Annotated in this window: 58 protein-coding genes and 2 pseudogenes (1 of these 60 running past the window's edge); 44 read left to right on the top strand and 16 right to left on the bottom strand. The window is 48.2% G+C overall.

From position 1 onward, the window contains the following. Nucleotides 1-1086 precede the first annotated feature (1086 nt). From ACFPYJ_RS19180 to ACFPYJ_RS19245, 14 genes and pseudogenes are all read left to right on the top strand, one after another. The gene (locus tag ACFPYJ_RS19180) at nt 1087-1665 is read left to right on the top strand and encodes a TetR/AcrR family transcriptional regulator (protein WP_379189800.1); all 579 of its coding nucleotides are present in this window, start codon (nt 1087-1089) and stop codon (nt 1663-1665) included. Between the two features lie 142 nt (nt 1666-1807). Beyond that, nucleotides 1808-2347, top strand: a complete 540-nt coding sequence (locus ACFPYJ_RS19185) for an NAD(P)H-dependent oxidoreductase (RefSeq protein WP_379189801.1) — start codon at nt 1808-1810, stop codon at nt 2345-2347. Between the two features lie 519 nt (nt 2348-2866). Beyond that, a pseudogene (locus ACFPYJ_RS19190) lies at nt 2867-3138 on the top strand (SDR family oxidoreductase); the annotation flags it as partial. Between the two features lie 87 nt (nt 3139-3225). Further along, complete coding sequence (locus tag ACFPYJ_RS19195; protein ID WP_379189802.1) at nt 3226-3642, top strand: (R)-mandelonitrile lyase; 417 nt, start codon at nt 3226-3228, stop codon at nt 3640-3642. Between the two features lie 437 nt (nt 3643-4079). Next, complete coding sequence (locus ACFPYJ_RS19200) at nt 4080-5576, top strand: malate:quinone oxidoreductase (RefSeq protein WP_379189803.1); 1497 nt, start codon at nt 4080-4082, stop codon at nt 5574-5576. A 293-nt stretch (nt 5577-5869) separates the two neighbouring features. Beyond that, the gene (locus ACFPYJ_RS19205; RefSeq protein ID WP_379189804.1) at nt 5870-7738 is read left to right on the top strand and encodes an ABC transporter substrate-binding protein; all 1869 of its coding nucleotides are present in this window, start codon (nt 5870-5872) and stop codon (nt 7736-7738) included. A 143-nt stretch (nt 7739-7881) separates the two neighbouring features. After that, nucleotides 7882-8880, top strand: a complete 999-nt coding sequence (locus tag ACFPYJ_RS19210) for an ABC transporter permease (protein WP_379189805.1) — start codon at nt 7882-7884, stop codon at nt 8878-8880. A 7-nt stretch (nt 8881-8887) separates the two neighbouring features. Continuing rightward, nucleotides 8888-9739 carry an ABC transporter permease gene (locus ACFPYJ_RS19215; RefSeq protein ID WP_379189806.1) on the top strand — a complete coding sequence of 284 codons (852 nt, stop codon included), beginning with the start codon at nt 8888-8890 and terminating at the stop codon, nt 9737-9739. Nucleotides 9740-9750: 11 nt separating this feature from the next. Further along, on the top strand, nt 9751-10734 hold the full coding sequence (locus ACFPYJ_RS19220) for an ABC transporter ATP-binding protein (RefSeq protein ID WP_379189807.1): 984 nt from the start codon (nt 9751-9753) through the stop codon (nt 10732-10734). Continuing rightward, entirely contained in the window at nt 10731-11747 is a 1017-nt protein-coding gene (locus ACFPYJ_RS19225; RefSeq protein WP_379189808.1) for an ABC transporter ATP-binding protein, read from the top strand. The genes ACFPYJ_RS19220 and ACFPYJ_RS19225 overlap by 4 nt, the downstream gene beginning before the upstream one ends. A 213-nt stretch (nt 11748-11960) precedes the next feature. Then, nucleotides 11961-12695, top strand: a complete 735-nt coding sequence (locus ACFPYJ_RS19230; RefSeq protein WP_379189809.1) for a phytanoyl-CoA dioxygenase family protein — start codon at nt 11961-11963, stop codon at nt 12693-12695. Between the two features lie 738 nt (nt 12696-13433). Beyond that, entirely contained in the window at nt 13434-13913 is a 480-nt protein-coding gene (locus ACFPYJ_RS19235; protein ID WP_379189810.1) for an RNA polymerase sigma factor, read from the top strand. Nucleotides 13914-13915: 2 nt separating this feature from the next. Next, nucleotides 13916-14500: a hypothetical protein gene (locus ACFPYJ_RS19240; protein ID WP_379189811.1), complete on the top strand. Its 585-nt coding sequence runs from the start codon at nt 13916-13918 to the stop codon at nt 14498-14500. Between the two features lie 414 nt (nt 14501-14914). Next, entirely contained in the window at nt 14915-15130 is a 216-nt protein-coding gene (locus ACFPYJ_RS19245; protein ID WP_379189812.1) for a small, acid-soluble spore protein, alpha/beta type, read from the top strand. A 256-nt stretch (nt 15131-15386) separates the two neighbouring features. Here the strand turns inward: ACFPYJ_RS19245 and ACFPYJ_RS19250 are convergent, their stop codons facing one another. After that, nucleotides 15387-15914, bottom strand: a complete 528-nt coding sequence (locus ACFPYJ_RS19250) for a hypothetical protein (protein WP_379189813.1) — start codon at nt 15912-15914, stop codon at nt 15387-15389. A 317-nt stretch (nt 15915-16231) separates the two neighbouring features. Between ACFPYJ_RS19250 and ACFPYJ_RS19255 the strand changes: the two genes are divergently transcribed. After that, nucleotides 16232-16891, top strand: coding sequence for a cupin domain-containing protein (locus ACFPYJ_RS19255; RefSeq protein WP_379189814.1), 660 nt, complete (start codon nt 16232-16234; stop codon nt 16889-16891). A gap of 41 nt (nt 16892-16932) precedes the next feature. Beyond that, complete coding sequence (locus ACFPYJ_RS19260) at nt 16933-17133, top strand: hypothetical protein (protein ID WP_379189815.1); 201 nt, start codon at nt 16933-16935, stop codon at nt 17131-17133. Nucleotides 17134-17548: 415 nt separating this feature from the next. On the opposite strand, the gene ACFPYJ_RS19265 is transcribed toward ACFPYJ_RS19260, so the two are convergent. Next, entirely contained in the window at nt 17549-18433 is an 885-nt protein-coding gene (locus tag ACFPYJ_RS19265; protein ID WP_379189816.1) for a helix-turn-helix domain-containing protein, read from the bottom strand. A gap of 153 nt (nt 18434-18586) precedes the next feature. On the opposite strand from ACFPYJ_RS19265, the gene ACFPYJ_RS19270 reads away from it, so the two are divergent. After that, entirely contained in the window at nt 18587-19456 is an 870-nt protein-coding gene (locus ACFPYJ_RS19270) for a phytanoyl-CoA dioxygenase family protein (protein WP_379189817.1), read from the top strand. Between the two features lie 27 nt (nt 19457-19483). Here the strand turns inward: ACFPYJ_RS19270 and ACFPYJ_RS33210 are convergent, their stop codons facing one another. Then, entirely contained in the window at nt 19484-19855 is a 372-nt protein-coding gene (locus ACFPYJ_RS33210; RefSeq protein WP_465263364.1) for a hypothetical protein, read from the bottom strand. Between the two features lie 460 nt (nt 19856-20315). Between ACFPYJ_RS33210 and ACFPYJ_RS19280 the strand changes: the two genes are divergently transcribed. The 9 genes from ACFPYJ_RS19280 to ACFPYJ_RS19320 all read left to right on the top strand — a co-directional run bounded on the left by ACFPYJ_RS19280 (nt 20316) and on the right by ACFPYJ_RS19320 (nt 30653). After that, complete coding sequence (locus ACFPYJ_RS19280; RefSeq protein ID WP_379189818.1) at nt 20316-20588, top strand: hypothetical protein; 273 nt, start codon at nt 20316-20318, stop codon at nt 20586-20588. A gap of 369 nt (nt 20589-20957) precedes the next feature. Continuing rightward, nucleotides 20958-22658, top strand: coding sequence for a sensor histidine kinase (locus ACFPYJ_RS19285; protein ID WP_379189819.1), 1701 nt, complete (start codon nt 20958-20960; stop codon nt 22656-22658). 5 nt (nt 22659-22663) lie between these two features. Further along, on the top strand, nt 22664-24244 hold the full coding sequence (locus ACFPYJ_RS19290; protein WP_379189820.1) for a response regulator: 1581 nt from the start codon (nt 22664-22666) through the stop codon (nt 24242-24244). A gap of 94 nt (nt 24245-24338) precedes the next feature. Continuing rightward, complete coding sequence (locus ACFPYJ_RS19295; RefSeq protein WP_379189821.1) at nt 24339-25808, top strand: ABC transporter substrate-binding protein; 1470 nt, start codon at nt 24339-24341, stop codon at nt 25806-25808. A gap of 175 nt (nt 25809-25983) precedes the next feature. Further along, nucleotides 25984-26937: a carbohydrate ABC transporter permease gene (locus ACFPYJ_RS19300; protein ID WP_379189822.1), complete on the top strand. Its 954-nt coding sequence runs from the start codon at nt 25984-25986 to the stop codon at nt 26935-26937. Nucleotides 26938-26956: 19 nt separating this feature from the next. Beyond that, a complete protein-coding gene (locus ACFPYJ_RS19305; protein ID WP_379189823.1) occupies nt 26957-27781 on the top strand; it encodes a carbohydrate ABC transporter permease in 825 nt (274 codons plus the stop codon). A 21-nt stretch (nt 27782-27802) separates the two neighbouring features. Further along, nucleotides 27803-28594, top strand: a complete 792-nt coding sequence (locus tag ACFPYJ_RS19310; RefSeq protein ID WP_379189824.1) for a Nif3-like dinuclear metal center hexameric protein — start codon at nt 27803-27805, stop codon at nt 28592-28594. 63 nt (nt 28595-28657) lie between these two features. After that, nucleotides 28658-29611: a zinc-dependent alcohol dehydrogenase gene (locus ACFPYJ_RS19315; protein ID WP_379189825.1), complete on the top strand. Its 954-nt coding sequence runs from the start codon at nt 28658-28660 to the stop codon at nt 29609-29611. Between the two features lie 13 nt (nt 29612-29624). Continuing rightward, nucleotides 29625-30653 (top strand): hypothetical protein, encoded by a 1029-nt coding sequence (locus tag ACFPYJ_RS19320; RefSeq protein ID WP_379189826.1) that lies wholly within the window; start codon nt 29625-29627, stop codon nt 30651-30653. Between the two features lie 66 nt (nt 30654-30719). Here the strand turns inward: ACFPYJ_RS19320 and ACFPYJ_RS19325 are convergent, their stop codons facing one another. Together ACFPYJ_RS19325 and ACFPYJ_RS19330 are read right to left on the bottom strand one after the other, a co-directional pair. Then, on the bottom strand, nt 30720-30989 hold the full coding sequence (locus ACFPYJ_RS19325; RefSeq protein WP_379189827.1) for a GerAB/ArcD/ProY family transporter: 270 nt from the start codon (nt 30987-30989) through the stop codon (nt 30720-30722). Nucleotides 30990-31018: 29 nt separating this feature from the next. After that, nucleotides 31019-31219: a hypothetical protein gene (locus ACFPYJ_RS19330; protein WP_379189828.1), complete on the bottom strand. Its 201-nt coding sequence runs from the start codon at nt 31217-31219 to the stop codon at nt 31019-31021. Between the two features lie 305 nt (nt 31220-31524). On the opposite strand from ACFPYJ_RS19330, the gene ACFPYJ_RS19335 reads away from it, so the two are divergent. Next, a complete protein-coding gene (locus ACFPYJ_RS19335; protein WP_379189830.1) occupies nt 31525-31701 on the top strand; it encodes a Spo0E family sporulation regulatory protein-aspartic acid phosphatase in 177 nt (58 codons plus the stop codon). 184 nt (nt 31702-31885) lie between these two features. Here ACFPYJ_RS19335 and ACFPYJ_RS19340 read toward each other — a convergent pair whose 3' ends face one another. The 4 genes from ACFPYJ_RS19340 to ACFPYJ_RS19355 all read right to left on the bottom strand — a co-directional run bounded on the left by ACFPYJ_RS19340 (nt 31886) and on the right by ACFPYJ_RS19355 (nt 36117). Then, nucleotides 31886-32728, bottom strand: a complete 843-nt coding sequence (locus tag ACFPYJ_RS19340; protein ID WP_379189831.1) for a phytanoyl-CoA dioxygenase family protein — start codon at nt 32726-32728, stop codon at nt 31886-31888. A gap of 111 nt (nt 32729-32839) precedes the next feature. Further along, entirely contained in the window at nt 32840-33730 is an 891-nt protein-coding gene (locus ACFPYJ_RS19345) for a carbohydrate ABC transporter permease (RefSeq protein ID WP_379189832.1), read from the bottom strand. A gap of 15 nt (nt 33731-33745) precedes the next feature. Next, nucleotides 33746-34645, bottom strand: a complete 900-nt coding sequence (locus ACFPYJ_RS19350) for a carbohydrate ABC transporter permease (RefSeq protein ID WP_379189833.1) — start codon at nt 34643-34645, stop codon at nt 33746-33748. A gap of 71 nt (nt 34646-34716) precedes the next feature. Next, complete coding sequence (locus ACFPYJ_RS19355) at nt 34717-36117, bottom strand: ABC transporter substrate-binding protein (RefSeq protein ID WP_379189834.1); 1401 nt, start codon at nt 36115-36117, stop codon at nt 34717-34719. 194 nt (nt 36118-36311) lie between these two features. On the opposite strand from ACFPYJ_RS19355, the gene ACFPYJ_RS19360 reads away from it, so the two are divergent. Further along, a complete protein-coding gene (locus ACFPYJ_RS19360; protein WP_379189835.1) occupies nt 36312-37196 on the top strand; it encodes an AraC family transcriptional regulator in 885 nt (294 codons plus the stop codon). Between the two features lie 477 nt (nt 37197-37673). Here the strand turns inward: ACFPYJ_RS19360 and ACFPYJ_RS19365 are convergent, their stop codons facing one another. Genes ACFPYJ_RS19365 through ACFPYJ_RS19375 form a run of 3 tightly spaced genes read right to left on the bottom strand, consistent with a single transcriptional unit; the run spans nt 37674 to nt 38495 of the window. Beyond that, nucleotides 37674-37820 carry a hypothetical protein gene (locus ACFPYJ_RS19365; RefSeq protein ID WP_379189836.1) on the bottom strand — a complete coding sequence of 49 codons (147 nt, stop codon included), beginning with the start codon at nt 37818-37820 and terminating at the stop codon, nt 37674-37676. Nucleotides 37821-37841: 21 nt separating this feature from the next. Then, nucleotides 37842-38012, bottom strand: coding sequence for a hypothetical protein (locus ACFPYJ_RS19370; RefSeq protein WP_379189837.1), 171 nt, complete (start codon nt 38010-38012; stop codon nt 37842-37844). A gap of 12 nt (nt 38013-38024) precedes the next feature. Next, nucleotides 38025-38495: a hypothetical protein gene (locus tag ACFPYJ_RS19375; protein ID WP_379189838.1), complete on the bottom strand. Its 471-nt coding sequence runs from the start codon at nt 38493-38495 to the stop codon at nt 38025-38027. Nucleotides 38496-39508: 1013 nt separating this feature from the next. Between ACFPYJ_RS19375 and ACFPYJ_RS19380 the strand changes: the two genes are divergently transcribed. From ACFPYJ_RS19380 to ACFPYJ_RS19430, 11 genes and pseudogenes are all read left to right on the top strand, one after another. Beyond that, entirely contained in the window at nt 39509-39721 is a 213-nt protein-coding gene (locus ACFPYJ_RS19380; RefSeq protein ID WP_379189839.1) for a hypothetical protein, read from the top strand. A 3-nt stretch (nt 39722-39724) separates the two neighbouring features. Further along, entirely contained in the window at nt 39725-40405 is a 681-nt protein-coding gene (locus ACFPYJ_RS19385) for a hypothetical protein (protein WP_379189840.1), read from the top strand. A 235-nt stretch (nt 40406-40640) separates the two neighbouring features. Further along, nucleotides 40641-41351 (top strand): annotated as a pseudogene (locus ACFPYJ_RS19390) (stalk domain-containing protein); the annotation flags it as partial. After that, nucleotides 41346-41516 (top strand): excalibur calcium-binding domain-containing protein, encoded by a 171-nt coding sequence (locus ACFPYJ_RS19395; RefSeq protein WP_379189872.1) that lies wholly within the window; start codon nt 41346-41348, stop codon nt 41514-41516. The pseudogene ACFPYJ_RS19390 and the gene ACFPYJ_RS19395, both read left to right, overlap by 6 nt. Before the next feature lie 309 nt (nt 41517-41825). Next, nucleotides 41826-42167 (top strand): hypothetical protein, encoded by a 342-nt coding sequence (locus ACFPYJ_RS19400; protein WP_379189841.1) that lies wholly within the window; start codon nt 41826-41828, stop codon nt 42165-42167. 256 nt (nt 42168-42423) lie between these two features. Continuing rightward, nucleotides 42424-44223, top strand: coding sequence for a sensor histidine kinase (locus ACFPYJ_RS19405; protein ID WP_379189842.1), 1800 nt, complete (start codon nt 42424-42426; stop codon nt 44221-44223). After that, nucleotides 44198-45853 carry a response regulator gene (locus tag ACFPYJ_RS19410; RefSeq protein WP_379189843.1) on the top strand — a complete coding sequence of 552 codons (1656 nt, stop codon included), beginning with the start codon at nt 44198-44200 and terminating at the stop codon, nt 45851-45853. The genes ACFPYJ_RS19405 and ACFPYJ_RS19410 overlap by 26 nt, the downstream gene beginning before the upstream one ends. 110 nt (nt 45854-45963) lie before the next feature. Then, nucleotides 45964-47667, top strand: coding sequence for an extracellular solute-binding protein (locus ACFPYJ_RS19415; protein ID WP_379189844.1), 1704 nt, complete (start codon nt 45964-45966; stop codon nt 47665-47667). Between the two features lie 97 nt (nt 47668-47764). Further along, entirely contained in the window at nt 47765-48661 is an 897-nt protein-coding gene (locus tag ACFPYJ_RS19420) for an ABC transporter permease (protein ID WP_379189845.1), read from the top strand. Between the two features lie 14 nt (nt 48662-48675). Continuing rightward, nucleotides 48676-49569 carry a carbohydrate ABC transporter permease gene (locus ACFPYJ_RS19425; RefSeq protein ID WP_379189846.1) on the top strand — a complete coding sequence of 298 codons (894 nt, stop codon included), beginning with the start codon at nt 48676-48678 and terminating at the stop codon, nt 49567-49569. A gap of 136 nt (nt 49570-49705) precedes the next feature. Continuing rightward, the gene (locus ACFPYJ_RS19430; RefSeq protein ID WP_379189873.1) at nt 49706-49957 is read left to right on the top strand and encodes an HD domain-containing phosphohydrolase; all 252 of its coding nucleotides are present in this window, start codon (nt 49706-49708) and stop codon (nt 49955-49957) included. Nucleotides 49958-50536: 579 nt separating this feature from the next. Here the strand turns inward: ACFPYJ_RS19430 and ACFPYJ_RS19435 are convergent. Beyond that, the gene (locus ACFPYJ_RS19435) at nt 50537-50713 is read right to left on the bottom strand and encodes a hypothetical protein (protein ID WP_379189847.1); all 177 of its coding nucleotides are present in this window, start codon (nt 50711-50713) and stop codon (nt 50537-50539) included. A 396-nt stretch (nt 50714-51109) separates the two neighbouring features. Here ACFPYJ_RS19435 and ACFPYJ_RS19440 point away from each other — a divergent pair, with 396 nt between their 5' ends. The 3 genes from ACFPYJ_RS19440 (at nt 51110) to ACFPYJ_RS19450 (ending at nt 52912) form a co-directional block, all read left to right on the top strand. After that, nucleotides 51110-51442: a hypothetical protein gene (locus tag ACFPYJ_RS19440; protein ID WP_379189848.1), complete on the top strand. Its 333-nt coding sequence runs from the start codon at nt 51110-51112 to the stop codon at nt 51440-51442. Nucleotides 51443-51625: 183 nt separating this feature from the next. Continuing rightward, complete coding sequence (locus ACFPYJ_RS19445; RefSeq protein ID WP_379189849.1) at nt 51626-51997, top strand: (2Fe-2S) ferredoxin domain-containing protein; 372 nt, start codon at nt 51626-51628, stop codon at nt 51995-51997. A 60-nt stretch (nt 51998-52057) separates the two neighbouring features. Continuing rightward, the gene (locus ACFPYJ_RS19450; protein ID WP_379189850.1) at nt 52058-52912 is read left to right on the top strand and encodes a DUF2785 domain-containing protein; all 855 of its coding nucleotides are present in this window, start codon (nt 52058-52060) and stop codon (nt 52910-52912) included. 690 nt (nt 52913-53602) lie between these two features. Here ACFPYJ_RS19450 and ACFPYJ_RS19455 read toward each other — a convergent pair. After that, nucleotides 53603-54382: a phytanoyl-CoA dioxygenase family protein gene (locus tag ACFPYJ_RS19455; protein ID WP_379189851.1), complete on the bottom strand. Its 780-nt coding sequence runs from the start codon at nt 54380-54382 to the stop codon at nt 53603-53605. Between the two features lie 130 nt (nt 54383-54512). On the opposite strand from ACFPYJ_RS19455, the gene ACFPYJ_RS19460 reads away from it, so the two are divergent. Then, entirely contained in the window at nt 54513-55358 is an 846-nt protein-coding gene (locus ACFPYJ_RS19460; RefSeq protein WP_379189852.1) for a helix-turn-helix transcriptional regulator, read from the top strand. A gap of 382 nt (nt 55359-55740) precedes the next feature. Here ACFPYJ_RS19460 and ACFPYJ_RS19465 read toward each other — a convergent pair whose 3' ends face one another. Together ACFPYJ_RS19465 and ACFPYJ_RS19470 are read right to left on the bottom strand one after the other, a co-directional pair. Then, entirely contained in the window at nt 55741-56931 is a 1191-nt protein-coding gene (locus ACFPYJ_RS19465; protein ID WP_379189853.1) for an MFS transporter, read from the bottom strand. Nucleotides 56932-56957: 26 nt separating this feature from the next. Continuing rightward, the gene (locus ACFPYJ_RS19470; RefSeq protein ID WP_379189854.1) at nt 56958-57215 is read right to left on the bottom strand and encodes an Atu4866 domain-containing protein; all 258 of its coding nucleotides are present in this window, start codon (nt 57213-57215) and stop codon (nt 56958-56960) included. A 160-nt stretch (nt 57216-57375) separates the two neighbouring features. Here ACFPYJ_RS19470 and ACFPYJ_RS19475 point away from each other — a divergent pair, with 160 nt between their 5' ends. Further along, nucleotides 57376-57671 carry the beginning of an AraC family transcriptional regulator gene (locus ACFPYJ_RS19475; RefSeq protein WP_379189855.1) on the top strand. Its footprint extends 625 nt past the window's final position, so 296 of the gene's 921 nt are visible here — the first part of the coding sequence; its start codon is at nt 57376-57378; the stop codon falls past the right edge of the window.

Consider the following 57671-nt stretch of genomic DNA (forward strand, 5'->3'; position numbering starts at 1 on the left):
TCGTGCTTCTTTACAGAAACAAGCTATCTGCCAAGTGATTAAAACTTACTTTTGGGACAGCCCCTTTTGGGCTGTCGAGAAAATCTCGCCATATTTTTCTATGCTATGAAATTTAACACGACACCGCGTTAATATACAGTGGTATGACGAAGCAAGAGGTTGAAGCATCGAAGTGGGGAAAGCCCAAGAGTATCAATACTACTATCACAAATATCGGATTGAATAATGATATAGCATAAGATATACTAATTTAGTAATTTAGTAATTTAGTAAATATTCCGGTTGTGGTTAGCGGCTGATTGCTCATTGCCGGTGCGCTTTTTTACTAACCCAGCTTCATGAGAAAGTTATATCATTAATTTATATAAGCTTTTAATGTAAATGGGCTTAATTTTGAGAATCGAAGAATCACCGCACGACTTCCGCGGGAGAATTGCGGTTCATGTTTATAAATTACAAATAAGGGTAAAACTATAAATGAGAACTATCGATTGAGTTAAACTGATATTCATAGCGAACTGTGAGTAAGTCGGACCGCCAGAAGGTGCTGACAAGGAATAGGCATTACATCAACGATAATAAAACCGCCAAGAGATAGTACCTTGGCGGTTTTTCTCTATTCCCAAACACCTTGAAGACTGGAACAAGGCTTAAGAATCCGCGTAAATCGCGGCACTCGATAACGAGGGAGACCAGCGTTTGGTCGCCGTGGCCGAAGTTCTTACTTATTGTTACGCAAGTTATGAGCCAGCAATCTCGGGACTGTTGATCGATAAACTGAGCTGGAAGTGGATTTTTTGGTTGTCGCTCCCTTGCCCCAAAGCGCTCTTTGTCATGAATAAAATTCCCGAAATCTTGTGATGATAAAAGAACAGAATATGGGATGAGCGTGGTGAAGATCCATACTATTTTCAAACTTGTTCGAAAGGAAGAAGAATCGTTCGGCTTAATCGACTGCCTAGCGACCATAAGTAAGGGACGCCAGGCTGGCCGTGGCGGTAATTAAATCAAGGTGTTCGTAGAGGGACTTAAATCTTTTATAAAAAAGGCTTTGACATTCTAACTACTAAAAGGTAGAATGAGCTCATGAACAAAAACGCTAACACTGCAGATGTCATTTTGGATACCGCTCAGACGATGGTGCAGGAATCCGGATTTAACGGGTTCAGCTACGCACATATTGCAGACAAAATTGGGATACGTACTGCCAGTATCCATTACCATTTTCCTAGCAAGGAGGATTTGGGAGAAGCGCTTATTAAGCGGTATCGTGAAAACTTTGTTTCCTTCATTACTCAGGTCGATGCAGAACCGCGAAACAGTTTGGAAAAACTCCGTAAGTTTATTGAACTTTATCGCGGAGGCCCTGTCGACAATTATCGTACATGCCTGGGAGTCATGTTATCGACTGATCTGACCTCATTATCAGGCAAAGCACGAGAAGGGGTAGCGCAGTTTTTTACAACGAATTTAGAATGGTTGGAACGGGTCTTGGAGGAAGGACGTCGTGAAGGGATCATAAGATTCGAGGGTGCCGCGGATGTGCAGGCTCATCAATTTTTCGCCTCGCTGCAAGGGGCACAATTGCTGGCAAGAAGTTTCCGGGAATTAAGGAGATTTGATACAATTGCCGAAGGATTACTATCCGCTTTAGCTAAGGAATAAAGCGGATTTTTTAACTTATACCTACCTTTTAATAGGTCAAAAAAGGGATGAATAATATTTTTCGAAATTGGTTAAACGGGAGCAAAGTGGGAAATTATATATTTTTAGCTTTAAAAAAACAAATATGAATGGAGCAATTACAATGAAAACATTAGTTATCATAACTCATCCGAACATGGCTGCATCCCGTGTCAACAAATCATGGCTGGAAGAATTGCAAAAGCAAGGTGATTTCACTATCCACGAATTATACAAGGAGTACCCTGACGAAAATATCGATATCTCCAAAGAACAGAAGATGCTTAAGGCGCATGATCGGATCATTTTCCAATATCCGCTTTACTGGTACAGTACGCCACCACTGCTAAAAAAATGGTTTGATTCCGTATTACAATACGGTTGGGCATATGGGCCGGATGGCAGTAAAACAGAAGGTAAAGAAATAGGCGTAGCGATCTCGACATATGGCTCTGAAGAATCCTATCAACCAACCGGGTTTAACCAATTTACACTTGAGGAAATTCTACGACCAGTCCAAGCGCTTGTTCATTTTATCAGTGCCACTTATTTGCCACACTTTGCACTAAGCGATATTTCCAACCTTACTGACGAGAGGTTAACACAGAGTAGTATCGATTACATCCATCATATTAAATCTGTGAAGCCAGTCGTGGTTGGTTAATACTATCGCGTGTTACAGCTGGATGGTATGCAGCAAAACTAAGATTTTGAGTATTGTCTATATAATTTTCCCAATTAAACGATTCGTATCATATCATTGCGGCTGCCCAATTGAAGGATTGTTTTTGGGGCAGTCTTTTTGTTTGAACAGGGAATCAGCCACAGATGGATAAGCGATCTCTTGGTTCACAACTCATAAATCTTTAACTGTTACTATTGACTTGGAGTTAACACCAAGCTGTAAACTCCTCTATGTAGTCAGAGAGAGGAGGAATAGATATGATTTAACACAAGCCCTTCGGGAGTATAGCCCAAGAGTGAAGGTCACCAAACTTTCTTTAAGAATAATTAACAACTTAAGCACCTTTGTTCATTAATTAACACATCGCATCTATTTAACAATTGTAATCATAATGATTGTGCGTATAATAACAAATGTACATTTATAAATTAATGTTCATTATTTATAAACATTGGATATGGTGAAATCAAACAATGAACTGGCTGAGTATGCACTTCAAAAATCGAGGAATGGAATACCATGATTGATGTAAATATTAAAGGCAATACTTTATGGTATTTCGGCTGTTCTTCCTTCAATGAAAGAAAGAAAAGAAGGACTTATTATATCTTGCTTCAGTTGCTGGGCACGTTGTCGGAATTGGAAGTTCCGTCTATGCTTTAACAAAGTTCGCTGTACGTGCGATCACTGAAGGTCTGCGTAAAGAAGAGTCGGTCGGCAGCAATATTCGTACAACGATTATCTCGCCAGGAGCCGTTACAACTGAACTAGGTCCGAAATAAGCGGCTTCTGGAATGGTGATTGTTACCCATTCACTGGGGTAGAAACTAAATATATAAGTCGAGGAGAATAATAATATGAATAAATTAAATCAATTATCTGAAAGTGTAATCTTCCCGAAAGGTGAAAAAATCACGAATAACTATTTCATTGGGGCAGCATGGCTGGAAATGCTGGTTCCTAATGACAGCACTTTTAATTGCCCGATAGGTAATGTAACGTTTGAACCAGGCGCAAGAAATAATTGGCATAAGCACCCGGGTGGCCAGATTCTGCTTGTTACTGGCGGCAAAGGATATTATCAGGAAGAAGGCAAACCGGTACAGGTGCTTCATGAAGGAGATGTAGTAAAGATCAGTCCGGATGTGAAACATTGGCATGGGGCAACACCGGGTAGCTGGTTTACACATATTGCGATAAGCACAAATGCCCAAAAAGGCGATACCAAATGGTTGGAACCCGTAACGGATGAAGAATATAACAATTTAAACTAACATGGAAATGGAAGGGGCAGGAGGAAAACCAGAGGGCTAGTGATTGACAAGTACATTATCGCATTAGAGGCTGCGTGAATCGCGGCTTTTTTGTGTTGGTGAACCGTATCACAAGTAACGGCGAAAATTAGATGATGCGGTTCACTAGCAACGGCAAACCAAAGCCTTAATCCTTGCAAGAAGCCGGGTTAAGGCCTTGGTTTTTGTGTGTTCCTAGGACCATGTGGATGAATTTATCACTTTTTACCAGCTTCTAAATAGCTTATAATTATCACATAATAGTAGATTTTTTCATCTATTAATAATTGAAATACACTGTGATAGGGTTATAATTAAACTAGAATAGGTGTGACTAGGTCGCGCCTTGGCTTGGTGTGACGGATAAGCAGGAGGCCTAACATCCTTTCTGCAAATTTTAGGGTATAAGGATGGTAAAAATGAGCAACAGAGAAACTAAAACAGACGTCATCTTAATTGGTGCCGGAATCATGAGTGCGACTTTAGGGACACTTCTGAAAGAATTAGTACCGGAATGGGAAATTACAGTGTTTGAGAAGCTCGGAAATGCAGGAGAGGAAAGCTCTAACGAGTGGAATAATGCAGGAACAGGGCATGCTGCACTGTGCGAGCTTAACTACACTGTCGAAAAACCAGACGGATCTATAGATATTAGCAAAGCTATCAAAATTAATGAACAGTTTCAGCTTTCCATGCAGTTTTGGTCCTATCTTGTAAACAGCAAGCTGATACGTAATCCGCAGGAATTTATCATGCCATTGCCTCATATGAGCATGGTACAAGGGGAACAAAATGTAAATTTTTTAAAGAAACGTTTTGAAGCGATGTCAAATAATCCTCTGTTTCAAGGGATGGAATTTTCCGATGACCCTGGAAAACTGATGGAATGGATTCCGCTTATTATACAAGATCGTCCATCGAATGAACCTATAGCGGCAACCAAAATCGACTCTGGAACTGATGTCAATTTTGGTGCTTTAACGCGCATTTTGTTTAACCACTTAAAGAGTAAAAACGTCGATATCAAATACAAACATAGCGTTGATAATATTAAACGTACTAGCGACGGCTCATGGGAATTGAAAGTGCGAAACGACAGCGGCAACGTCGAACGCCATACTGCAAAATTCGTCTTTATCGGAGGCGGGGGAGGAAGCCTGCATTTACTGCAAAAATCCGGTATTCCTGAAGGAAAACATATTGGAGGATTCCCGGTAAGCGGAATATTTATGGTGTGTAATAATCCGGATGTTGTAGCGCAGCATCATGCAAAAGTATACGGCAAAGCTAAGGTTGGAGCTCCACCAATGTCTGTTCCGCATCTTGACACAAGATTTATCGACAATAAAAAATCGTTGCTATTCGGACCGTTTGCCGGCTTCTCGCCAAAGTTTTTAAAAACCGGTTCAATGTTTGATTTAGTAACTTCCGTTAAACCGAATAATCTCGTAACGATGTTGTCGGCAGGTGCAAAAAACATGTCATTGACAAAATACCTGATCGAGCAAGTTATGTTATCGAAAGAAAAGCGCATGGAAGAGTTACAAGAGTTTATCCCGAACGCCAAAAGCGAGGATTGGGATTTAGTAGTAGCGGGCCAACGTGTGCAAGTTATCAAAGATACTGAAGCTGGCAAAGGTACACTTCAATTTGGTACGGAAGTTATTAGTGCCGCTGATGGCTCGATTGCAGCATTACTAGGTGCTTCTCCAGGTGCTTCTACTGCTGTTCACGTTATGCTTGAGGTAATTAATAAATGCTTCCCGCAGCATATGAAAGAGTGGGAAGCGAAAATTAAAGAAATGATTCCTTCTTATGGCGTGTCACTATTGGAAAATCCAGAGCTTCTGCACGAAATTCATACTTCAACTACAGAGACGCTTGGTCTAGGCGATAAAGAGCTAGTCTATAGATAATGATGTTAATGAGCAGTTAAAGGCGTATCTGTTGGATTTCATTATATGGTTGATAGGTTACCTGTTTTAGCTAACGTTCCTCGAGACGTTGGCTTTTTTTGTTACATATTTTTTTCGATTTAGACAGCCGTATGGCATGAGAATGCAAAAATAGGGCCTTAATATACAAAGACGAACATTAAAGAAATTGCTTATAATTATAGAACGATCAGAAAACGCTTACATTTCCAAAGGGTGGTGATATGGAGCAACGATAAGGTGAACTAATGTGTCCTAAAATAGGAGGAAAGTTGATGCGAATTCGGAAATTAATGTTTTTATTGCTTCCATTTGTGCTGGTTGTCTCTGTATTTTTGAATGGTTGTACAGAAGATAATGCGAAAGTATTCAGAGATTTAGGCGGGTGGCCAAAGCCGCCGTTGTTTCAAGGCAATCCTTTTGCCTCCGGTGGTGTAGGCCAGGCCTGGCAGTATACGTTTGAGGGATTATTTCAATTCGTTCGCTCAACGGATAAAATCTATAATCGTTTGGCTGAATCGATTAAGCACAATGGCAACGAAACCGTGATCAAAATAAGATCGGGTGTCAATTGGCAGGATGGTGAACCATTCACAAGCAAGGATGTATGGGGCTACTATATGCTCAATAACGGCGTCGAAGTCACAAAATATTTAACTGGCATAGAAACGCCCGATGAAACGACAGTTGTCTTAAAATGGCAGGAGCCAGCCCCGTTTGAGGAAATGAAAAATTTGTTTATAGCGCAGGATTGGCAGGCCACAATTCCCTATCATTTATATGGTAAATATGTAGATAAGGCGGATAGTTTGCTAAAGAATGCTAAGCCGACAGATAATCCCGAAAAAAAGGGACCGTTCGGCTTAGAGATTTCAGACAAGCTGCGGAAAGAATTGGATACAAACTGGCAGAACTTTTTGAAAGCTGGTCCGAAGATGCCTGTGGGCACAGGTCCGTTTATCGTGAAAAAAGTAACCGCTTCCGATATGATTTTAGAGAAAAACGAGAAGTATTGGAAGGCCGAAAACATCAAATTCGACCGGATATTTATTAAAAATCCTGGATCCGACTCATCCGGATTAGCTTTGCTGAAATCGGGCAAGGTCGATACATATCCTGGTACTCCACCTAGAGATATTCTGGAAAATATGCTTGCTTCCAACAAGGATCTCGTTCATTACCGTATGTTTGATCCGGCGACGATCGGAATGGTATTCAATCTGGATAAACCGCCGTTTGATAACCCGAAATTCCGTCAGGCTGTCGTCTTCGCACTGGATAGAACAAAGATTCGCGAGGTCGGCAACTACTATGGGCAGGAAGCGGACGTCTCGATGAGCGGAATGCCGCAATCCGAACTTGCCAAATGGGTAACTCCGGAGATCCGGGGTAAAATGACAAAATTCACTTATAACCCGGACAAAGCAGGAGAACTGTTAACCGAACTCGGTTGGAAGAAGGGTGAGGGCGGCAACTGGGAAGACCCGAGCGGCAAGACGCCGAACTTTATTATCGGGGTGAACGGCGGATGGTTGCAAGCGGTGAACTCAGCTCAGATCACCGCCGAACAATTGACGAAATTCGGCCTTCCGACCAAATTAATGGCCGTCGATGGCAGCGTATATTACAACAACTCGACCAAGGACAAAGGTGCTTACCACATGTCTGTCGATTGGGTTGACGTTTCTTGGGGCTTCATGTTCCCGTGGAATTCGTTGCGGAATTTCTATTGGGGCGGTATCGGGAATATGGCTCATCTGCCCAAATATAAGGACGGGCCGGACAAAGGAAAATTAAACATGCAAATACCAGGTCCGGGCGGGCAGGTCGTTGATATTGACAAAACCTTAAAGGAAATCCCCTATATTCAGAAGGAAGAAGATCGTAAAGACGCGATTTCCAAGCTGGCATGGATTACAAATGAAAATGCATATGGCGTAGGGTATTTCCAAAACACAACCGGTTATTTTGAGAATGTAAAGACGGTCAAAGGTTGGCCGAGAGAGGATGAATTCGAGAAATACAATCGCAGTCTGCCGGTGCCTACCGAACCTGATGACATCGATGCGGTTTCTGAAATCAACTTTGGATTTGGGGGATTAACGTACTTTGTGGAAGGAAGATTAGCACCTAGAGAGAAATGATCCTGAATGGAGAGAATTTCGAAAGCGCTCATGCTGCTATATGCGGACAAAGATTGGGCTTCACGGCGATCATACGTATCCAATGTACGTGCCCGATCGTTGTGGAGCCCACAAGCTTACATACCATTTCTAGGAGGATCAGGATGACGCCGATCATTGTGTTAAAGCGAATTGGCATGGCGGTCATTACAATATGTTTAGCTACGATCATGACCTTCGTGCTACTTCGATTAACGCCGGGCAACGCAATTGATGCATGGGCCCGCGATTATGCAACTCAGTTCGGGATCACATTGGAAGAAGCCTACCGGCGGATTGCGGCCATGATTAATTATAATCCGAACGAACCGTTACACGAACAGTTCGTTCGTTATATTTCAGGTCTCATACATGGAAACCTTGGCGTTTCGATGATTTACCAGCAGATCACGGTAAACTCTATTATTGCAAACGCGATGCCTTGGACGATTTTTGTAGCAAGCATTTCGCTTGTCATCAGCTTTCTGATCGGAATGTTTCTGGGCGTGAGAATGGCTTGGAAAAGAAATTCTATTTTGGAGCCGGCGATCTCCTTGTTTTCGGTCATCACCTCAGCCATTCCGGATTTTATTTTTGCCATCCTATTGTTGGTTGTCTTTGCTTACGGTTTAAACTGGTTTCCTGTTAACGGCGCTTACGATCCCTTTGTGACACCCGGCTTCAATCTCGACTTTATTGTAAGCGTGCTCTACTATGCGGCTATGCCGATCTTAACGTTCGTCATCACGCATATTGGCGGTTGGGCACTTATGATGAAAGGCAATGCCGTAAGCATACTTGGCGAAGATTATATTATCGCGGCGAAAGCGCGAGGAATATCCGAATCGGTCATCATGAACCGATATGTTCTGAAAAATGCGATGCTGCCGATGATCACCATGCTGGCCATCACCTTCGGCGGGATGCTGGGCGGGGCAACACTTATCGAGAATGTCTTCCAATACCCCGGTATCGGATACTTTCTGGGGGAAGCGACGAGAACAAGAGATTATACGGTGATGCAGGGCATTATTTTGTTTCTCAGTGTCACTATGGTCGTTGCCAATCTCATTGCGGATTTGGTTTATTCGAAGCTCGATCCGAGAATTAAGGTAGAGGGGTAATCGGAAAATGAGAGGAATTATTGGCTTTTTCAGAATCATTTGCCATAACAAAAGATCGCTCATAGGTTTAATCGTTCTGATCATTTTCATTTTAATGGCGACCGTAGGGCCGTTCGTTTTTAAACTCAATATGACAGTCGACTATAATAACCGATACCAGTCTCCATCGTTAGAACATTGGCTAGGAACCGATTTTGCCGGGAGGGATACCTTTATACAATTGGTGCATGGCTCCAAGGAAGTGCTTCTTGTTGGTTTACTTGCTGCCTTTTTCACATTGTTTGTCGGTGCATTTCTTGGGACAATCTCCGGTCTTATCGGCGGAAAACTAGATGCGGTTATTATGCTGATTACCAATCTGTTTCTAACGATCCCCAGCTTTCCGATTTTGATTATTTTGGCGGCTATTTTCTCAATCAGAGACCCTGTCTCCTTCGCCCTCGTGTTAAGCGCGTGGAGCTGGCCTGGCCTTACGCGCGCTGTCCGCTCGCAAATTATTTCACTGAAGGAAAGGGACTTTATCGTCATCTGCAAGGTCATGGGAATGAGCAAGCTGCATATCATTTTCAAAGAACTTATGCCGAGTATCACTTCGTTTTTATCCATTAATTTTATTATGACGATGCGCGGTGCAATTACAGGCAGTGTAGGGATTATGATGCTGGGACTAGCTCCTTACTCGCCGACTAATTGGGGACAAATGCTTAATCTCGCCGTTTCTCAAACAGGCGGTATCTTTAATCCACTAGGCTTCATTTATCTGTTTTCACCGATTCTTTGTCTTGCATTATTTCAACTGGGTTCGATCTTTTTTGCCAATGGTATTGATGAAGCTTTGAATCCAAGGCTTAGAGGATAGAAGGGAGTACCATGAACGAGAACAATCTGATTGAAATCAGAGATTTATCAATAGAATTCAAACTTCACTCGGGAACGATTCGGGCTGTCGATCAAGTTTCACTCGACATTCCGAAAGGGAAAGTGACCGCTTTGGTCGGAGAGAGCGGCAGCGGCAAATCCACACTGGCTTCGGCTATTCTTAATATCGTTTCATCACCAGGGATCATCAAGAACGGAAGTATCCTATTCAATGGCGAGGATATTGTGCAATACAGCGCGAATCGACTGCGCCAGTACTGTTGGACGGACGTATCTATGGTATTTCAAGCCGCACAAAACGCGTTAAACCCTGTCATGCGCATTGGGGATCAAATGATTGAGACTGTCCTGGCTCATAAAAAAATGAGGAAAGAGGAGATCATCAAGAAGGCGTCCCAGCTGCTCGATTACGTCCGGCTTGAGCCGAGCCGCGTGTTGAAAGCTTACCCGCACGAATTGAGCGGCGGCATGAAGCAGCGTGTCATGATCGCCTTCAGCCTGCTGCTCGACCCAAAGCTGGTCATCTTGGACGAACCGACAACCGCGCTTGATGTCATCACTCAAGATTACATTTTTGATATTCTCTTAAAGGTTCATAAGGAAATGAACATTACGATGCTTCTTTTGTCACACGACATTTCCGTCGTTGCCAAAGTGGCTGATCGTATTGGTGTCATGTATGCCGGAAAGATTGTGGAAACCGGGGAAACGTTCGAGATGTTCGAAAATACCAAACATCCGTATACGGCGGGACTCATTCAAGCGGCTCCGTCCCTATTGGATGATGTCAGTAAAAATAAATCCATCAGAGGTTCTTCGCCGAATTTGTTAAACTTACCGCCCGGCTGTGCATTTCATCCAAGATGCGAGTTTGCAACCGATCGTTGTAAGCAGGAACAGCCTCGGGGGATTTCTGTCGGGAAGGGTCGTATCGCTGCATGCCATTTGAATGAGAAGGGAGAGATGCTTGCTTGAGCAGCTTGCTGGAACTTCGCAATATAAGCATGATTTTCGAGCAAAAATCGGAACTGTTTGGCAAACCGACACCCATCCCCGCCATGACCGATATTCAATTATCCTTTGAACCTGGAGAAATAGTAGCGCTCGTAGGGGAAAGCGGCTGCGGAAAAACGACGCTGGGCAAAGTCGTCACGGGGCTGCATAAACCGACCAGAGGGCAGCTTCTTTTTCAAGGCAAAGACATATGGAAAATGAATAAAGGGGAGTTTTCAGAGTACCGTCAAGGCGTGCAGCTCGTCCAGCAGGATTCGTATGCGGCATTAAACCCTATGCGAACCATATTCCAATCGCTATCCGATCCTATCATGCAGCAGAAACTGGTAAATAGTCGGAAAGAAGCGTACGACCGTGTATGTGAGCTGCTAAATACGGTCGGGCTGACGCCGCCCGAACAATTTCTCGATAAGTATCCCCATCAAATGAGCGGCGGTCAAAGACAGCGGGTACTGATGGCAAGGGCGATCTCATTGCGCCCAAAACTCATCGTTGCCGACGAACCTGTTTCCATGATAGATGTATCCCTGCGAATGGCGATTCTGCAATTAATGTCAACGTTAAATAAGAAACTCGGCATTGCCTTTATCTATATTACGCACGATTTGGCGACCGCACGCTATATTGCACAACATGGCAGAATGGTTGTCATGTACTTGGGGAAAATCGTCGAGCAAGGAAGTCTTCATGATGTGCTTGCCGCTCCTAAGCATCCTTATCTACAGGCACTTCTATCCGCTGTTCCGGTACCGAATCCAAGGATTGCGAAAGTAAAAAGGGAATTGCCGCTAAAGAGTTTAGACATGCCTAGTATCTCGAATCCGCCGCCCGGCTGCGCATTTCACCCAAGATGCCTGTATGCGGACCTTACATGCGAGCAGATAGCGCCATCTCTGCTTCCTACCGGCAGGACGATCGTGTCATGTCATCACGTAGAGAAGGTGCCAAAATGGACCATAGCTACCGAAAAGTAATATTTAAGATTAGTGTATTCTTCATTGTATTGATCGTCTTCTTGCTTTTTATTGTGAAAAAAGATTCCGCCGAATACGTTGTTCTGGTCTTATCGCTTGGTGCCAATCTTTTTCTGTCCATCGTTATCCTTTTCTTGGCATGGATGGATCGAAACCGCGGCTCTCAGCGATAGGTATTCCCAAAACGAATTCTTTTGAAAAAGGTGAGACACAATGATAGAGCCAATGGGCCGTATTTCTCCTCTGGATGAAGCACAGATTTCTTTTTTTGCCAATAACGGCTATCTTCTTCTCCGTCAGGCATGCAGCGATGATTTACTCGATATTTATAACCGGCATATGTACAATCTTGCTAAGAACGAGATACCGGATCAACCGGATTCTGTAGAAAAAGCGACCTTCTCTTTTCGTGTTTTTAATCCCCATCTGAAAGACAGCTTCTCCTTGCAAATGCTAAAGATTCCTATTATTAGGGGGGCGTTAGCCCAACTGATGGGTGACGAAGCGGTTGGCGTTCAGAGCATGTACTTCTTTAAGGAACCCGGCTCAAAAGGACAAGCAGCGCATCAAGATTTCGAATATATTCATCATGAACCGAATACAATGATTGCTGCGTCCATTGCGATGGAGAAAAATGATGAAGAAAACGGATGCCTCCGGGTTATTCCAGGCAGTCACAAGCTAGGACCGCTCCCACACGGAAAGGTGAAAAACATCCTGGAGCACGCGGATTGGACAACGGAAACGGAAGGCGTGGATTTGACGGCAGAAATACCTGTTGTAATGGAAACAGGGGATATCCTGTTTTTTCACAGTTTGCTCGTCCATTCCTCTACTCGTAACAAAACGAAGGACAGATTCCGCAGATCCTATGTCTGCCATTATATACGGCAAGATTCCAATGTAACGTTGCGGGGAGATTTGAAACGAAAAATCGATCTGTATTAAGACAGCAACTCCCGGACGGTTTATCGCAGCTATGCCGATCGTAGACAATCATTCATTTATTTAGAGACCCATAATCGGGTCTCTTTTCTTTGGCCTGACAGGCCTGCAGAAAAAAATCAAAACCGCGAAGGCTTGATGCTGCGCGGTTTTTTTCTATTTATACCCCTATCATTTACTATTCTTTTATTTGGCTGCAGTAGACTTACATTAATGAAAGTTATCATTACGTTCACAAGTCTCCAGTCGACAGTTCACATTATCCGCTAATCAAGTAATAATTATTGAGAATCCCGGAAATCCTTATATTTTTATTAAAAGGAAACTGCATCCATACCGACAAATAACTGGATTCAAAAGTCAAATTCATATCGTGTAAATGTCCCTGCGCACGGGATTGTTCTTCTGAAAGTTGCGGGAACTTCAATTCAGCAAACAAAGTAGAAAATTAAGTGTCGGTTTGCCCAAGAAGGAATAGGACAGGTATTCTCTCCAGAGGCACGTAATGGTAAATAATTCATGGTCACTTTACTCATTCGAGTACTAACAGCCCCTTGGCTCCATTCGCCCAAGGGGCTTGTTGTTTGCTTCTGGCCCGCGGACTGTTGCCGTTTTTGGCCGTCGGACATACTTATAGGAAGCGCAGTACTCCCCTTTTAAAGCAATTGTCCCAAACTTATTTTTACTGCGTGAAAAATAAAGGGCTCCTCGATTGTATTACTAGTGAAAGGAGGACATCAGGTGAACGATTCATATGAGCTCAATGAATCCGTCCGCAATGCCGTGGTCAACTATTCCGACAGCCTGGTCAAGATAGCGTTCGCCTATCTCAAAATCGTTGCCGACGCGGAGGAAGTCGCGCAGGAAGTATTCCTGGCCTATCTCCAGAAATCCCCCGTCTTCGACAGCGTTGATCATGAGAAAGCCTGGTTAATCCGAACAACGATCAATAAATGCAAGAACCTGCTCAAGACGAGCTGGTTTAAAAGTCGTAACCCCATACCGGACAACCTGTCTTACCTTCCGAAGGATGAATACATGGTCATGCAGGCTGTATTATCATTGGATAAAAAATATCGGGTCCCGATCCATCTCCATTATTACGAGGGCTACTCATTGGAAGAAATAGCGGACATTCTTCATGCCAAACCCGCAACGGTAGGGACTTGGCTTGCTCGCGGGCGCAATCAGCTTAAAGAAGTTATAGGTGGTGATTTGTGAAGATGAAGACATCTAGTTATAAATCGGCCATGTCCAAATTGAAAACGAGCGAAGACTTTCAAGATCGTGCGCTTGAACGCTTAAACCTGGAAAGGCACAAACAAATCGATAACGATAAACGAAATGGAGAGATTCCTATGAGAGCAGCTAATCCGGCAGTAAAGAAAAACAAGGCGGTCATCTGGGCAGCGAGCATTGCGGCTTGCGCGGTATTGACTTTAAGCATCTATGCGTTTAACGAGAACGGAAGTGGTACTGGTACTGCCCCTGATCCGGTCACGAACAACCCAAGCGGCGGCATCGTTGAAAATAACGGTCCGGGATCGGCGACTTCGGCAAAGCATCGGGTCAACATTGACGGTGTCATTGATGAGGTAAGCGCCGATGGCCAAAGCTTCCGAATCGGCGAGTTGTGGGTGACGGTAACGGAAAAAACGACTTACGGCATAACAGGCCCGACGGCTCCTGATCCTTCCGAGCAATTGGTAAGTAAGGAATTTAAAGTCGGCAACACGGTATCCGGCTTCACCTCGGGAGACGTCACGAGTGGGAAGGTCACGGCCGACGTTATTTACAACAATTTTTAAGCTGTTAACAGACTAACCGCATTCTCATATGGATGCGGTTTTTTTGCTAGCTGCGGGCCTGTTTCGGGAATGTAATGGTTGCCAAATCGGCGGTTTTAAATTCAAATCCCACTCTAGGATGATTATCGAAAAACTAAGTTGTACCTGCAGCATCGCTGCCGTTGAATACGGCAGGGCCGGACAGGATCAGATCGATAAAGCCGTCCGTAGCTATGAAGAGCGAGTAACGGATTTCGCCAGCCAAGACTGCAGCTGCCGAAGGGAAATCCGCTGCGGTTACGCTGATTGGTCGGTAACTTTGCCTTTATTCATAGTAATATGGATAAAAATTGGAAATAATTACATTCTGAATCCATGTATAATAGCATTCTACCAACGCATACTACCTTCAAATACAAAGGAGGTGTCACTAATATGAGTCGCAGTTCTTCGAGAAATCAACTGGTTGTACCTCAAGCCAATGCAGCACTGGATCAAATGAAATATGAAATTGCACAACAATTTGGGATTCAACTTCAACCTAATGGTTATAATGGGCAACTACTTACCCGTGAAGCTGGTACGATAGGTGGTAACATTACCCGTACATTAGTACAAATGGCTGAACAGCAATTGGCAGGTCGTTCTTAGATCGTTGAGTAGTTCACAGATATTCTTATTAAAGGAACATGTGACCATTGATTTCAAATTAGCAATTAACCAAAAGAAGTTTCACCTTGTTAAACAGGTGAAACTTTTTTAATTTATGGTCCTCTAGGGAATAAATCTCTTGATTAGAAAATAGATAAATTCAATTTTATTGTTTTTGCTATTACGAAAATGACCCAAGCCACTAACTTTTGCATCTGTGTTCCAGGGGATTGAAGATGAGCCAAGTATCTTCGAGTTATGTTAATTGCTTTGCTCTATGGAATATCTGGAGTAACGTCTCAAAGTCTTCCTTTAATGTTTCTTCAGTAATCGTTTGTTGAGGGATGAATTTTAATTGTTCTAGCTCATCGTTCTTTTGTTGCAGCTGTTCTTTTAGGCTTTTAATTTGAATTGCCATATTTTTTATAAGTTGTTGCTGCTTTTCAGCTAATTGAATGATTTTATCCATGTAATCAGGCATGTATTCCTGATCTGTTGACACTGCTTCCGTTACAATAGCTGAAACACTTACTTGGTTAATTATCTGGTTTGAATTGGAGCGTTGGTTTCGTTCTAGTTTTGCTCCTTCAATTTCCGTTGCATATTGTTTTCGTATTTGAGAGTTCCATCTAAATCCACAAGCACTTTCTGTTCTTCCCAATTGGCGAGCTGCCTCATTAAAAGCGGCTAGCTGTGTACTTTTTTCACAAATATGTTTAATTACAATCTTTGCGAGCAATTGGTCTTCATCCGTTCTCCATCCATCTTTTCTTGCCTCTTGCATGATATCACCTCACTAGGGTTTTAGTAGCCATTCTTGCCTGTTCTCTTATATTTATGCATTTGATTACTATTAACATGCCGTCTCTGTAGTTACGGTAAATTCTAAACAATTAAATGAAGATATCCCTATGTAAGCTCAACTGGCTTTATTGATAGACTTATCCATGACACTGGGCCGGCTGCTGCCGAAGATCACGATCAAGAAGCAGTTAGATGAAAATAAAGCATTAGAACGGGCAGGATCGTGCATTAGTCATGGCTGTAGATGCAGTGGAATACGCTTAGTAAAGATGAAACCACAATTGGGAGGCTGAGCGGATGGCTGTATCCTACATGGATTTCACTTCTCCAAACGTACAATATTTCTACGATCTGAAGAACAATCGTACATTCACGAAGGACGGGAACAATTTCATTAACGCCCTTGGTATTCAGCAGATGAATACGCTGGGCAACGTATCTCTGCTCGACATCTACTTATCCAAAGCGAATGTGGTTGAGCCGCATATTCATCAGAACGCCTCTGAGCTGGTCTATTGCATTCGAGGCGCAGCGGTCGTGTCGATCCTGAATCCGTTCACGAAAACCGTGCTTAACTACAATATTACGCCCGGCCAGGTGGCTAATGTTCCCCAGGGGTGGTTCCACTGGGAGATAGCTACCGAAGACGATACGCATCTGCTCGCAATCTTCGACGCGCCAGTACCGGAATTCATCGCGGTATCCGACTTCCTCAGGCTGGCCCCGAGAAACATGCTCGCCCATACGTACTGCCTCGATCAAGCGATGGTGACGCAGGCGCTCGCGCCGATCAAGAGCACGACGACGATCGGTCCGTCGGCCGATTGCCCGAATCAAGCGCGGCCTGACAGCTACCCACCGCAGGCGGAGCAACATCCGCAAGCCTCCTATCCGGGATATGTGGCGCGGCAATCTCCTTACCCCGGTATCGGTAACGGCTACAATCGGCAGGGATAGCTATGTGATACAGTGTCCCTGTTCAAGATTATTGTACTTGTATGGGTGTCATGCTTGCTACTGACCTTGCTACTTTATCAAGTAAAGTACAAGAAGGGTTAGCTCAGTTGTTCACCGCCAATCTAGAATGGTTGGAACGAGTGTTGGGTCAGGGAAGGCTTGGGGTTAAGAAAGTGGACAATATGACAGTTAGTATTAAAGGAAACATTTGGGATGTAACCAAAACACACAGGCTTGAATAAAAAAAAATCGCTCCCCTAAAAGGCAAAGGGGGAGCGATTTTTTAGTTTATTCGAACCTAAAAATTAAGTCGGATCAATACGGCCAGCATCGGGCGTTATAAGAATATCGTTGTACAGAGGCGAAGGGTTCCAAAGCAGAGACGATGTTCTTCGCCCATGAAGGGATCTGGCACTACGCCCAACCCAATTACAAAGACGATACGCTATAGGTGTTTAAACAGTATCTGCGTCCTCGGTATTGAGTTAGAGACAGATGTCGCTGTCATTCAGGTCGAGTCACCAGAAGAGGGCATTCTTAAGTTCCAAGCAGACAGAGGAAAAGGTATATTCTTTCTCCAAGCAGCAGATAGAACACCAAAACAAGCAGCTCTCCCTTACCAAAGGCTGGACTGCTTGCTGTCATATAAGATTCATGTTAACCCCCGTATCCTGCTATTTGCGCCCCGGCACGATACCTGCTTGGGCTAACGCCGAAACGAGCCGTGAACTGGCGCGAGAAATGATGGATTGACGAGTAGCCGAGCTCGGCCGCGACGGAAGTGACGGAGCGAGAGGTCTCCTGGAGCATAGCGGCGGCTTTTTTCAATCGGGCCTGGACCACGTACGCATGAACCGGTATGCCGGTCTCCTGCTTGAACAGCTCGTAAAAATAGGACTTTTTGAGTCCACACGCCTTGCTCCACTCCACATGGCAAGCCGCCCGCTCGGGATGGGCATCGATCTTCCGCAGAATGCGCAGGATCCGCTGGTCCTTGGGGCGAAGCGCAAACAAGGTATGGTGCAGCTCCAGCAGCCACGCATAGAACAAGCTGTCCAACATGCACTGCCGGTAGACGCGCGGCTCGTTGGCCGTGCGCGAGAGGTAGACGAAGTTGTCGAGCAGATGCGGGTAGGCAGCTAGGGACACCGAGACCGGCAGCCGGTCGAGCTCGGGGCAAGTCGCTTCAAGTGTCCCCGTCTCCGAATGGTACGGATTCGGCGGGAAGGTGAACTGCGGTAGATCGGATATGAAACCGTCCTGCTGCCAGAGGTCGCAATAGACATTATGCGATTGCACTTGATCATCCGCAGAGACATGGAAGGAATGGCCTACGCCGGGACGGACGAAGACAAGCATGCCCTTGTCAAGTGCGATCGTCCGGTCTTCCACCCTCATGAAGGCATGTCCGCCGCCGCCCATGAATAGATGGAAGGCATAGCAGTTACCCAGCCGGTGCCGTTCGTACACATCGCCGTTGTATTGGTAAAATCGCGCGGTACCGACGTGGGGCGTCATCTCGTACAACTGCTGGGGGGGCATGGTCACATCTCCTTCGATTTTTTGGCGGAAAATTGGACAAATCTGCGGAACCTAAACCAAATACGGCGTTCTTCCGTCATGATACCATGTAAGCGTTACAAAGGAAACGTTCGTGACTCTAGTAATTAGGAAACAGGAGGCGTAGCGATATTTATGGAAACTGGACGAAGAGGCGGAAATTTGACCAAAGAACAGCTGGACACGTACGACAAGGAAGGATACCTGGTGATGCCGGATCTGCTGGATGAGGCTGATATGGAGCAGGCACGGCAGGCGATGATGGAGAAGGTCTCGATGATCGCGGATGAGCTGTATGCCAATGGAATGATCGGTGATAAGCTGGAGCATCTGCCGTTCCCGTACAGGCTGGCGGGGCTTTTTGCCGACTTCACGGATAAGGAGTTTCTGCACTATGGCCGAGGGTGGCGCGACCGGATCCCGGGTTACTATCACCTCATGAGCAATCCTAAAATCCTCGATACGGTTGAATCTCTTATTGGCGGGGAGATCTTCGCGAGCCCTGTCTATAACGTTCGGCCCAAAGTGCCGAAGGTGGCAGCCGGTGCCGTTCCCTGGCATCAGGACAAGTCGTACTGGCCGGACGCCAACGTGAACCCGGTCATTACGGTATGGATTTCATTCGTCGACGCCACACTGGAAAATGGCTGCCTCCACATCAAGCCAAGGACGCAGCGAAATAAACTGCTGGAGTGGCACCAAGAGTCCTACTCCGGTACTGGATACACGGCACTACACGAGCAGCAGCTCGGCAAGACGCCGACGGTGCCGCTGCCGGTCAAGGTCGGTACAGCGATCCTATTCAACGATCGGCTGCTGCACATGTCGACGCCGAACAACTCCGACCATGTGCGCTGGAGCGTAGATCTCCGGTACCAGCCGACCGATCAGGATCCAATGCCGCAGCACGGTACCGGCTTCCTTGCGCGCAGCTATCTGTATCCAGAGCGGGTAGCCACGCTCGAGGACTGGATGGATAACCGACTGGAGCATACGTCCGTATGAACATCACCGGCATCCCGAAAACCGATGTCATATCGTCCAGCCGCCGGATCCATCTCGAATTCCATAAGCCGCATTGGGTGGATAAAGTTGGTGAGCATTACGATCCCGACCGGCTCGTCCGTCACCGCAGTGTTCGGCCGATGCGCCTGCGGCAACGCTTAATACGAATCCGACATTGCGCCCGTCCATCCCGGCCTGCAGCAGGATCTGCTCGCGCCTCTGCTGCCGTTGGCGAAGCGGGATAGCATCAGCCTCTTCGTACACTTTGGTACGAACATTAACGATCGCTTCGTTATCGTCGATCCCGAATGGGCCTTGCAAATGCGTGATGGACGATGGCTGGATACGAACTATGGCGTCGAGTGGGGTTGGGCCTGTTACAATTCGCCATTCATCCACGAATGGTTCCACCCGCTGCTCCGGGAGTTCGTCCGGAAGTTTCCGGATGTCGCGGAGATATTTATAGATATGGGCACCTATCCGAACGGATCCTACTATTGCTCATATTGCCTCGATAAAGCCGTCTAGCTTGGGCTCGGTCCCGCAAGCAACGACGACATGGACCGTCTGGTCGACCTGACGCTGCGCGCCTTTATGGAAGATTCCCGAGCGATCGTCAAGGAGGCGAGCCCCGGGATGGCATCCACCTGCAATTGCCGCTGGTAAGTGGGACGTGCACGAGACGAGGCGCTCGATTATATCGAACTGGAAGCGCCGATAAGCTGGAACAGCTACCACTTTCCGGTGATGACGCGCTACTTACGGCAGACCGGCAAGCCAGCCAGCGGCATGACCACATGTTCCCGAAGAACTGGGGCTTCTTCGGGAGCCTGAACAAATAGACGCAGCTGGCGTTCGAATGCGCGACAATCATGGCGACGCTCGGCAGCTGCTGTATCGGGGAGCAGCTGCATCCGTAGGGCCGTTGGAGGTCGGCGTTTATGAGCTAATCGACCGGGTCTACTGGGCCGTTGAAGAGCTGGAGCCGTGGACACTCGGCGGCGCTTCGAGCATCCCGTATATCGGCGTGGTCGCCGATGATCGCCGGCTAAGCCGCCCGGGTCTACCTGGCGCCGGGTATGCAGGAGGTCTCCTATACACTGGACGGCACCGGCGCCCTGTCGGCGGTTGAACCAGAGCTGCACATCCACCAGATACTGGTGGTCGAGTTCGCCTACCGGTGCCATTCCCTCTCGCAAGCCGTTTTCGTCCCGAAATGATTCGGGGTGGAAACGGCTTCTTGCTTTCAGGCTGGCAATTATACAAGAGGATCGGTCGAAAAGTGCAGGATCGCGATCAATCTCATCGCAAATTGTGCAATGGCGGCCCCATTTAGGGTTGAATTTGGCCCCCATTTCTGCAATAGGCCCGACACCGCTGCGCCGGCAGACCCTCGAATGGTCAACGGGCTTTTTCCACCGTCCAAAAAAGGAGAACGCCGCATATGCGGCGAATGCTGCATACACATGTCCGCATTCGATCTGCCAAGGAGGTCATTGCCATGCCACTTTTCAGAAAGCTGTGGAACCGGCTCACATCCAAGCTGTTCTACAAGATTCTCGTCGTCTACTCCCTGCTCACCGTCATCCCGCTGATTATCATTATAGGCCTGTTCTACATCCGGACCACGTCCATCATGGAAGAGAAGATCAAGACGACGAGCAGCCAGACGCTGGTGGAGACGGCAGACAAGATCGACGGCATCCTAAAGCTCGTGGAGCAGCTGGCCCTTCGGCTTGGCAACCTATATTCCGCCAGCAGGCTGCTGAACAATGCGGATGACCCCGACATATATCCTCTTACCCCTGCAGATCGTACCGATCTGGAGCTGGCACTGATGGACGAGCTGCGGACTGAGTTGGCGTCTGAAATGATGATTGACGAGGTGTACCTATTCACCTTGGACGGCTATACGTATGCACTGGAGGGAGCAAAGCCGGTGATGAGCTTCCCCGCCATTACGTATATCGCGAACCTACAGGAGATGGATAAGCTGGGCTGGGCGTTCTTTACCGATCAGCGACGGGTCACATCGGCCATGAAAGTTGTCAACCGGACGACGGAGCAAACAATCGGCTACATCGCGATCATGCTGAAGCCCCAAGCGCTGCAGGAGACGTACGCCTCCTACACGAACGGAGCGTTCTACATCACGAACTCCAATAATCTCATTCTGTCCGCCCGGGATACGAAGCTGATCGACAGCCGCCTAGAGCTGGCCGGGAAGGATCAAGAGATGGTGGTGAATCGGCGGAGCTCGTACTATACGGGCTTTACCTATACAAGCTTCCTGCCAAAGAAGGACCTTAACCGCGAGATCACGGATTTGGCTTACTATGCGGTAGGGATTACGCTGGTTGCGTGGTTTATCGTGTTCATCCTAACGTTCCTCATCCTCAGGCATATTACAAAACCGCTTATGAAGCTGAGCGGGTTGATGCGTCGGGCGGAGCGGGAAGAGTTCTACCAGATCGGCGGCATCACGACGAACGACGAGATCGCACAGCTATGCACCAGTTTCAACCGGCTTATGGAGAAGATCAAATATCTGATCCAGAAAGTCTACAAGACGGAGCTTCTGAAACGGGAGGCCGATCTCAAGGTGGTGAAAATGCATCTTAACCCTCATTTTCTCTACAATACACTGGAATCGGTCAGTATTATGGCGAAAGGGCCTGAGGCCGCGGAAATTCCCAATATGGTCGATTTGTTATCGAAAATCCTCCGTTCCTCGATCATGCCCAAGCAGGATCTGGTGCCGCTTGAAACGGAGCTCGGTTTGGCTACGGCCTTTCTGCAGCTGCATAAATACCGTTACAAGGATAAGCTGAATTGGTCGATAGAGATCGAGCAGGGGCTGGAGGCGCTGAAAGTTCCAAAGCTGATTCTGCAGCCGATCGTCGAAAACGCCATCAAGCATGGCGTCGACCAGTTAACGGAACGGCAGGGCCGGGTCGCCATTAGGGCGTACGAGCATCAATTCGACCTAATGCTGGAGGTTCAGGACAACGGCCCCGGCTTCTCGGTCTCGCGGCGCGCCGCGTCGAGGGGGCTCGGCACAGGTATCGAAAATGTGGAATCGCGGCTGCACCTGCTTTACGGCGGCAAATACGGGATCACCGTGAAGAACAGCGAGGGCGGGGAATTCGGAGCGGTTGTGCAGATCCGTCTGCCCATCATCCTGCAAGAGAGGGGAGAATGACGATTATGAGAATTCTGATCGTTGACGACGAGGCGTTGATCCGCGACCATCTAGGAGGGCTTCTGGAATGGGAGGCCGTCCATTGTACGGTCGTTGGCAAGGCCTCGAACGGACTTGAGGCGCTGGAGATGATCCAGAAGACCGGCCCGACGCTCGTGATCACCGATATCCGGATGCCCGCCATGAACGGGCTGGAGTTGGCCGAGCACCTCCGAGCAGACCATCCGCACATTCATGTGATGTTCATCTCCGCATACCACGACTTCGAGTACGCAAAGCAGGCGATGAAGCTCGGCGTCTGCGATTTCATCACGAAACCGATCCGCATTCCCGAGCTGCTGGAATCGGTGGAGCTGCTGCAGCAGGGTGTTCTGCGAATGAACGAGGACGATCGGCTGGAGCAGGAGAAGCTAATGGCGCTGTTGTTAGCGTGCGAAGGAGAGCCGGACGAAGCCGCCGTGTTGATCCGCAGGCGGCAGGTCGAAGACCGGCAGATCCAGGTCGCGCTGGTGGAGATCGACAACGCCGAGCTGCTGTATCTCTCGGATAGGCCCTTGTCCCTGATGGTTCTGCGAGAGATCGTTGACCACCGGCTGAAGGACCAGCCCCGTCTGTATTGGACGTACCTTGACCGCAATGGCATCATCGCCGTCTTCTTCGAGCCGGACGGATCGGAGTTCGGGACGGGTTCCGAGCCGCTTGCGATCGCAGGCGGACTGGTCACCGATGTTAAGGAGATAACCGGGCACAGCGTGTCGGTCGGTATCAGCCGCCGGCTGCCATCGGTGCTGGCGATACGCGAGGGGCTGTGGCAGAGCAGGCAATGCCTGGAATACCGGATGCTACTCGGCAAGGGATCGATCATCTCCTTCGATGCACTGGCCCAGTTGGAGCAAGGACGGGTGTCGCGGGAGGAGAAGGCGATCGTCGAGTTGATCGGCCATGTCCGGCTCGCCGACCAGGCGCAGATCGCCGCATCGCTGCGCGGCATTTATCGCGAGATGCTGGCATCCGGCATGAATAAGAACGTGATTCAGCAATATGCCGCCGAGATCCTTAGTCGTACAGACGCGTTGTTCGAGGAGTTGCATTTCCCCGTCGATCAGGAGCGCCGCATCCAAGCGCAGAAGTCGCTGTTCGGGTACAGCATCCTGGCTGATCTGCTTCAATTCCTGTCCGATTACCTCGGCAAAGCGGCCGAGTCTATCGCTGCCCGCTCCCACCCGGAGCAGCCGACGGTGGTCAAGCGGGTGTTCGATTACCTCGACAAACACTGTACGGAGGAGATTTCGCTGCTGTCACTGTCCAGGCACCTGCACATCAACCACTCCTATCTGTCGCGCCTAATCAAGAAGGAGACCGGCGTCAACTTCCGCGATCTGCTCTGGAAATATCGGATCGACAAGGCCAAGGAGCTGATGCGACGCGGTGAGGGCAAGACATTCGAGATTGCCTACGAAGTCGGGTTCAAGGATCCGTCCCACTTCAGCCAGGTGTTCAAGCGTACAGTGGGTGTAAGCCCTTCGGGATACCGTGATTCGCTTACGCCGGAGCAGCAACAAGTCAATTCCAGCACAGATAGGTAAACTGCCCACCTTCATCGGGTCGTCTGCCCCCTGTACAATAGAACTATCACCGATGAGGGGCACAATACCATAACCAACAAGGAGAGTGCTGACATTGAAAAAGAGAATAGCGGCCATTATAAGCGTTATCGCGGTTCTGTCGCTCGTGCTTCTCGGCTGCTCGAACAACGGGGGGAATGACGGAAGCTCTTCCACGAACAGCGGTGCCGATAACGCCGGCAAGGTAGACGACAACGGGAGCAAGGCCAGCCAGAAGATCACCATCCGTTTCGATCCGCAGGGGCATCTGCCGAAGAAGCCGGACGCTCAGGATCCGACCGAGAAGAAAGTACTCGATGAACTGAATAAGGAATATATGGACACGCACCCGAACGTGTCGATCGAGCTTGTTAAGGTGCCCGCGAACCAGGACCGCAACGCTTGGCTGCAAGCCCGGATGATGGCGAAGGATGCGCCTGATGTGTTCTGGCTCAACTTTGAAGAAACCTGGAACAACTACAAGAAGGGCTGGTTTCTCCCGCTCGACGAGTATCTAGAAATGCCGAATCCGTATAACGACAACCAGATCTGGAAAGATACGTTTGTGCCGGGCATTCTCGATTCTGTGCGTGCGCCGGACGGTAAGCTTTACGACATTCCCGCGGACGGCGTGGGCGTGGCGATTTTCTATAACAAAAAGATCTTTGATCAACTGAACCTTCAGCAGCCCAAGACCTGGTCCGATTTCATGGACATTTCCGCGAAAATCCAGCAGAACGGCGTCATCCCCTTCGCCTTCAACATGGTGAATAAAGGCTGCTGCGATGCGCAGTGGTCGGACGCGCTGATCCACAATCAGTTCCTAATCGGTAAGATTGATGAGCTGGACACGGACAAGAACAATCGCGTCGATCCAGTGGAGATCGCCAAGGCGACGCAGGCCGGCATGCTGCCGAACGTGGAAGTGCTGAAGCAGGAATTCACGCTGATGAAGGAATGGTCCAAATACTGGCCGAGGGGCTTCGCTGCCAAGTACGACAAGAACGAGATGTTCGCGTCCGGAAAGGCGGCCATGATGTTCGGCGGTAGCTGGACGATCTCGGAGCTCAATGCGATGAAAGTACCGTTCGAATTCGGTTCGTTCAACTTCCCGACGATCACCGAGGGAACAGCTTCGCTATCGACAGAGACCGGCGCTAAGATTTACGGGCCGTGGGGGCCTGGACAGTGGATCGTGCCGGGCTACCTGAAGCAGGACGATCCGGACAAGATCAAGGCCATCATCGACTATCTGATGTTCCTAAGCAAGCCGTCCAACATTTCCGCACTCGATAAGGAGACAGAATCTGAGCCAAACATCATCGGCGCCGAAGCGCCGACCGGCCATGAAGTGTTCCAGGAAGACATTCCACTCATCGTCATCCAGCATTACCAGGCGTTCCTTGGAAAAGCCTTCTCCGACAAGTTCGAAAGCGCACTGTCGCTTTATCTATCAGATAAGCTGAACCTTGACCAGTTCATTACACAGGTGCAGCAGTTCTATAAACAAGGCGCCGCGGAGACACTAACACAGCAGGGACAGTGATAGGACCTCACTCCTATCGGATGTAACAACATGGGGAAAGGGGAATCCCTTTCCCCATGTTTGTTAAATGCAGGTTTTACGATAGCAATGGTGAATGATGCCGTTAGAGAGCGAGCCATTGCACACACGTTCTGTAATGGAGCCGTTTGAGTCACTTTTACAAGGAGGTTGCACGATGCTGAAGAGCGCCGATTTGCCTACCGAAATGTCATCGTCGTCCTCGCCCGCCGTTCGCAAGCACAGCACGAGAAGCACCATTATCGCCTATCTGTTTCTGCTCCCGACGATCATCATGATTCTTGTCTTCAACTACTATCCGGCTATTGTAGCTTTCGTCTATTCGTTTACCGATTGGAATGGCTTCACCAGGCCGTCCTTCGTTGGAATCCGAAACTTCACAGAGATGTTCACGACGGAAGTGTTCTCGCAGGCCTATTGGAACCTGCTGTGGATGTCACTGGTGCGGGTCGCAATTTCCATCACGATCCCGCTGCTGGTCGCTTTTCTCATCTACAAGGTCAAGAGTCCCCGCCTGCAGAATCTGTACCGGCTCCTGTTCGTGTTCCCACTTGTCATCCCGATGATGGTCATCCTGCTCCTGTGGCAATTCATCATGAATCCTGACGTTGGCCTCTTCAACGCAGTGCTTACCGCGTTCGGCATGCCGGCGGACAATCTGCCGCTGTGGCTCGGCAGTCCAGATACGGCACTTATGTCACTCATGCTGATTGGCTTCCCCTGGGTGGACGGTGTGGCAATGCTGATCTTCCTGGCCGGCTTCCAGAGTATTCCAAGGTCGATTGTCGAAGCGGCGACCATGGACGGCGCTACCGGTTTCCGTAAGCTGATCTCCATCGAGATTCCTCTCGTGTTATCCCAAGTGAAGCTGATCCTGATCTTGACGATTATCGGCACGCTACAGGGCTTTCAGACTCAGCTCGTACTGACAGGCGGCGGACCCGGCTATTCAACGACCGTGCCCGGCCTCATCATGTACCAGGAAGCAATGAGCAATAACCGGCTCGGCTTCGCCTGTTCGGTCGGAGTTATTCTGTTCATCCTGATATTCGCGCTTACGCTACTGAACAACAAATATCTGAAATCCTCCACGGAATACGGCGCCGATTAACGGCAGAGAGGAGATACCGATGACTCATATCTATCGCTTGCGTACCGTGTTGACGCACGGAGGCATCCTGTTTTTCGGCCTGCTGACCATGATCCCTTTCCTGATGCTCATCAACCTGTCGTTTAAGGACCTGTCCCAGTTCAATCTGCTGCGGTGGACCATCTCGTTCCCATTCCACGCCGAAAATTACGTATCGGCCTGGGGCGTCATCCGTCATTATATCGCGAACAGCTTCATCGTTAGCGGTGTGACAGTCGTCGCGGTTCTGACGGTCTCCTGCCTAGCGGCATATCCGATGGCGCGAATGAAGTTCTTCCTTAAGGAGAAGATCTATTTCCTCATCATCGCGCTGCTCATGGTCCCGTTTACGTTGACGCTAATTCCCCTGTTCAGTCTTGTGGTCAAGTTCCATATACTGGACAGCTGGCTCGGACTGTGGGGTCCCTATATCGCCGGCGGGCAGGTGTTCTGCATCTTCGTGCTGCGTTCCTTTTTCTCGTCGCTACCCGAAGAAATGTTCGAGGCGGCCCGTGTCGATGGAGCGGATGAGTTCCGCATCTTATTATCCATCGTGCTGCCGCTTTCCAAGGCGATCATCGCTACACTTGGCGTGCTCAACATCCTGGGCACCTGGAATGATTACATCTGGCCGCTCATGGTTATCAGCGACGAGAGTAAAATGCCGCTGACACTTGGCCTGACGACCTTCCAGCAGATGTTCACAACGAACTGGGGCCCGCTGTTCGCAGGCTACGTATTGGCGTCGATTCCTTTGATCTTGCTGTTCGTATTCGCAAGCAAACAGTTTGTCGAGGGCCTCGGCTCCGGCGCGATCAAAATGTGATGATAGGAGCGTGAGGAAAGGATGAGCTCACATTGGACAGTTTTGGGTGTACAGCGCTGCATCGAACGGATGACGGGCGGCTTCGGCCGTGACGAAGGACTACACTTCGGCGACCCGCGCCGCGAGGTTCGCAAGGCGCTTATTTGCTGGATGGCCGACGAGGAAGCGATCGCAGCGGCTGCTGCGTTCGGCGCCGACGTCATCGTGACACATGAATCACTGTTCTACCCTTACGATATCGTGGTGAACGGAGGCGTACCTGACTTTATGGCTTGGCGCACGAACGCGCGGCGCATTGAGCGGCTTGCAGCTGCGGGTCTGTCAGTCATCCGCGCTCACGGTAGCGTCGACAAACTGTGCATCTTCGACGATTTCGCGGAGGCGCTCGGCCTTGGCGATCCGGTCGTAGAAGAGTCCGACTACGTCAGCGTCTACGAGGTACGGGAAATGACCTACGGTACGATGATCGAGCGTGTGAAAGCCGCGCTGAAGCTGGACCGTCTGCGGGTAACTGACGGAGACCGGAGCCGCCCAGTCAGCCGTATCGGCCTGCCGTGGGGCGGTATGGGACTGTTCGTAAACGTAGGTTATATGGAACGGCTCATCCGGCACGGCTGCGATCTGTTTATTGCAGGCGAGACGGATAATTACGGGTTCCGTTTCGCGCTCGGTGCGGGGATCGATATGATCGAGACCAGCCACGAGATCAGCGAGAATCCGGGATTGCGGCGGTTCGCACAGCTGCTCGCAGATGAGCTGGAAGGCATTGAAGTGCGGTTTCATGAGAACCGCATCGCCTACACGATCGTATAGCGGGATGTCCGAGCCGGCGGTAGATACTTATTCTCTACTTATTCTCTTGAAGAGGTGACGTGAATGAAGGCATTGCAGATCAGCGGAGTGAATGCATATGCGATTGTAGACCGGGAGGTACCGGTGCCGCTCGACGACCAGGTACTGGTAGAGATCAAGCTGGTTTCAACCTGTCCCCGCTGGGACATAAACATGATGGAGGGGCGGGATATGTTCAATTACGCGATGCCGCCGGATTACCCGCTGCCGCCGGGTTTTCCTGGTCATGAGATGGCCGGGGTTGTGAAGGCGGTTGGCCGCAGTGTGAGCCGCTTCGCCGTCGCTGATCGGGTGGCGGCGCTGGAGCATGTCGCGGGATCGGGGGCGTATGCACAGTACCTATGCTACCGCGAGGAGGATCTGTTAAAGCTACCAGACGATATCAGCTTCCGCCAAGCCGTGTCGGTGGAGCTGCTCAAGTGCGTCACGATAGGACTGCTGCAGTTCGGCGATATGCGCGGCAAGTCCGTGCTTGTGTCGGGGCTCGGGCCAGCGGGCATGCTCGCCGTTCAGGCTGCCCGGCTGTGGGGAGCCTCGCGGGTGCTTGGAGTGGATGTTAACGCCGAGCGGATCCAGCATGTACGGGAGCTTGGACTCAGTGAAGTCTGCCACGTTGACGAACTCGGGGAACGGCGGTTCGACCTGGGGTACGACTGTGTCGGGGCGGCCTCTTCCGTCCAGAATGTGATTTACCATACCGACGAGCATGTCGTCATTTTCGGAGTGCTCAAGGGCGATCTCATCTACCCGGGGCATGCTTGGCTAAAAGGACTGAAACTGGAATCGTACAAGTACCGCAAGGTTGGGCCGCGTGATCATGTCCTGCTCCTGGATCTGATCAGCAGTAAGGGATTAAATGCGGAATGCTTGCAGACGCATCACGGCTCCTTCACCAACTATAAGGAAGCGGTTGGATGGCTAGCGAGGCAGGAAGCGGTGAAGGTGTATTTTGAACCGGAGACGGATTTCGAGGTGTGAAGGGGAAAAAGTAATGAAGGGCAGAGGCGTTGTATTTACGAAAAAGGGCATCGTCCGGTATCAGGACGTGGAGGTGCCGGAGCCAGGTGATGAGGATATTGTGATAGAGGTCGAGCATTCCTGGATCAGCATTGGCACGGAATCGTCGTTCCTGAAGGGTGAGCGGATAACCGGAGAGCAGCCTTACCGCGAAGGCGATACGCTGCCCTTCCCTCAGATAAACGGCTACCAGAAGGTTGGCATCGTGACACACATCGGCAGCGCCGTCGCCGATATCGCGGTTGGTGAGCGAGTCTTCGCGACAACGAGTCGGGTAAACGGCATGGCGTTCGCGAGCGGCGGGCATGTCAGCCCGGCAGTCACCCACGCAAGCCAGGTGTGGAAGCTGCCTGGTAGAGGTGGCGATGGCGTCGATGCGGGACTCGCATACGCCGGCATGGTGCTGACGCAGGTCGGCTACAACTGCGGGATTCGTCCGCAGGTAGCGCCGGGAGATGCTGCAGTCGTCATTGGCGATGGGCTGGTGGGGCAGTGGGCTGCGCAAACGCTGCTGCACCGCGGGGTTCGCGTCGCCGTGCTCGGCCGGCATGACGAGCGCCTATCGCGACTGCCGGCAGGCGTGGAGCGGATCAATGCGAAGACGGTGGGTGCGCCTGGGGAGCGTCTGCACGAGAGCATGACTAACGGCGGCAGAGGCGGGGGGATCGCCGTCGTTATTGATACGGTGGGCTCGATACCGACATTCTATGAGCTGCTCCCGCTCCTGCAGCATAACAGCCATCTCGTCTCGGCAGGGTTCTTGGGATCGGCGGGGCTTATCGATATCCAGACACTGCGGGAGAAGGAGATCACGCTGCACTGCCCGTCCGGCTGGGACCGCCCCCGGATGGACGAGACGCTGTGTGGTATCGCTGAGGGTTGGCTGCAGACGACGCCGCTTATTACGCACCGTTATCCGATCGCAGAAGCGGAGGAGGCATGGCGTGTCATACTGGATCCCACACAGCCTTGCCTGGGTGTTATCCTGGATTGGATGGTTTGAATCCGTTTGTATACATGTTCATTTCCGCCTAATGTTTACCTCCAGAGGAGGAAACTATTTTCCTTTTTAAGAAGAAACGAAAAGGAGCTTCATAAGCAGCTCCTTTGTAAATAAGAAGATATATAAGAGTGCTATAAATCCTCCAAACCACTTCCCCATGACTCGCAGCGAAATTTGTATCAGATTTAGACCTGGGTGTAATTTGGATAAGTATAGCCAAATAGCGGCAAGAGTAATACCGTAAAGAGTCGCCAAGATTTCCATAAGCCAGCCATATTGCTTACCCTCAGAAATGAGCCCTGAAGGCAACAGCAAAAATAGTCGTTTAGAATCCAATTCTGACGGGCTTTGCCGGGCATGTGTAGTTACGAGCGTATACGCTCCTTATCCTGCCTTAATACGATCTCGCTCTCACCTTCGAGAATGCGTTCCGGCAGTGCCCGCAAACGAATCAGCAGCTCATCAATTGCAAACCCGATATTTGCCCAAATTCCGTCTTCACCGGCGATTTTCCTTGCGTGAACTTGAAGCCAAAATGGACCGCTGTTCGCATCCGATCGCAACAAGGCCGAATTTGGTTTTTCTTACGCTGGCTTGGAATTGCTACTCGATTCATGATCCGAAGGGGACGGACTATTGCACATAATAAAACATTTGATACATATGTCCTTATTATCAAACCGCTGCCGGAAGCATTAACCCCCTTTTAATATATAAATTAGACCCACAGCCCTGTTTGCTGTGGGTCTCTTTCTGTTCTCCTTTGCATCTTCACAAAATCGAAAGTTTTGTGAAAGACAACTTTCAACAGATTATTTGATTTCTAGCTCTTATACTGATGATTATCGTGAATTTATAAGGAGAGAGAAAAATGGATCAGATCAAAGGAGAGATTGAAAGATTACGATCACACCTTGTTGATTTTGGGATGCAATGTGGTGATTTATATCGAGAAGAGGTCGTACATCTTAGCCAAAAGCTGGACGAATTGATCATTAGTTATTATAGATTAACGATGACCAAAGATTTGGATGCTAAAATAGCTTAGAAAACTAGCATACCAAAAATTTGGGATACAAATTTACTAATGCGTACATGCTCACAAAACACCTACCTTTGGTGTAAATGTCTACGAAAGAAACAGTTCCATACGCATAAAAAGGGCCCTACCAACGATTGAAGACAGCTGCCAAGGGCCCTTCGTAGTCATTATTGGTTATGCCTGAGGCAAGTTACGGATAGAGCACCGGCCATGAATCGCCCGTGTACAGATCCCCATCTTTACCGTTCAGGATCCGTGCGTTGAAATGCTGGCCGCCTTTAGGATTGAACCGATAACGCGTATTTCCCGTCATCAGATGGACCGCCATAGAGCGGCGCGGCTTTTCTGTCACATTGGCACCGCTACCATGGATTGTCAGAGCATGGTGGAAGCTCGCCTGTCCTGCCTTCATAATCAGCGGCACCGTCGTGAACACTTCATTTTCCGGCACCTCCATCTCCGCCTGCTGCTTCTCGAGGTTCTGTTCGAAAAAGTTGTTGACGTTCACGAGCCCCCACTGATTGCTTCGAGGAACAACCTGCATGCAGCCGTTGGAAAGGTCCACGTCAGTGAAAGCGACCCAGGCCGTTATCAGCGTCGGTTCCATGCAGTTTTGCCAATAGACGTAATCCTGGTGCCAGCCGACGTTGGCGGTTTCCTTGCCGGTCCCCCTACCGGGTTTATAAAGCAGCTGGTCGTGCCACAGTCGGATGACGTCGACTTTCATCAGTTTAGCGGCAATGGCGCCGAGGGTCGGATCGGTCGCCACTGAACGCAGCGTCAAATCCGACCAGTGCGAGTTGTCGGTTTTACGGAGTGCGCGCGGGTTGTCGACACCTTCAAGCCAGTTGCAGATCGGCTCCGCCCCAGTTTCATACTCCTCACGATATATTTTTTCCTGATGCTCAATAATTCGCTCCAACTGCTCATCCGAAAAAATTTTTGGCGACACCCAGTACCCGCTCATTTCGAAGAACCGGATGTCCTCCTCTTTTGGTAGACATTGGGTTTGCGGTAAATTGCTCAAAGCCATGATCCCTCTCCCTTCCACAAAAACAAGAATAAGTTTATCCCACGTCTTCAGTATAAAATGAACCCCGATTCAGGTCTTTACCTGTACTTTCCGAAATTTTAAAGATTTTGATCATGCCTTGATGCCGGTCAGCACGACGCCTTCGACAAACTTCCTCTGGGCGAGGAAAAAGAAAGCGATGACCGGAATGACCATTATGGCCGTCGCTGCCATCATCATGCCGATTTCCCCCTGAGATTGGGAGGCCTGCTGCTGGAATATCCGCAAACCGAGGGAAAGCGTGAATTTGGACTGGTCGTTCAGGTAAATCAGTGGGCCAATGAAATCGTTCCACGCCCCCATAAATTGAAAGATGGCTATCGTTGTAAGTACCGGGTTGATTAAAGGCAGCATGATATGGGTATAGATCCGCATATAGCCCGCCCCGTCGATAAACGCGCTTTCTTCCAAATCCTTCGGAATCGACATCAGGAACTGACGTACGAGGAAGATGTAGAACGCACCTCCACCGAACCAGGCAGGTACCCAGAGCGGCAAAAAGGTATTGACCCAGCCCATCTTGCTGAACAACAAATACAACGGGATCAGGGTTACCTGGCTTGGGAGCATCAGCGTCCCAAGGACGATCAGGAAGAAGAAGTCCCTTCCAGGCCAGCGCAGTCTAGCGAAAGAATAACCCACCAGTGGAGAGGTTAAGAGTACGCCTGCAACGCTCAAAACGACGATTAGGACCGTGTTTTTAAGAAAAAGAAAATAGGGAAAGTAAATCCAAAGATTCTCGTAATTTTTCCACAGGAATGGTTGCGGGATCAATTCCGGAGGCACTTTGAAAATCTGTAGATCGGTCTTTAGGGAGGTGGATAACAGCCACAGCAACGGAAATATAAAAAAGATGCTGAAAACAAACAGGATGATATGCCGAGAGATAGTACTTAATGATAATCTGGCCGGTGCTTTGATCGGTTCGACGATCATCCGGGTTTGAGCCTTTGGCTTTGCCATGCGATTCCCCTCCCGTTACAGTTGGTCGTAATTTACCCACCGTTTCGATAGCTTGAAGCTGATCCATGTCAGGAACATGATGATGACAAATAACACCCAAGCGAGAGCGGACGCATAGCCCATTTTCCAAAACCGGAAGGCGTTATTGTATAAATACAGCACATAAAAGAGGGTAGAATCGTTGGGTCCGCCGCCTGTTATAATGAACGATTGGGTAAAGACTTGGAAGCTCCCGATCATCCCGATAATCATCTGAAAAAATAGGGTTGGGCTAAGGAGAGGAAGGGTCACTTTGAAAAATTTCTGGATGGTTCCCGCCCCGTCAATCTCAGCGGCTTCATAATAAACCTTTGGGATGCTTTTCAAGCCTGCGAGGTATATGATCATCCCGCTTCCCGCCCCCCAAAGGGACATCAGGATCAATGAATTTTTGGCCCAGAAGGGGTCGGATAACCATCCGGGTGCTGGCAGGCCGAAGAAATGCACGACATTCGTTAGAATGCCGTAGTTCGGGTCGAAGATCCACGCCCATAAAATGGATGCCGCGACCACCGGCACGATAGAAGGAATATAATACATGGTCCTGTATAGGGCAATGCCCTTGATTTCCGCATTCAGTAGAAGGGCGATGGCCAATCCGATGACAATTGTCAGCGGGACGCTGAAAATGACATAGTAAAGCGTATTATAAAGGGACCTCCAGAACAGCATGTCGTGAAACAGGGCCTTATAGTTGGCGAATCCGACCCATTTAGGGGGCTGCAGAATATCATAGTCCATGAAGCTGTATTTCAAGGAAGAGAAGATCGGGAACAGGACGAACACAATCAGTCCGATAAACCAGGGTGAGGCGAACCAATAGCCGACTATCGCTTCCCTTCGCGACAATCGGTAGGTTTTATTCGATTGAGCCATAATGCGCTCCTTTCCGCAGATAGATTAGAGGATAGGATAAGAGAGCTCATATCCTATCCTCTCGAAACGATTTAATTTAACGAGGTGTTGCTGGACCAGAACTTGTCGAGCTCTGCCTGCACTTTTTTGGTGGCTGCGTCCAAGATGTCCTGCGGATTACCTTTGTGATAAATCGCTTCATCGATCGCCCTGGCATGTTCCGACCACAACAGCTGTCCGACCGGGGAAACCGGCAGACTGATTGAATTTTTCATCGCGTCGGCGGAAAAGTTGATTGCGTTCTTGACGTTGGTGTTATCCAACGGCTCAATGTAAGTTTTAGTCAGATATTGATTCAAGTCGATATTGGCAGTCCAGGCCGGAATGTAGGTCCTATTCTGCGATTTGTTATATTTCGCCGCGCCCTCCGCCTGAAATTTCGGTCCTTCCGTCGTCAGCCATTTCGTTACTTCGAAAGCTTCCTGCGGATGTTTCGTGCCCTTCGGAACGCCCCATGCCCAGCCGCCGCTCCATGTCTTGAAATCACCGCCGGTCGGTGTAGGAGGCATAGCCACACCGAAATTCAGATTGGGGGCAAATCGCAGCAGGTCGGTCAAAGCCCAGTTGCCGTTGATAACCATGGCCACCTTTCCTGAAAGGAATGGATCATTCGCGCCTGATTGGAACGAAGAGGAATATGCGTTGAGCTTTTGCGCCCCGCCGAGAATATCGTAGCCTTTGACCATGAATTCGAGAGCTTCTACATTCTCGGGTGAGTTCAGTAGCACTTTCTTGCCTTCGTCATCGAGGAACTTCCCGTTGTTCTGGATGGCGTACAGGTAGAGCCAGCTGTTTCCGAAGTTCGGGATGAAGCCGATCTGTTCGTAGGAGTCGCCGTTCATGACGGTAAGTTTTTTGGAATAATCGAGCAGTTCGTCCCACGTTTTGGGCGGTGTGTTAGGATCAAGTCCCGCTTGCTTGAACATATCCTTGTTATAGTATAGAATCCGGTCGTCCATGCCGCCGGGCAGCCCCCAGACATGCCCTTTGAACGACATTTGCTTTACGGTATATTCATAGAATTTCGAGAGGTCGAGGTCCGACGACTTTATCATATCGTCCAAAGGCATCAGGATTCCTCTTGAAGCCACCTCCATGATAAATGGCCCATTCAGGTTGACGACGTCAGGCGGAGAACCGGCGGCAATGGCCGCGGTCAGTTTGCTCAGGTCCTGGGTGTCGTAACCGGCAGAACCCGGCATGGCCTGGGTTACCAATTCAATATTGGGATGTGACTTGTTGAATTCGTCGATCATGTCCTTGTTGCCGCTTCCGATGGCCATGGGATCGAGTCCCCATACAACGACCTTGACTTTTCCGCCTTTTGCCACTGAATCGCTGCTGGTCATTGTCTTCGTACCACTGCAGCCGATGACAAAGACGACCAGTGCCACTGTAAGAACCAGCATCACAAAAGATTTCTTTTTTACCATACAGCCCCTCCCTTACTATTGAAACCGTTTTCTTTTCATTTTAATTATATAACGGTTGGGCGGAAAACTGTTTTTAGTATTTGACCCTTAATTTAAATAATTTGATCATTTTCCTTATCCGAGAATGCAAACTCTTTTCAACTGTAGCTTCGTGCTCTATCATTGAAGCATCACTCCGAGAAGGAGGGGTTGGGATGGACGAGGAGAAGCCCCAGAAGCATATAACGCCTTTGAACTCCAGAATAGTGGAATCGGATTCGGAAATGCGGTTTGAACTTCCATTCACCAATCTAGACAATATGTTTTACATCGGGGTGAACGCAACCGTAAATTGGACAACTAATTTCCATTTTCACGACCATTTCGAACTTTGCTACCTGGATCAGGGACCGCTGTCATATTCCATTGACAAATCCCTGTACCACGTGGATCAAGGGGAATTGTTCATAACGAAGCCGGGGGAGAGGCATTACGGGCTGGCGGGCGGGAATTCGAATTTCCGGCTGTATTATATGGGATTCAAGCTGGACCAGATGCGCGGTATGGAAGCTGAATATTACAACATCGGGGTCAACCGAATCGTGAAGGACGCCGAAGGGCAGATCAAACGGCTGTTTGACTTGATCATCGGCGAAGTACGCAACAGGCGGCAGGTCAGCACGGAAATGGTACATGGACTGTTCCTGCAGCTACTGGCGACCGTGCTGCGGCTGTATCTCGACCGAACGCAACTGGGTAGCAATAAACCGAAAATGCTCGTGTCGCACATCATCAAGCTGATGGACTACTTGCATGAGGAAATCCGTTATGACCACAGCATTGAGGAGATCGCGGATAAAATCCACATCAGCCGCTCTCACTTAGCCCGGGAATTCAAAGCGGCCACCGGCAGAACTATCGGGGATTACATGCGAAATTTATGTCTCGACAAGGCCAAATACGAGTTGCGCGAGACTGACAAGTCGATATCGTCGATCGGGGAAGAGCTTCGTTTCTCCTCCATCCATACGTTCAGCATTTTTTTCAAGCACTGTACAGGATTTTCTCCACTGGAATACCGCAAGCATTCGCGATTATAAAGTTGGGAGTCGGTGAATGCCTTGCAGCAGTTAACTGACTAACTAGGGTGAAAGTGTGAGTGGGGCGAAAAAGCAGGTTTTCAAAAATAGGTGATATTGATTATTTTAAGTGATATTTCGGATTACAGAGGGACGGGATACGATAGCTAATGACGAAGCAATGGACTGCTAGTGTTATCAATGGAGGTACCGTAACAATAATGGTATGGTTTACAATTCGTACATTGAAGAAAATTAAGGAAGATCTAAGTAAGATCAAGTGATTGAAATGCCATTAGTTAAAACCGATCGAGGTAAGGTTATTACTATTAAGTTATAAGCAAACAAAAAAGACCCGCTTTATTAGCGAGCCTTAACACCAGTACGTTTAGTTTTCATTTTAGCGATGGCTTCACTACCATCTTATCGCGTTTCGGATTAGGACCTGGCATCGATTGCTCAACATAATGTCCATTGGCGAACTGACGGGCGGCATCATCATTGTTTCTTCTTAGCAGCCTTGTATCCAGAGATAAATGCGCTCACATCCGAAGTATCAATCTTACCTGGTTCCGTACGTTCTACGTAGTGGCCATTATCTTTATCAGCCACACGATCAATGCGATTCCAATTCTTCTTTTCCACTAGAATCACCATCCCGCCATATTAGCGAGCCTTAACACCAGTACGCTCAGCTTTCATTTTAGCGAGGGCTGCACTAACCAACTTGTCGCGCTCAGGACTAGGACCTGGCTTCGACTGTTGAACATAATGTCCATTGGCAACCCGGCGGGCAACATCATCAAGATCTTCACGAGGATATTTATTGTTCTCCATAGTCATCACCTCTTAGGTTAAGTATAACATAACAAGCTCTTCTGCAATAGGTTCCTCTATGACCATAAGGCCACTACCATAATGCTTAGCACCCACAACCTGTGTATAATAAGACAGGAGCTTGGGCTTGGTTTTCGATTCTAAAGCAACAGCACCTTCATGACCAATTTCCATGCTGCGCTTACAAGCAAATGCAATAAGATGCAGGCCGACATATTTAAACGTCTTACCAAATCGATTATGAGGTGCACCCTCTAAGAGGAGAATAAACACGTGATCCTCTTTGCGTGCTAAGGCAATTGCTCCTTGTATCTCATCATTACCCGATACAACCATCTTATACACTTCAACACCAGGTCGTCCGAAGTAATCCGTCCAGTCGAACGCTTCATCCCAATCTTGCATCTGCTCCTTAACGTCATAAGGCTGCAGTGATAGAAAGGAGACAGGATAGTATTCCTTACTGTCTCTATGTAAAAGCAAAGATAGCACCTCCATGGAAGTTTCACTTCACCGATTATAGCATGACAATACCAAAAACAGCTGGAAATTATCACACCGCAAGGAGGGCGGATGGGTAGTTGCCGCAGCTGAGATAGGGTAATCAAGACTAAGAAATTTTTTTTATTTTGAATGAAAATCAACAATAAAGAATAACAGAGCCTTTTTATAAAGAAATAGCAGGGTAAACGTCCAGCGCGTCGGTTGGCTTTTGAGAAAGTTGACTACATTACCGACTTTTAGTATAACCCAGATCCTATACAGCTTTGTGTTATTGAAAATAATCAGCGCTTTGCCCTGCATGTGGAGAAAGTCGGAATTATGCATACAACGGACCATTCTACGCTGCGGATGAAGTTGAAGGCATATTGAAAGGTAATCCGAGGGACAAATCAGACTGGAGCTTAATCTTTTTTGTTTCAATGAGATGGCAATTTGATATAATTGACCATTATAGCATCTAGAGAACGAGGGACGATGGTGAAGCGACTAGCAAGAGCAGCTCCTCTTTAGTCGGAATAGAATATATTTGTTTTTGCCTATTAAAGGCGGGGGATTTCAGCTTATTATTATTATTAAAGTAAAGAGGTACTTTCAACGTATAACTGATGAAATACCGTGAACCTAAGAACCAACGGGAGCTTATGCGAACTATAAACGATATGTTCCGTACAATTCCAGAAACGAGCATAGGAGTAAAGAAATAATTGAAGAAAATACTCCTGTATCACTCCTCTTCTACATATATATTTTTCTTTTATATTGGATTTTTTCAACGGTATATGCTAATATCTATTTTTTAAAGTTTTCTTCCATAATTAATATAAAGACTATTACTATGACTCACATCTATATTGGTTATATATTTGCATATATTGGTTAATTCAAATAATTACTGATATTGGATCAACAATAGTAAAGATAAACAAATAAAGTATGATGGAAGCCGCTTAACTTATGGAGGATCACTGTGAACATCACTGAGGTTATCAAAGATGCGCACGGCAGCTGAAAAGAAGCGTATGGTCATACTGGAGCTCATCGATGATAGCAGCGCACAGGGTGTGGTTGAGGATGTAACTGAGGATCTCAGGGTGAAGCTATGGTATGATTCGGGTGTCGATTTCATCCCGATTAAGGAAATTGTAAACGTGTCTGTACTGCTTTCACTGCGCGAAAAAAATAACCATGTCGATGGGGGTTGGTAAGCTATGACGCAATTCTCAGTAGGACTATTTGATCGCTTGTTCGGGAAGAAAACTACGCTAGAAATACCTGACGGTAACGGAAATATTATTAAGCATAACGTCACAGTGAAATGGCTAGAAACAATGCAAAAACAGGGGAAAATATCAGTCGTTACGGATACCGGTGCTCCGATGGCAGATGAGGTAAAGCAACCTGCTTTAAATTCAATAAGTTCAGAAATGGCAGTGGGATACGTCTTCAAGGCAACTATGGAAGATCTGCCGTTAACATGGGAATATGTCAAAAGCGAAATCATAGGGTATGATGAAATTTTTAAGGAAGTACCGGAAGAATGGACTCAGTTTGAGTTCATATTGGCTTCGTTGGGACTCGATTTATTAGCGCTGTACAATCTGTTTCCGAAACAGCAAGCAAACGAAATACATGATCGGCTGTTAATGTTGGTCGGTCAGATGGAGGAAATAGGGGAGAACTCGGCAAGAGCAGTACACGATTATTACTTGGTGGCATCTGATGCAGTCAGTAAGTCAGAAAACCCAATGGAATATGCAGCTTCTTTCTTGTGTCACAGGCTTGATCTGACAGCGGACATTAGACCAATCGCCTTAACAGGAATTATGGCTGGTATAGGGCAATTTGTGGGGAAATGGAAAGCAATCAAAGAGAATTTTGAAGTAGCATAGAAAAGTATACATACAACAATAAGAAAGCCGCTAAGGTTTTATGCTAGGAGGTCAATGCAATCCGTCCTAGTCTGCCGCAGCTTTATGGTGTGCTATGCGTAACAAAGGCTGCCGTATATTTGCCGGCAACCTTGATCCTAAGGAACTACTCTTATATTTTGTTGTATAATAGTTCCATCGATATATGGGGGAGTTTTATTTGAAGAAGATTATTCTTGCACTTGTCTTTGTCATGATGTTTAGTTCATTCTCAATTGCATCAGCAACAAGCAAAATAACGGTTAAAATCGATGGCAGCTCTCAGACTTATGATCAACCACCAGAAGTGATTAATAGCAGTGTCATGGTTCCACTCAGGGGAATCTTCGAGACATTAGACGCAACACTTCAACTAGAAGGAAAGAAAATCACAGCGATCAAAGGTAATACTAAAATTGTTCTGGTTATTGGTCAAGGCACAGCAATCATTGACGGTAAACAAATTAAGCTTCAGCAGAAATCACTGGTTATAAATGGACGTACTCTTGTCCCTCTTCGCTTTGTTGCAGATGCTTTAGGAGCAGGGGTAAGATGGGAACAGACGACTAAAACAGTATTTATCACTACCAGAAAAGTGACAACAACCGTTAAAACGATCACGTTAAAATTTCCTGCTGACCGCTATCCATTAACAGCGGCACACATTGCAGAAGCCATCAAGAAAGGGGAATCCGCTATATGTACCATTGACCGAGAAGGTGCAGATGATAACCGTGATGAGTCGCTTAAGGGTGTAGCTACAAAAGATGGTTATGATCGGGATGAATGGCCTATGGCTATGTGTGCGGAAGGTGGAGAAGGTGCTGATATTGCCTATGTCCCATCGTCTGACAATCGCGGCGCTGGATCATGGGTTGGAAATCAATTGGAAGATTATCCGAATGGAACAAAAGTGTTATTTATGATATCTGAAACAGATAATGTACAGTCAGAAGATAGTAATACGGATGTTATATACGAAAGTTGTGCAGATGTAAGAGCAGCTGGAAAGGCTCCACTTCATACAGGCGATCCTGGGTATAGTTTTAAACTTGATCGGGATAAAGATGGCGTGGCTTGTGAAGTGTCATAATAAAGGTAAGAAAGCATCCCCATAAAAAAGAGCCGCAGTTGGTTGGAAACGGCTCTTTTTCGTTTTTCTATGTTTATTGAGCTATAGTGTTCCGTCGAAATACTGCCGTGACAATTTAATGATGAAATAAACGGATATTCGAATAGGCCATTACATTCCATATTCGTATGCTGCTTTTATAACTTGCTCATCACGCAACGCAGCTGGCAGAAAATGTTGAGTTTGTGTAAATATCCCTGCTTTTCTTCTAAATACTCCGCCGTTTCAGATGGATATAATGTAAGCGTAAACTAACTGGACGTCGCGCCGATGCCGGTATCGCCCGGCGTCGATCCGCTGACATCGTACATTCACAATTTTGCTGCGGCCAAGGCGACGAAACATCCGAAGGAAGCGTGGGCAGTGCTTGAGGCACTTTCGAGCCCCGGCTCGTACAAGGACGACGCTTCGGCGCGAGGTATTATTTTCCACCGCAGAAGCGTGTTGAACGACGACGCGAATGCTATACTTACCGAGCTCGGCATGCCTTCGAACGCGAGCGTGATCTCGAAGATGCTGGAGAAGGGCAAGACGTTCAACTTTACCCCGACTTATTCAGAGGAGGATAAAGTGTACGCGGATAACGGCGAGAAGATTCTGGCCAAGAAGTGACGCCTGAAGAAGGCGCCAAGAAAATGGATGAGGAAGTTAACGCGATCCTGGCCAAAAACCAGTAACCTGCACCGATACCTTGGCGATCCCGCCAAGGTATCATGATGGTTCAACGGCAGCGCCGTTGTCGTAAAATAACTTTTCCGGATTTGTAACGGAGGCCGGTTGAGATTGTTCAGACGGAGCCGGCATTACGCCGGGACGATACCGCAGTCGGCTGGTCGCCGCAAACCGGCCGGATAGGGGATGGATGCTCATGCTGATTAAGATGCTGAGGGTGGGCTTTCATTGGCCCAACTCGATATTTTTCCGGCTGCTGCTTGTGCTGATTCTTGTGTTCGCGCTGGCATATGCGGTCGGATTCGCCGTGTATAACTGGGGTGTCGAAACAGTCCGGGCGGAAATATCGGATTCGATGAAATCCCAGGTTATCAACTATCGGGAAAATCTGGAGAAGGAAATCGACCGGATTCAGACGCTGCAGTACGAAACACTGAATGACGAAAGTCTTTATCTGCTCGCTACAATTCCGGGTTCGATGAACAAGTACGAACGCGCGCAATCGATTCTACGGCTGAAGCAGCATCTGAACGCGGTCAAGAACAGCAGCGCCATGATTGTTGATGTTATTGCTTACATCCCTCGTTCGAACTTCAAGGTATCCTCGGAGAATGTTTATGACCGGCTGAATGAGAGGGATATCTGGGCAATCGGGCAGATCGGCAAGACGGCATCGTCCCTGTTTGTCCGTGACGGGGACAGCTATATCATGACGGCCCGTTTCCCTACGCCCAACACCGGCGCCCGAAGCAACCCGCTCTACGTGCTGAATATCAAGATTGACAAGAGAAGTCTTGAGCAAGCGCTCAAGCCGGTGATGGACAGCGATAACAACGGAAGCGGCGGATTTTTGATCGGCGATGGAGGCATATACGCCGAATTTCATGCCCAGGGCGAAGCGCTGAGCGACAGTCTGGCCGAAAGCGTATCGCGGATTCCCGGCGGGCGGGACAGCGGCAGCGCTTCCTTGCTGCTTAAAGGCAATCGCTATATGGTATTTTACTCCGTGTCGAGGAAACTCAACCTAACCGCCGTGAAGTATGTGCCGGAGTCAAACGTGTTCCATAAGCTGAAGGGCTATGTGTACTGGTTCTGGATGTTCACCGTTGTATTCTCTGCGCTCATCCTGATCGTGGGTATTTCGATTTACCGGATCATCCACCGGCCTCTGTTGGAGCTGGTCCGCTCGTTCCGTAAAGTGGAGTACGGACAATTCGACATCCAGATCGAGCACCGCCGCAACGACGAGTTCAAATATTTATACAGCCGCTTCAACACGATGGTTACAAATCTCAGGACGCTCATCGATCAGGTGTACCGGCAGAAAATATTGGCCCAGCGGGCGGAGCTCAAGCATCTTCAGTCCCAAATCAGCCCGCATTTTTTGTATAACAGCTTTTTTATCCTCCACAATATGGTCAATGCTGAAGATTACGAGAACGTGAGCGTGTTTACAAAACAGCTCGGCAGCTATCTCGAATACATTACCCGATGTGCGGACGACGAGGTGCCGCTTATTAAAGATATCGAGCATGCCCGGATTTATTGTTTGATTCAGGCCCGCAGGTTTCGCAACCGGATCCGTGTCGAATTTGCGGAGCTGCCTTCCTCTTTCCGGGAGCCTCGCGTTCCCCGGCTCATCGTACAGCCGCTGATCGAGAACGTGTTCGCCCATGGGCTGAGGAACAAATTGAAGGATGGAGTTATCCGGATTTCATTCCGCACCTGCGGCAGGATGCGTTACATTACGATTGAGGACAACGGGGAGGAGATGACCCATGAAGAAGCGGCACGATTGAATGCGCTGTTTGCCGATAACTGGAACGAAGAGCAGGAAACGACGGGACTATTGAACGTGCACCGCCGCCTTCTGCTGAAATTCGGAAAGAATAGCGGAATCGCCGTTTCGATCGGAGAACTCGGTGGGCTGAAGGTGACGGCGGCTTTGGAAACGGATAAGGAGGAAGAAGATGCACCGGCTAATGATCGTGGATGACGAACCGGATATAGTCGATGGCCTGTTTATGGTGCTCTCCCAGGCTACCCATCTTGAACTGGATCTTTATAAAGCCTATTCCGCTTATGAAGCCTTGGACTGGCTGAATCGGACCCAGATCGATATTGTGATGTCCGACATTCAGATGCCCGGCATGAGCGGCATGCAGCTGGCGGAGAAAATCAGGCAGCGGTGGCCGAGGTGCAGGATTATTTTCGTCACCGGCCACAACGATTTTGAGTATGCGTACTCGGCCATTCGCCATGAAGCGTCCGGGTACCTGCTTAAAACCGAGGGCTTCGAGGAAATAACAGCTCAGGTGGAGAAGACGCTGGATAAAATCAGGCAGGATTGCCGGATCGCGGACCTGCTTTCGGCATCAAGGGAGGGGATGCGCGAAGTGCTTCCGCTTATGCAGCGGGAGTTCTGGACCGACGTGCTGCAGGGCGAACCGCTAACTGCGGAAGAACGTCGGGCGAAGTTCGACGAACTCGCCATCGGCATGAACCCGGACCGCCCCTTGCAGCTTGTCGTCGGACGAATCGACCAGCTTCCCAAATCCCAGTCGGCGTTACAGAAAATTCGGATGCTATATACGCTGCATTATCTTGCGGAGCAGTGCATCTCGCAGGAGCTGATCCGCATGTACAGCGTATGCGAACGTGCCCTGATCGTCTGGTTCGTGCAGTCTCCTTCAGGCGAATGCCCGCCGGAAGGCTTCGAACAGAATGCACTGTACATCAAGGGATCGCTTGAAGCGTATCAGAAGCTTTGTCTCGAATCGCTTGGACTTCCCGTGTCTTTCATGGTGGATACCGGACCTGTTGGATGGGAGGACGTTCCCTGCCGGTATGATGAGATTCGCACGACGTTATATACGAGCGCGGGTTCAGGGATGGACATCTACTTAATGCCGGCGGAACGGAAGTCCGCACAGACCCAGGCTGACCGGACGGATGCGGTGCGGCAGAGACACAAGAGTCGGGCGGCGCTGGAAACGAGTCTCGAGAGCGGGCACCGGGAAGAATTTCACAAGCTGCTGCTGCGGATGACGGAAGGGCTGCAGCAGGAATACATCGGCGCCTCTCCCTCCGGTTTGGAGCTGGTCTCCGCAATCAACCTGATGTTTCTGTCGTATATCAACCGTTTGCATCTGCGGGATAAAATCGGGCTGCCGATCGATCTCGGTAAGCTTCTGAAGGCTGAGCCGCATATCAAATGGAGTCAAGCCTGCGGCTATTACGCAAAGCTTGCCGACGCCATATTCGATCTGCGCCTCCACGAGGAACAGAACCGGACCGTCTTTGCGATCAACCAGACCAGGCAGTATATCCTGGAGCATCTCGGAGAGGACCTCTCCCTCGTGACGCTGGCCGAACGAGTCTACTTCAATCCGTCCTATTTGTCCCGGGTATTCAAGCAAATTACGGGCACCAACTTGCTTGCATTCGTTAACGAGTCGAGACTGGCACGGGCGAAGGAGCTGCTTCGCGATCCGAATATGAAAATCCACGAGATTGCGGGGGCGATCGGCTGCGTGTCGCCACCTTATTTTACGCAGTTCTTCAAGAAAGCCTTTCACATCAGTCCGCAGGAGTACCGGGAGTCATTGCTCAAACAAGTCAAATAACATTAACAAAGTAAAAAATTCGGTCGTATGTTTTCGGTAAGCGCGCTCCTATAATCAGGGAAGAGAATGTATACACTCTCTCAATTTGCGATTTTGACGGGAGGAAGCCGATGAAGGCAGTGTTAAAGCAAACCGTATTCGCAGCCATGATCATGATTCTCATCGTAACGGCGGCATGCAGCAAGGATAGTGGGTCGAACTTGAATACCCAAGCCGATCCGGCAAATGAAAGCGGTATCACTGGAAATGCGTCCGCTAATACGGACAATACGAACTCGCAGTCCGGGGCGGACCCCTTGGCCAAGTACGATCCGCCGATTGAAATTACGACAGTCCGGGCTGTTGGAGATGGTACGACGTTCGCCGACGGAGAGAACATCGACGACAACGTCTGGACCAAGGAAGAGCAGGAGAAGCTCGGCATCAAGGTCAAAAATGTATGGGCGGTGCCGGGAGGCCAGTACGACCAGAAATTGAACGTGACGATCGCGTCCGGCGATCTGCCGGATTTTCTGAGGGTAAACGGAACGCAGTTGAACAATCTCGTCGAAGCGGGCTTGATTGAAGATCTGACTGACGTGCTGCCTCAATATTCGTCCGACATTCTGACCAAGACGCTCGCGGAAGATCCTTACGCGATCAAATCGGCTACGTTCGACGGTAAATTGATGGCGCTTCCACTTCCGGGTTCGCCGGCCATGGGAGAGAGCAACCTGTGGGTCCGCTCCGATTGGCTGGAGAAGCTGAACCTGAAGGAACCGCAGACGCTGGAAGATGTCGTTGCGCTGGCGAAAGCTTTCGTCGAGAATGACCCGGACGGCAACGGCAAGAAGGACACCTTCGGGCTTGGACTGAACAAGGATTTGTGGGGCGGCTTCGCTGCGCTTGAAGGTTTCTTCTCCGCCTATCACGTTTACACGACGATCTGGGTCAAGGACGCTTCCGGCAAGGCGGCATTCGGGGGCATCCAGCCGGAGGTAAAGACCGTGCTGCTTAAATTGCAGGAAATGTATAAATCCGGGCTGATCGATCAGGAATTCGGCGTCAAAGACGCGGGCAAGGTGGCTGAATCGATCGCTTCGAACCAGGTCGGCCTTTATTACGGCTCCTGGGTGAGCCCGTACTATCCGCTGCAAGACGCCATGAACAAAAATCCGTCCATGCGCTGGAAGCATGTCCCGCTCGTGTCAACGGATAGCCAGCAGGCGCTATGGCCTGGCAATTTCTCGACATCCGGATATTATGTCGTGCGCAAAGGAGCCAAACATCCGGAAGCCATCATTAAGATGGCTAACTACCTGCTGACCAAATACTACGTCAACAATGAAGTCGTCGCGCTGCAGGGAAAATATCAGGGCATACCGGTGTGGACTTATCCGTCGCTGTGGATTGAGCCGCCTACCAAAAACGTGGCGATCCAGCAGCGCATCAAGAAGACGCTCGAAAGCAAGGACGAATCCACGTTGACGCCGGATGACAAGAACAACCTTGGACTGCAGCGGGACTTTACCGATAAAGGCGACGTTAAGCAATGGGCGCAATTTGCCGCTTTCGGGCCGAACGGATCGCTGGATTTGGTTAAGCAAATTATCGACAACAATCTCGTTCAGCAGACCCTATACAACGCGGCTCCTACCCCGACCATGGTGGAAAAGAAGTCGGCGCTCGACAAACTGCAGCTGGAAACATATACGAAGATTATTATGGGAGTTTCACCGGTGGACGATTTCGATAAATTCGTTTCGGATTGGAGGAAGTTCGGCGGCGACAAGATCACTCAGGAAGTCAATGATTGGTACGCCGAAAATCAGTAACCGCTGAACGAGGACGGGCAACGGGACGCGGCAGACGCTTCAGCGGCTGCCATGTTCCGATCGCCTGGGGGTTCAGCCGTCATTATGGAGGGTCGGTATGACTAAACAATGGAGACTCGAACTTCCTCTGCTGCTGATGCTGGTGCCGGGTACCATTCTGGTGCTGGTGTACAGCTATGGACCGATGCTGGGCATCGTCATCGCATTCGAGAAGTTTATTCCTTCCAAGGGAATGTTCGGTTCCCGATGGATCGGACTCGATAATTTTCGCACGTTGCTTGAAATTCCAAACTTTTTTCAGGTGTTCTGGAACACCGTCTATATCGCCATCATGAAAATCGTCGCAGGCCTTATCGTGCCGATGGCGTTTGCGCTCTTGCTGAATGAAGTGCGTCATACCTTGTTAAAGCGGGGGATTCAGACGCTGGTCTATCTGCCTCACTTCATGTCCTGGGTCATCCTCAGCGGCATTCTGATCGATATCCTTTCGCCGAATGACGGGCTTGTCAATACCGTTATCAAGGCATTCGGCATGGAACCCGTCTATTTTCTTGGCGATCCGCGCTGGTTTCCGTATACGCTTGTCATTACCGACGTTTGGAAAGAATTCGGCTTCGGCACGATTATTTATTTGGCCGCATTGACGGGCATCGATCCGACGCTTTATGAAGCGGCGGTAATCGATGGTGCCAGCCGATGGCGGCAGACGATTCATGTCACGCTTCCGGGCATCCGCTCGGTCGCGGTCCTGCTGACCGTGTTAAGCCTTGGCAACGTATTAAACGCCGGTTTCGACCAGGTGTTCAACCTGTACAGCCCTGTTGTATACGAGACGGGAGACATCATCGATACGCTGGTTTACCGGACCGGATTGATCGATGCGCAATACGGTTTGGCTACGGCCGTCGGGTTGATCAAATCGATCATCTCCTTCGTATTGATCGTACTGTCCTACCGCTTGGCATACCGCTTCGCAAACTATCGCATTTTCTGACTGGGGGCCTTATAATGTGGCAGCATCCCACGATGGGACGTAAAGTGTTCCTTACGATAAATTCCGTTTTCCTGCTGCTTGTCGCGCTGCTGTGCCTGGTACCGATCGTTAACATACTGGCGGTGTCCTTCAGTTCCAGCGCAGCCGCCGCAACCGGCAAAGTCGGATTGTGGCCCATGGATTTTACATTTAGCTCCTATAAGTTCGTAGCGGGACGGCATGAGTTTTTTACGTCGTTCTTCGTATCGCTGAGGCGCGTCCTGATCGGTGTGCCGCTGAATATGATCCTTACGATCCTGATCGCTTATCCGCTCTCCAAGGAAGCGGCGAAATTCCGCCTGCGCAGCGTGTTTGTCTGGTTTTTCCTGATCACGATCCTGTTCAGCGGCGGTCTCATCCCCTGGTACATGACCGCCAAACAAACCGGGCTGCTCGATACGATTTGGGCGCTTATCCTGCCGGGAGCGGTGCCGGTGTTCAATGTCATCCTGCTGCTCAATTTCTTCCGGGAGCTCCCGAAGGAGCTTGAGGAAGCGGCTTTCATCGACGGCGCCGGCCACTGGACGACGCTGTGGAAGGTGTTCGTTCCCATCTCCGTACCGGCCATCGCGACACTCACGTTGTTCTGCATGGTCGGCCATTGGAATTCCTGGTTTGACGGTCTCATCCTGATGAACAAGCTTCAGAATTATCCGCTGCAAAGCTATCTCCAATCCGTTATCGTGAAATTCGACGCCACGCTGCTGAGCAGCGGATCGGCGGACCAGTACAAGCTGCTGAGCCAGATCTCGAACAAAACGACCAAGGCCGCCCAAATCTTCATCGCGTCGCTGCCGATCCTGATCGTCTATCCGTTTCTGCAGCGCTTTTTCATTTCCGGCATTGTGCTCGGCAGCGTGAAGGGCTAGCGGTACCGAAGGAAAATAAGGTAAAGAGTGAAGGTTAGAGGGTCAAGCCACTGAGTATACTCTTTGGAATGGATTATTTTAGGCTAATTTTGTTACAAAATGGCATCGCACGAAATAACAGTCGTAATATCTCGAAATTACGCTTCAGCATCATGAAAGAGAAGATGGCAGCGGATATCCGCTTGGGATATCGGGCGAGAAAATCACTCCATTCAGCAAAATATTTGCGATTTTTCAGGAGATCTATCAACGCGCATTCGGTTTATTCGATCCGATGATCGTTCAATGTTTATCACCAATGATGAATAGATTGATCGGGTCGGTTCTCATGTCCGATGGTCAAGTGGCTCGCATCCACTGGTTCTCCAGTACGTTCATGAATGGATGAAACTTGTGCGTTCGGTCTCAAAAACAATACGATTCGTTTTTTGAATTATAACGATTACAAGCATACGAATTCGTTGATACTCATGACTTTCGATTTTAACAAATAATAATCTTCTTTAATCCCCAGCTCTTTCAGTCGGGCTTGACAAGCGAACAACCAGCTCTAAGGCGGGCGTACACATGTTCCATTGCCTAGCTTTTCCTTCTTTGCGTTTCCGTAGATAACATGAGAGAAAAGTGAAGATACGAAATATACATTTGGTCTAGAAAGAGACCTTAATAATTAATAAATTTTGATGCATTAACCGCATGAAAGCTATCCGGATCCTCCGGGTAGCTTTTTTTTCGTCCAACTTTGATGGCTGGCGAACCATCCCGCACACTGGTGTCCTCTGTTCATCACCTACAATCAAACCCATTGCTGCTGCAGCTCGATGTAAAAACCCTGATATTATCCCGCGAAGATAACAATCCCACTACCTAGACCCCTTCATGAAACAAAAATCAGAAGCTCTCGCTTTCACAAGAAAGAACCAAAGATCTGGAGATCAAGGGCAAGGTAGATAACCGGCTGCGCCAGTTATCTTTGTCCGGTCACCCAAAAGGAGGCGACGAAGTTCAGGGTTTGGAAACAGCGGTTTTCGCGGCCGTCTTGTTCCTTTATGTTTTCTCCCGCGTTCATCCAAGTGCTGTTTGCCGTATCTGTCATCTTAGCCAGCCATATCGAACCTTGTCCTGCAAGGGCGGCTTTTCTCATTCGAGAACGCCGTCCATCCGGGCATACCCTTGCACGACAAGAACCGAAATGGCAAATCGGGCTATGACAGCTTTGACAAACGGATGAACGCTCCTTGAAAACATCATACACAAGACAGAAAGTTCGCAAGTCAGATCTATGTTTCCAAACCCTTAAAGACTCCGCTCATTGCCGCTCGGGCTAGACCAGCAATCGAAACGGTTTAACCAATATATTCCATATGGTTCGTATGACACAAACACAAAAAATGATAGCCAGTCACATCATTGACGGAGATGGTGACAATCAGTTATCCGGTTCCATCCGTAAAAGTGACTTGATTCGCTGGAAGGAACAGCATGCAGGACTAGAGTAACAATATCCGAAGTACATCATTTGAATAGAGGGGGATCTGGCATGAAATATGGTGTTCGCATCACAGCTACAGGTGAATATTTACAACATTTTGAACCGCCGCTATATACGAAGGAAAAAATAGAGGCCTTAAATTTTGATTCAGAAGTAGATGCTGCCTTATTTTGTCGTCCCTTCGAGGTCATCGATCCATTCTTCGAAGAAGGAGAGGAGCTTACGGGTGTATGTCACTATTGCAAGGAACGTCTTGCAGATAGTACAGGTTTAGAAAATGCTTGTGCAAGCTGTGGAAAGCGAACGACAATACTCGGAATAGTCTTCTTTGAGCGGGACCTGATCGTAGGTTTCTCTGAAGAACTGGCTATCCACTCGTGAAAGCTAAAAATTCCAGAGCGCAAAGGTTTTATAGTAAAATAGGAGGGACTTAGACATAACATTACTTCTTAAAAGCTATTTGATCCTGTTCTGTACCAAAGAATCATTCGCATTATTCCTAAGTCCCAGAAGGAGTGTCACTATATCCAATATTCGTGAGAATATCAGAAGGGAGATATTTAGATGGCAAAAAAGAGCAAGTCTCAGGAAAGAATGGAGAGCATGCAGCATCATGTACTTATTTGTTGTGGACCGAGCTGCACCCAAGCTTCCTCGGAAGACGTTCTAGCAGCGATGCATGAATGCGTAAAGACCGAAAACCTTGACGAGAAGGTCCGGATTACCGTTACGGACTGTATGCTGCGCTGCTCCCAATCTCCGACAGTTATTGTCTATCCCGATGGCGTATGGTATCAGAAGATGACCCCTGAGGCGGCGGAACGAATTGTGAAGGAACATCTAGTATTGGGAGATTTTGTAGCCGAGAAAGCCCAATATCGATTCCTCGGAGGGAAATTTGAGCCTTGCAAGGTGCGAAAAGTCAAGGACAAGTAATAGTCATTTTGTGAAAAGATTCATAAATAGTCTACAGGTTGAAATAAGGAGGTATATAGCTTGCAAAAAAATAGGATGTTTAATGAGGAAACGTTATTATCACTGTTAAACAAAATATCCAAGCAGCAATTTGAAGTCCCCCCGGATATTGAACCTTTTGAGCTTATCAAGGAAGTTTGCAGGCATTTGGGGAATCCAAATCCTGTGCTTCGTGATGAACTTGGTTATTCTCTTCTAGCAGAATGGATATATAAGAAAAAGACTCTAAACCATCAGCAATTACGAGAACTATACTCAATTATGGTTTCAAATCATATGTGGTTCTGCAGAATAGGAGAAATTAATACGGATAGTGTCTTTATGCGCAGCTTTACTAGCTTGGGAATTACTCTCCTGCTGCTAGTAGATATAGATACACCTTTTTTAACTATCGAAGAGTGGGAGATTTTATTAGAGCGGACTGTAGTTTATTGTACCTTAGAGAAAGACTTACGGGGTTATGTAGAAGAGAACGGTTGGTTACATGCTGCAGCTCATGCTGCTGACGTGCTTAATGCTTTCGCTAAGCACCCAAACTTTTCAGTTAACCATACCAGATTTATATTAACAGCTATAAACAAAGTTATGGAGAATGCTCTAGATGTATTTCGACATGAGGAAGATGAACGTTTAGCACGCGCCATTGCTAATCTTATTGAAAACAAACATCTCCCATTAGAAGAACTCATTACATGGTTCGAGCAGGCAAATATTGATTTTGAACCCTATATTGTAAGAATGACAAAACGAATCAACTGGAAACATCTTCTACGTTCATGTATTTCACAATTGACAAAAAGGAAATTATTAACTGACTCTATGGACAAATCAGTTCTAACCACTTTTAATAACCTTTTCGATAGTCCTTATATATAAATAGAGAGATTAAACGATCTCATGGGTGCATTCCTCCCATCAAATCGGTAATCTTCATCGGACTATTCTACCCAAAATTAGTAGTGCTTACATAGAAGATATTTCGAAAGTATTGCGGATACGAGGATGATCATACTGCAGACATGGACAGCGGAATATAGGGATTATCTCGTCAGAAAGAAAAGATTGCAGGAGCCAAAGCTTTTGAGTTTCAAGCTGATGGAACTTCAGGTTCTGTCATGTTTGAGTCACAGCGATTTATTGTTGTGACTTTTTGTTCCATGTAACCAAATTGATTTATACCGTCTTTGTTAATGAGAGACCGGTTCTCAAGAAGGATAAAGGGGAAATACAAATATCGTCGCCCTTTTGAGTCGGATATTCGAATAAGCTCTCCCGAGAGGGGGGACCGAAGGAATCATTAGTTCGGCAGCCTTATTTTACGTTAACGGGCAGATATGTTCGGTAGTAAGAGAAGGCCATGCACTCATTTAATAAACTACATAATTAAAAGGACAGTATTGAAAGGTTGACCTTTCTATACTGTCCTTTTAATTTCTTCATCTTCACTATTACTAAGATAAACATAAACTAATTGTTTACATATTTCATACCTTCTGATCTAAGACTTTCTTCTAACAATTCTGGATGTTTTATAAGAAGTGGTTTAAGCCTGGATAAGGTATAGTTCTAATCAACGTTCAATAAATAACGCGCCGCCGGAGAAATTCGGTCATACGTTGATTTTCGGATATATTCCCGCATATTCTGCTGCTGTTCGAATTCGCGCGCTACGTAGTACGGATGGATCGCACGTCTCGTCCGATCCGTATGGTTGACTGTTCCCCCGTGCCACGTGTGCGAGTTCAACACCACAACAGAACCGGCTGGAGCCGTGACCACAATTTCGTCAGGGTGGGCATCTTTCAAATTCTTCATGTAATCGGCAGGTTTTCCGGCTAGTTTATGTGTTCCCGGCACGACACGGGTAGCTCCGTTCTCAGCCGTGAAATCGTCCAGCATCCAGATCGATATGGCCACGTTATAAGGTTCATTATCCATTCGGCCGCCCCAATCCGCATGCAAATCCTGATGCCCGAATCCCGGAACCGCATCGCGGCCATTCATCGCCGAGACCTTGAATTCGCGGCCAATCACGTGGTAAACGGCGGCCAGTATTTTGGGGTGGATGTAGGTCCCGTCGAAAACTTCCCCTTTATTCGCTAAATCCGACAGCCTGCGGGTACCCTCCTCCTGGTGAACTTCCGTACCGGCTTTCGCCCCTTCCTGTTCCATTAAGTACTCATACTGTTGTTGCAGCTTGCCCAGCCATTCCGCATCGATCAACCGTTCGAACAAAACATATCCCTTCTCGTCGAGCGAGCGCATCTCCTCGTCCGTCAACGTCGATCCGGTAACGTCATAATAATGAAGAACATCTTGGATATTGTTTACAAACGCCTTATTCAATTCATGCGCCTCCGTTTCATATATTCTCAAACGCTTGATTTACTTGAATTGTAACATGTGACAAAAAGCTTGGTTATGTAGTATATTGACTTTTACCTTTTGTATATTGCTCAATGGGGGGATTTTAAAGATGCCCGATTCAATGTTTGCCGGCAGCGGCCGTCCGAGCTTGCGGTATGCCGGAGCTTTGGACATGCCTGCAGGGGAGCGATTCGTCAATCCACTGCATCACAATCCGGAGGAAGCAGAATTGATGCTGATTGCTGAAGGCGAGGGTGCGTTTATTTTTGACGGACAGCGTTACTTCGCCGGACCCGGCACCATCATGCTTTACAATCAGGGAATCTGGCACGACGAGCGTTCGCATTCCCATATACCTTTTCGTACGCTGTATTTGGGCATTGCTAATCTCCAACTGTCCGGGCTGCCCCCGGGTTATTTTATTGTCCGCAATGAATCACCAGTGATTTCGCTTGGCGAACATTATTTTTCCTTGGCACAACGTTTTCGAGAGTTGGTCGAGGCCAAACATTCGCGCGAAGCTGATTCCGACCTCCTGGCCGATCATCTATTGATGGTTTTTCTCATTGAATTGGCCCGCATCATTCATCAACCTAAGACTCCCGACTTTCGCCCCGCCGCTTTAGCCTCCTCACAAACGGTGCATCTCACGAAGCGACTCATTCATGAGCGCTACATTCACGACATCACTTTGGAAGAGCTGGCGAGGCATGCACATATAAGTCCCTATCACCTTTGCCGCCTATTCAAGAAGGAAACAGGGCATACTCTTTTTCAATATATAACTCATTACCGAATGGATGTTGCGAAACGTTACCTGACGACAACCGAAGAAACCATTGCCAATATAGCGGGGTTGGTCGGCTACCGAAACGAGAGTTACTTTCAAAGTCTGTTTAAAAGATGCATAGGCACGTCACCTGGCCGGTATCGAGCGGCCCCGGCCCACAAGTAACACGTTTCGTGAGTGACTGTTGCCCATGGAAGTAAGAAAGGATCTTTCATCTATTCGACTCCGAAACTCCCAAAATGAATGAAAAGGCGAATACGTTATAAAGCAACCCGCATTGGACATACCGAATCCAGGGTAATCTTAGCAGCTACCGTGAGTTCTCCCCTTGGTCTACTCGCTCATTTTGAAACAGATTCAGACCAAGACTGAGTTCATCAGTGGATGTCATAAGCTCAATGTTTATAATAGGAAGCGTCGAAGAACAGCTAGTTCTTCGACGCTTTTTCGTTTTGGAGAAGAGAGTCCCTTCCGATCAATATGCGGATGGGGGTGTTATAATAATATTTTGATTGCTCGGTTCAAATGATAATTCAAACTACGGACATTATGCGTCAATATTGGATGGTCCACCCAGCGTTTGGCTGGAAAAAGATCTGACATATCTAAGAGATAAGATTACAGCTCCCACCGCGAAAGCGATTCCCACCGCTGAGACCCAGGAAATAGTGGTCAGCGATATTTGCTCTACGGCAACGCCGCCGATTCCAGCGCCAGCCGCCATGGCAAGTTGAATGGTTGAATTGTTTAGGCTAAGCATTATTCCCGAAGATTCAGGTGCAAGCGTTATTAAGTGCAATTGCTGCGGAGGACCCGGAGACCACGTTGCGAATGACCATATGATCAACACCGCTAATATAATCACTGAAGATTGAGCAAAGAGCATGATCAGAATCAGTGCCGCTACATTAAGCGATAATCCTCCGATCAGGGTACGGTGAATACCCCATTTGTCCGTGCTGAAACCTCCGAACCTAGACCCGATCAGGCTGGCTATGCCAACCGCGAATAACGTGATACTCAAGGTTTTATCGCTCATTCCTGTTACTGTAAGAAGGAACGGTGAAATGTAGGAGTAGAAAATGGAGTATCCGGTGATCCAGAAGAAAGATACAGATAAGCCAATTACCATTTTTGGTTGCTTCAGTAATGCGAACTGATTACGTAAGGGCACAGGGGCCTCCCCATCTATTCGCGGAATCGTGATTGCAATAATGAATATCGCTAATAACCCGACTAAACCAATTCCTCCGAAAATTGTCTTCCATTCGTAGGCCGAGGAAATCACTCTCCCAATAGGAACGCCGAGAATCAAGGAAGCCGTGAAGCCCATAAGGACTGCCGCAATTGCGCTTCCTTGCTTGCCTGGCAGGGCGACCTTGGTCGCTATCGTAAGGGAGGCGACAATCGTGACCCCAGCGCTTATCCCCATGAGTATACGAGATGCGATAAGAAGTTCATATCCCGGTAAAATATAGGCGAGTACATTGCTGATTACAAATAAGGTTAGAGCATAAAGTAACAATTTCCTTCGTTCCATACATGCCGTTAAAGCCATAATAATCGGAGTACCAAAAGCATAAGAGAGCGAAAAAATGGTAATTAATTGACCGGCCGTCACCAATGTGACTCCCGTTGACTCCGCAATCTTATCTAGAATGCCTGCTATGATATATTCCGATGTTCCGACTAGAAAACTAAGAACTGCTAATGTGTAGATTTTTAACGTGCTCGACATGTCTGATCAATTCCTTTTCCATTCGTTTATTCTTCTCGATATAAAATCATGCCGGCGTGGTATAGAACGCCATTGCGAAAGTCCCCGTCAGCTGTAAAGCCAGTATCGTCTACATAGTCGATATGATCTCCATTAAGCTTATAGCGGCCTTGATAGGCGCTTTGCTTATTGCCGCGCGCCTCGTCGTAACGTCCGTTAGGTTGAAGTTCATGTCGGATGTATCCGTTCTGGGTGACCCACATGCCTACATAAGATGTTTGTCCCTTATTGTTGCTTTTCTGCATTTTGGTTTCTCCTTTTATCGTGGATTTTGAATGCTTCTTCTCGAACTAGTATGGAGCATATTGGATCTGATACGGTAGCTGATTCAGGTAGAATTATTGCACAATCCTCCAAAAGATATATAATAAACCTAAAAGCTATCGGAGCGGAGAAACGGAGCCTATGACGATTACAATGAAAATGAATGAGGTAATCACGAGACAACAGCAGGAATTGGCAAGTCTTATCGATCGCCATACACCTAGCGCTGGAATGCATGATACAGCTATTTCTTCTTTGAAATATTTTCGCTATGACGGAGAATCGCAGCCGATCTATTCGGTCTATGATCCGTCGTTGTGCATTGTCGCACAAGGATCGAAATTGGTGTTGTTAGGACAAGAATGCTATCACTATAATCCAGCATCCTACTTGGTCGCCTCCGTAAATCTGCCGATTACAGGACAAATCATTCAAGC

The sequence above is a fragment of the Paenibacillus solisilvae genome (genome assembly GCF_042656405.1).
Lineage (GTDB): Bacteria > Bacillota > Bacilli > Paenibacillales > Paenibacillaceae > Paenibacillus_Z > Paenibacillus_Z solisilvae.

Coding starts and splice junctions, on each gene's coding strand:
- ACFPYJ_RS19180 (WP_379189800.1), top strand. CDS start 1,087: ATGAACAAAAACGCTAACACTGCAGATGTCATTTTGGATACCGCTCAG.
- ACFPYJ_RS19185 (WP_379189801.1), top strand. CDS start 1,808: ATGAAAACATTAGTTATCATAACTCATCCGAACATGGCTGCATCCCGT.
- ACFPYJ_RS19195 (WP_379189802.1), top strand. CDS start 3,226: ATGAATAAATTAAATCAATTATCTGAAAGTGTAATCTTCCCGAAAGGT.
- ACFPYJ_RS19200 (WP_379189803.1), top strand. CDS start 4,080: ATGAGCAACAGAGAAACTAAAACAGACGTCATCTTAATTGGTGCCGGA.
- ACFPYJ_RS19205 (WP_379189804.1), top strand. CDS start 5,870: ATGCGAATTCGGAAATTAATGTTTTTATTGCTTCCATTTGTGCTGGTT.
- ACFPYJ_RS19210 (WP_379189805.1), top strand. CDS start 7,882: ATGACGCCGATCATTGTGTTAAAGCGAATTGGCATGGCGGTCATTACA.
- ACFPYJ_RS19215 (WP_379189806.1), top strand. CDS start 8,888: ATGAGAGGAATTATTGGCTTTTTCAGAATCATTTGCCATAACAAAAGA.
- ACFPYJ_RS19220 (WP_379189807.1), top strand. CDS start 9,751: ATGAACGAGAACAATCTGATTGAAATCAGAGATTTATCAATAGAATTC.
- ACFPYJ_RS19230 (WP_379189809.1), top strand. CDS start 11,961: ATGATAGAGCCAATGGGCCGTATTTCTCCTCTGGATGAAGCACAGATT.
- ACFPYJ_RS19240 (WP_379189811.1), top strand. CDS start 13,916: ATGAAGACATCTAGTTATAAATCGGCCATGTCCAAATTGAAAACGAGC.
- ACFPYJ_RS19245 (WP_379189812.1), top strand. CDS start 14,915: ATGAGTCGCAGTTCTTCGAGAAATCAACTGGTTGTACCTCAAGCCAAT.
- ACFPYJ_RS19250 (WP_379189813.1), bottom strand. CDS start 15,914: ATGCAAGAGGCAAGAAAAGATGGATGGAGAACGGATGAAGACCAATTG.
- ACFPYJ_RS19255 (WP_379189814.1), top strand. CDS start 16,232: ATGGCTGTATCCTACATGGATTTCACTTCTCCAAACGTACAATATTTC.
- ACFPYJ_RS19260 (WP_379189815.1), top strand. CDS start 16,933: ATGGGTGTCATGCTTGCTACTGACCTTGCTACTTTATCAAGTAAAGTA.
- ACFPYJ_RS19265 (WP_379189816.1), bottom strand. CDS start 18,433: ATGCCCCCCCAGCAGTTGTACGAGATGACGCCCCACGTCGGTACCGCG.
- ACFPYJ_RS19270 (WP_379189817.1), top strand. CDS start 18,587: ATGGAAACTGGACGAAGAGGCGGAAATTTGACCAAAGAACAGCTGGAC.
- ACFPYJ_RS19280 (WP_379189818.1), top strand. CDS start 20,316: ATGCGCGACAATCATGGCGACGCTCGGCAGCTGCTGTATCGGGGAGCA.
- ACFPYJ_RS19285 (WP_379189819.1), top strand. CDS start 20,958: ATGCCACTTTTCAGAAAGCTGTGGAACCGGCTCACATCCAAGCTGTTC.
- ACFPYJ_RS19290 (WP_379189820.1), top strand. CDS start 22,664: ATGAGAATTCTGATCGTTGACGACGAGGCGTTGATCCGCGACCATCTA.
- ACFPYJ_RS19300 (WP_379189822.1), top strand. CDS start 25,984: ATGCTGAAGAGCGCCGATTTGCCTACCGAAATGTCATCGTCGTCCTCG.
- ACFPYJ_RS19305 (WP_379189823.1), top strand. CDS start 26,957: ATGACTCATATCTATCGCTTGCGTACCGTGTTGACGCACGGAGGCATC.
- ACFPYJ_RS19310 (WP_379189824.1), top strand. CDS start 27,803: ATGAGCTCACATTGGACAGTTTTGGGTGTACAGCGCTGCATCGAACGG.
- ACFPYJ_RS19315 (WP_379189825.1), top strand. CDS start 28,658: ATGAAGGCATTGCAGATCAGCGGAGTGAATGCATATGCGATTGTAGAC.
- ACFPYJ_RS19320 (WP_379189826.1), top strand. CDS start 29,625: ATGAAGGGCAGAGGCGTTGTATTTACGAAAAAGGGCATCGTCCGGTAT.
- ACFPYJ_RS19335 (WP_379189830.1), top strand. CDS start 31,525: ATGGATCAGATCAAAGGAGAGATTGAAAGATTACGATCACACCTTGTT.
- ACFPYJ_RS19340 (WP_379189831.1), bottom strand. CDS start 32,728: ATGGCTTTGAGCAATTTACCGCAAACCCAATGTCTACCAAAAGAGGAG.
- ACFPYJ_RS19345 (WP_379189832.1), bottom strand. CDS start 33,730: ATGGCAAAGCCAAAGGCTCAAACCCGGATGATCGTCGAACCGATCAAA.
- ACFPYJ_RS19350 (WP_379189833.1), bottom strand. CDS start 34,645: ATGGCTCAATCGAATAAAACCTACCGATTGTCGCGAAGGGAAGCGATA.
- ACFPYJ_RS19355 (WP_379189834.1), bottom strand. CDS start 36,117: ATGGTAAAAAAGAAATCTTTTGTGATGCTGGTTCTTACAGTGGCACTG.
- ACFPYJ_RS19360 (WP_379189835.1), top strand. CDS start 36,312: ATGGACGAGGAGAAGCCCCAGAAGCATATAACGCCTTTGAACTCCAGA.
- ACFPYJ_RS19370 (WP_379189837.1), bottom strand. CDS start 38,012: ATGGAGAACAATAAATATCCTCGTGAAGATCTTGATGATGTTGCCCGC.
- ACFPYJ_RS19380 (WP_379189839.1), top strand. CDS start 39,509: ATGCGCACGGCAGCTGAAAAGAAGCGTATGGTCATACTGGAGCTCATC.
- ACFPYJ_RS19385 (WP_379189840.1), top strand. CDS start 39,725: ATGACGCAATTCTCAGTAGGACTATTTGATCGCTTGTTCGGGAAGAAA.
- ACFPYJ_RS19395 (WP_379189872.1), top strand. CDS start 41,346: ATGATATCTGAAACAGATAATGTACAGTCAGAAGATAGTAATACGGAT.
- ACFPYJ_RS19400 (WP_379189841.1), top strand. CDS start 41,826: ATGCCGGTATCGCCCGGCGTCGATCCGCTGACATCGTACATTCACAAT.
- ACFPYJ_RS19405 (WP_379189842.1), top strand. CDS start 42,424: ATGCTGATTAAGATGCTGAGGGTGGGCTTTCATTGGCCCAACTCGATA.
- ACFPYJ_RS19410 (WP_379189843.1), top strand. CDS start 44,198: ATGCACCGGCTAATGATCGTGGATGACGAACCGGATATAGTCGATGGC.
- ACFPYJ_RS19415 (WP_379189844.1), top strand. CDS start 45,964: ATGAAGGCAGTGTTAAAGCAAACCGTATTCGCAGCCATGATCATGATT.
- ACFPYJ_RS19420 (WP_379189845.1), top strand. CDS start 47,765: ATGACTAAACAATGGAGACTCGAACTTCCTCTGCTGCTGATGCTGGTG.
- ACFPYJ_RS19425 (WP_379189846.1), top strand. CDS start 48,676: ATGTGGCAGCATCCCACGATGGGACGTAAAGTGTTCCTTACGATAAAT.
- ACFPYJ_RS19435 (WP_379189847.1), bottom strand. CDS start 50,713: ATGAGAAAAGCCGCCCTTGCAGGACAAGGTTCGATATGGCTGGCTAAG.
- ACFPYJ_RS19440 (WP_379189848.1), top strand. CDS start 51,110: ATGAAATATGGTGTTCGCATCACAGCTACAGGTGAATATTTACAACAT.
- ACFPYJ_RS19445 (WP_379189849.1), top strand. CDS start 51,626: ATGGCAAAAAAGAGCAAGTCTCAGGAAAGAATGGAGAGCATGCAGCAT.
- ACFPYJ_RS19460 (WP_379189852.1), top strand. CDS start 54,513: ATGCCCGATTCAATGTTTGCCGGCAGCGGCCGTCCGAGCTTGCGGTAT.
- ACFPYJ_RS19465 (WP_379189853.1), bottom strand. CDS start 56,931: ATGTCGAGCACGTTAAAAATCTACACATTAGCAGTTCTTAGTTTTCTA.
- ACFPYJ_RS19470 (WP_379189854.1), bottom strand. CDS start 57,215: ATGCAGAAAAGCAACAATAAGGGACAAACATCTTATGTAGGCATGTGG.